This window comes from Niveispirillum sp. FG148, from assembly GCF_057809655.1.
In genome coordinates this window covers 1-42663 of the sequence record NZ_JBMDKJ010000041.1, presented here as the reverse complement: position 1 = coordinate 42663, position 42663 = coordinate 1, and the positions used below count along the sequence as shown (strand labels likewise).

45 protein-coding genes and 3 tRNA genes are annotated in these 42663 nt (G+C 63.4%); 35 read left to right on the top strand and 13 right to left on the bottom strand.

What is annotated here, in order from left to right; genetic code table 11:
- Nucleotides 1–226 precede the first annotated feature (226 nt).
- Nucleotides 227–3079 (top strand): ATP-binding protein, encoded by a 2853-nt coding sequence (locus ACODTW_RS26090; RefSeq protein ID WP_488949067.1) that lies wholly within the window; start codon nt 227–229, stop codon nt 3077–3079.
- Between the two features lie 49 nt (nt 3080–3128).
- Here ACODTW_RS26090 and ACODTW_RS26085 read toward each other — a convergent pair whose 3' ends face one another.
- From ACODTW_RS26085 to rnhB, 4 genes are all read right to left on the bottom strand, one after another.
- Nucleotides 3129–3281, bottom strand: coding sequence for a hypothetical protein (locus tag ACODTW_RS26085; protein ID WP_488949066.1), 153 nt, complete (start codon nt 3279–3281; stop codon nt 3129–3131).
- A 42-nt stretch (nt 3282–3323) separates the two neighbouring features.
- A complete protein-coding gene (locus ACODTW_RS26080) occupies nt 3324–3476 on the bottom strand; it encodes a hypothetical protein (protein ID WP_488949065.1) in 153 nt (50 codons plus the stop codon).
- Nucleotides 3477–3829: 353 nt separating this feature from the next.
- Nucleotides 3830–4921: a site-specific DNA-methyltransferase gene (locus ACODTW_RS26075; RefSeq protein ID WP_488949064.1), complete on the bottom strand. Its 1092-nt coding sequence runs from the start codon at nt 4919–4921 to the stop codon at nt 3830–3832.
- A 92-nt stretch (nt 4922–5013) separates the two neighbouring features.
- Nucleotides 5014–5646, bottom strand: a complete 633-nt coding sequence (rnhB, locus tag ACODTW_RS26070) for a ribonuclease HII (protein WP_488949063.1) — start codon at nt 5644–5646, stop codon at nt 5014–5016.
- 136 nt (nt 5647–5782) lie between these two features.
- On the opposite strand from rnhB, the gene hemN reads away from it, so the two are divergent.
- Together hemN and ACODTW_RS26060 are read left to right on the top strand one after the other, a co-directional pair.
- Nucleotides 5783–7135, top strand: a complete 1353-nt coding sequence (gene hemN, locus ACODTW_RS26065; RefSeq protein WP_488949062.1) for an oxygen-independent coproporphyrinogen III oxidase — start codon at nt 5783–5785, stop codon at nt 7133–7135.
- A 74-nt stretch (nt 7136–7209) separates the two neighbouring features.
- Nucleotides 7210–8106: a 5'-nucleotidase, lipoprotein e(P4) family gene (locus tag ACODTW_RS26060; RefSeq protein ID WP_488949061.1), complete on the top strand. Its 897-nt coding sequence runs from the start codon at nt 7210–7212 to the stop codon at nt 8104–8106.
- A gap of 123 nt (nt 8107–8229) precedes the next feature.
- On the opposite strand, the gene gmk is transcribed toward ACODTW_RS26060, so the two are convergent.
- On the bottom strand, nt 8230–8868 hold the full coding sequence (gmk, locus tag ACODTW_RS26055) for a guanylate kinase (protein ID WP_488949060.1): 639 nt from the start codon (nt 8866–8868) through the stop codon (nt 8230–8232).
- A gap of 82 nt (nt 8869–8950) precedes the next feature.
- The gene (locus ACODTW_RS26050) at nt 8951–9883 is read right to left on the bottom strand and encodes a YicC/YloC family endoribonuclease (protein ID WP_488949059.1); all 933 of its coding nucleotides are present in this window, start codon (nt 9881–9883) and stop codon (nt 8951–8953) included.
- Nucleotides 9884–9972: 89 nt separating this feature from the next.
- Here ACODTW_RS26050 and ACODTW_RS26045 point away from each other — a divergent pair, with 89 nt between their 5' ends.
- Nucleotides 9973–10734, top strand: coding sequence for an SDR family NAD(P)-dependent oxidoreductase (locus tag ACODTW_RS26045; RefSeq protein ID WP_488949069.1), 762 nt, complete (start codon nt 9973–9975; stop codon nt 10732–10734).
- Nucleotides 10735–10741: 7 nt separating this feature from the next.
- On the opposite strand, the gene ACODTW_RS26040 is transcribed toward ACODTW_RS26045, so the two are convergent.
- Entirely contained in the window at nt 10742–11557 is an 816-nt protein-coding gene (locus tag ACODTW_RS26040) for a hypothetical protein (protein WP_488949058.1), read from the bottom strand.
- A gap of 125 nt (nt 11558–11682) precedes the next feature.
- Here ACODTW_RS26040 and ACODTW_RS26035 point away from each other — a divergent pair, with 125 nt between their 5' ends.
- The 13 genes from ACODTW_RS26035 (at nt 11683) to ACODTW_RS25975 (ending at nt 21111) form a co-directional block, all read left to right on the top strand.
- Nucleotides 11683–12345 (top strand): Fe2+-dependent dioxygenase, encoded by a 663-nt coding sequence (locus ACODTW_RS26035; RefSeq protein WP_488949057.1) that lies wholly within the window; start codon nt 11683–11685, stop codon nt 12343–12345.
- Nucleotides 12346–12513: 168 nt separating this feature from the next.
- Nucleotides 12514–13026 (top strand): MarR family winged helix-turn-helix transcriptional regulator, encoded by a 513-nt coding sequence (locus ACODTW_RS26030; protein WP_488949056.1) that lies wholly within the window; start codon nt 12514–12516, stop codon nt 13024–13026.
- Nucleotides 13027–13240: 214 nt separating this feature from the next.
- Nucleotides 13241–13681: a protein tyrosine phosphatase family protein gene (locus ACODTW_RS26025; RefSeq protein WP_488949055.1), complete on the top strand. Its 441-nt coding sequence runs from the start codon at nt 13241–13243 to the stop codon at nt 13679–13681.
- Nucleotides 13682–13912: 231 nt separating this feature from the next.
- A complete protein-coding gene (locus tag ACODTW_RS26020; protein ID WP_488949054.1) occupies nt 13913–14173 on the top strand; it encodes a hypothetical protein in 261 nt (86 codons plus the stop codon).
- 311 nt (nt 14174–14484) lie between these two features.
- Nucleotides 14485–15165 carry an energy transducer TonB gene (locus tag ACODTW_RS26015; protein WP_488949053.1) on the top strand — a complete coding sequence of 227 codons (681 nt, stop codon included), beginning with the start codon at nt 14485–14487 and terminating at the stop codon, nt 15163–15165.
- Between the two features lie 53 nt (nt 15166–15218).
- The gene (locus ACODTW_RS26010) at nt 15219–16091 is read left to right on the top strand and encodes a MotA/TolQ/ExbB proton channel family protein (RefSeq protein WP_488949052.1); all 873 of its coding nucleotides are present in this window, start codon (nt 15219–15221) and stop codon (nt 16089–16091) included.
- 2 nt (nt 16092–16093) lie between these two features.
- A complete protein-coding gene (locus tag ACODTW_RS26005) occupies nt 16094–16537 on the top strand; it encodes an ExbD/TolR family protein (RefSeq protein ID WP_488949051.1) in 444 nt (147 codons plus the stop codon).
- A 41-nt stretch (nt 16538–16578) separates the two neighbouring features.
- Nucleotides 16579–17013 (top strand): ExbD/TolR family protein, encoded by a 435-nt coding sequence (locus tag ACODTW_RS26000; protein WP_488949050.1) that lies wholly within the window; start codon nt 16579–16581, stop codon nt 17011–17013.
- A gap of 172 nt (nt 17014–17185) precedes the next feature.
- Complete coding sequence (locus tag ACODTW_RS25995) at nt 17186–18472, top strand: tetratricopeptide repeat protein (RefSeq protein WP_488949049.1); 1287 nt, start codon at nt 17186–17188, stop codon at nt 18470–18472.
- A gap of 131 nt (nt 18473–18603) precedes the next feature.
- Entirely contained in the window at nt 18604–18897 is a 294-nt protein-coding gene (locus ACODTW_RS25990; RefSeq protein WP_488949048.1) for an energy transducer TonB, read from the top strand.
- Nucleotides 18898–19003: 106 nt separating this feature from the next.
- Nucleotides 19004–19207, top strand: a complete 204-nt coding sequence (locus ACODTW_RS25985; protein ID WP_488949047.1) for a twin-arginine translocase TatA/TatE family subunit — start codon at nt 19004–19006, stop codon at nt 19205–19207.
- Between the two features lie 141 nt (nt 19208–19348).
- Nucleotides 19349–19882, top strand: a complete 534-nt coding sequence (locus ACODTW_RS25980) for a MarR family transcriptional regulator (RefSeq protein WP_488949046.1) — start codon at nt 19349–19351, stop codon at nt 19880–19882.
- A 38-nt stretch (nt 19883–19920) separates the two neighbouring features.
- Nucleotides 19921–21111 (top strand): DUF2336 domain-containing protein, encoded by a 1191-nt coding sequence (locus tag ACODTW_RS25975; RefSeq protein ID WP_488949045.1) that lies wholly within the window; start codon nt 19921–19923, stop codon nt 21109–21111.
- A 27-nt stretch (nt 21112–21138) separates the two neighbouring features.
- Here ACODTW_RS25975 and ACODTW_RS25970 read toward each other — a convergent pair whose 3' ends face one another.
- Nucleotides 21139–21945 (bottom strand): ABC transporter ATP-binding protein, encoded by an 807-nt coding sequence (locus ACODTW_RS25970; protein ID WP_488949044.1) that lies wholly within the window; start codon nt 21943–21945, stop codon nt 21139–21141.
- Nucleotides 21942–22712: an MlaE family ABC transporter permease gene (locus ACODTW_RS25965; RefSeq protein ID WP_488949043.1), complete on the bottom strand. Its 771-nt coding sequence runs from the start codon at nt 22710–22712 to the stop codon at nt 21942–21944. The genes ACODTW_RS25970 and ACODTW_RS25965 overlap by 4 nt, the downstream gene beginning before the upstream one ends.
- Before the next feature lie 542 nt (nt 22713–23254).
- Between ACODTW_RS25965 and ACODTW_RS25960 the strand changes: the two genes are divergently transcribed.
- The 9 genes from ACODTW_RS25960 (at nt 23255) to ACODTW_RS25920 (ending at nt 32055) form a co-directional block, all read left to right on the top strand.
- A complete protein-coding gene (locus tag ACODTW_RS25960) occupies nt 23255–24814 on the top strand; it encodes a 2-isopropylmalate synthase (RefSeq protein ID WP_488949042.1) in 1560 nt (519 codons plus the stop codon).
- A 303-nt stretch (nt 24815–25117) separates the two neighbouring features.
- Nucleotides 25118–26155: a rod shape-determining protein gene (locus tag ACODTW_RS25955; RefSeq protein ID WP_054167055.1), complete on the top strand. Its 1038-nt coding sequence runs from the start codon at nt 25118–25120 to the stop codon at nt 26153–26155.
- A 113-nt stretch (nt 26156–26268) separates the two neighbouring features.
- Nucleotides 26269–27147, top strand: coding sequence for a rod shape-determining protein MreC (mreC, locus tag ACODTW_RS25950; protein WP_488949041.1), 879 nt, complete (start codon nt 26269–26271; stop codon nt 27145–27147).
- Nucleotides 27148–27158: 11 nt separating this feature from the next.
- Complete coding sequence (gene mreD, locus ACODTW_RS25945) at nt 27159–27668, top strand: rod shape-determining protein MreD (RefSeq protein WP_488949040.1); 510 nt, start codon at nt 27159–27161, stop codon at nt 27666–27668.
- Between the two features lie 14 nt (nt 27669–27682).
- Nucleotides 27683–29578 carry a penicillin-binding protein 2 gene (mrdA, locus tag ACODTW_RS25940; RefSeq protein WP_488949039.1) on the top strand — a complete coding sequence of 632 codons (1896 nt, stop codon included), beginning with the start codon at nt 27683–27685 and terminating at the stop codon, nt 29576–29578.
- Nucleotides 29575–30726: a rod shape-determining protein RodA gene (gene rodA / locus ACODTW_RS25935; RefSeq protein ID WP_488949038.1), complete on the top strand. Its 1152-nt coding sequence runs from the start codon at nt 29575–29577 to the stop codon at nt 30724–30726. Before mrdA ends, rodA begins: the two co-directional genes overlap by 4 nt.
- Nucleotides 30727–30901: 175 nt before the next feature.
- Nucleotides 30902–30977 (top strand) — tRNA-Lys (locus tag ACODTW_RS25930).
- A 135-nt stretch (nt 30978–31112) separates the two neighbouring features.
- A complete protein-coding gene (locus tag ACODTW_RS25925) occupies nt 31113–31472 on the top strand; it encodes a DUF6491 family protein (RefSeq protein WP_488949037.1) in 360 nt (119 codons plus the stop codon).
- A gap of 1 nt (nt 31473) precedes the next feature.
- Complete coding sequence (locus ACODTW_RS25920; RefSeq protein WP_488949036.1) at nt 31474–32055, top strand: tyrosine phosphatase family protein; 582 nt, start codon at nt 31474–31476, stop codon at nt 32053–32055.
- A gap of 6 nt (nt 32056–32061) precedes the next feature.
- Here the strand turns inward: ACODTW_RS25920 and ACODTW_RS25915 are convergent, their stop codons facing one another.
- From ACODTW_RS25915 to ACODTW_RS25900, 4 genes are all read right to left on the bottom strand, one after another.
- The gene (locus ACODTW_RS25915) at nt 32062–32748 is read right to left on the bottom strand and encodes an HdaA/DnaA family protein (protein WP_488949035.1); all 687 of its coding nucleotides are present in this window, start codon (nt 32746–32748) and stop codon (nt 32062–32064) included.
- Nucleotides 32749–32781: 33 nt separating this feature from the next.
- Nucleotides 32782–33951, bottom strand: coding sequence for an AI-2E family transporter (locus tag ACODTW_RS25910; protein WP_488949034.1), 1170 nt, complete (start codon nt 33949–33951; stop codon nt 32782–32784).
- Nucleotides 33948–34565 (bottom strand): CDP-alcohol phosphatidyltransferase family protein, encoded by a 618-nt coding sequence (locus ACODTW_RS25905; protein WP_488949033.1) that lies wholly within the window; start codon nt 34563–34565, stop codon nt 33948–33950. The genes ACODTW_RS25910 and ACODTW_RS25905 overlap by 4 nt, the downstream gene beginning before the upstream one ends.
- Before the next feature lie 83 nt (nt 34566–34648).
- Entirely contained in the window at nt 34649–35785 is a 1137-nt protein-coding gene (locus tag ACODTW_RS25900; protein ID WP_488949032.1) for a hypothetical protein, read from the bottom strand.
- Between the two features lie 106 nt (nt 35786–35891).
- Here ACODTW_RS25900 and purM point away from each other — a divergent pair, with 106 nt between their 5' ends.
- The 9 genes from purM (at nt 35892) to ACODTW_RS25855 (ending at nt 42563) form a co-directional block, all read left to right on the top strand.
- Nucleotides 35892–36950 carry a phosphoribosylformylglycinamidine cyclo-ligase gene (purM, locus tag ACODTW_RS25895; protein ID WP_488949068.1) on the top strand — a complete coding sequence of 353 codons (1059 nt, stop codon included), beginning with the start codon at nt 35892–35894 and terminating at the stop codon, nt 36948–36950.
- Nucleotides 36947–37591 carry a phosphoribosylglycinamide formyltransferase gene (gene purN / locus ACODTW_RS25890; protein WP_488949031.1) on the top strand — a complete coding sequence of 215 codons (645 nt, stop codon included), beginning with the start codon at nt 36947–36949 and terminating at the stop codon, nt 37589–37591. Before purM ends, purN begins: the two co-directional genes overlap by 4 nt.
- Before the next feature lie 63 nt (nt 37592–37654).
- The gene (locus ACODTW_RS25885) at nt 37655–38119 is read left to right on the top strand and encodes a GNAT family N-acetyltransferase (RefSeq protein WP_488949030.1); all 465 of its coding nucleotides are present in this window, start codon (nt 37655–37657) and stop codon (nt 38117–38119) included.
- Between the two features lie 91 nt (nt 38120–38210).
- Nucleotides 38211–38432, top strand: coding sequence for a hypothetical protein (locus tag ACODTW_RS25880; protein WP_488949029.1), 222 nt, complete (start codon nt 38211–38213; stop codon nt 38430–38432).
- Nucleotides 38433–38695: 263 nt separating this feature from the next.
- Nucleotides 38696–41104 (top strand): endopeptidase La, encoded by a 2409-nt coding sequence (gene lon / locus ACODTW_RS25875; RefSeq protein WP_488949028.1) that lies wholly within the window; start codon nt 38696–38698, stop codon nt 41102–41104.
- A 142-nt stretch (nt 41105–41246) separates the two neighbouring features.
- A complete protein-coding gene (locus tag ACODTW_RS25870) occupies nt 41247–41519 on the top strand; it encodes an HU family DNA-binding protein (RefSeq protein WP_416617602.1) in 273 nt (90 codons plus the stop codon).
- 354 nt (nt 41520–41873) lie between these two features.
- Nucleotides 41874–41948, top strand: a tRNA-Val gene (locus ACODTW_RS25865).
- 157 nt (nt 41949–42105) lie between these two features.
- Nucleotides 42106–42345 carry a hypothetical protein gene (locus tag ACODTW_RS25860; RefSeq protein WP_488949027.1) on the top strand — a complete coding sequence of 80 codons (240 nt, stop codon included), beginning with the start codon at nt 42106–42108 and terminating at the stop codon, nt 42343–42345.
- Between the two features lie 141 nt (nt 42346–42486).
- A tRNA-Asp gene (locus ACODTW_RS25855) sits at nt 42487–42563 on the top strand.
- The last annotated feature ends 100 nt before the right edge of the window (nt 42564–42663 follow it).

The following is a 42663-nucleotide window of genomic DNA, read 5'->3' as shown; positions in this document are numbered from 1 at the left end:
AAATGAACGACGCGACGGAGATGAATGAGCCGTCGGAAATGAACGATGCAACGGAAATGAACGAACCGTCGGAAATGAACGATGCAACGGAAATGAACGAACCGGATGCTGATTTGAAGTAAGTTGGTTTCCTCCAGGAACGGGGGGGTGGACACACCCCCCCGTCTCATTTCATTCTGGGGCGGGAATAGAGTTGGGTTCGGCCCAGGGGCAGCAGCGGAACGCAATGCGAGACGACGTTACCGAATTTTTCGGGCGACCAGAAACCATTGCTGCATTGCTGGCTCCCGGCGAACCTGACGGTCCGGGAGATGGCCCCATAGGGGAGGGGCTGAAACTGGCGTGGTATCTGCGCCAGAAGGACACGCAACAAAGTGTTGAGCTTCTGCAAAGTAATCGGCATCTGCTGGGCCGTCTGATCGAGGGCGGCGATCGGGAGGATTGGTGCCTGGCAGGCCGAGCCCTGCTGACAGAAGCCGAAATTGTCCGCCTGCGGGGCGACTTCGACGTCTTCACCGTGCTGCTTCGCGAGGCGCGGTCCTTGTTCGTTCGTGCAGACGACGTGATCGGTCTGGGCGATTGCGCGATGGTGGACGCCGATTGCCATATCGGGCGGGGCGAGGTGGATCGCGGGCGCCAGCTTCTGTTGGAAGCAATCGAGTGTTTTGACCGGGGGGATGAACCCGTCCGTGCAACCATCGCCCGGGCCCGTCTGGCTTCAGAAGAAGAATATGTGGTTGTCGCCGATACGGCGGAGCGGTGGGCCGCGCTGCTGACTTTGGCGCCGGACATCCTGCACCCGGCAGCGCAAGCCCAACTTGGCCTCTATCGCGGCAACCTGGATTTCAAGCGGGGTGATTTTCCCCAATCCATCCGTGAATGGGAAAGTGCATTCGATAATGCCGTGCAGGTCGGCGCGGTGCGGCTTGCCATCCACTTGGCCATGGTGACCGGTTCCTCCTACGCCAATCTTTTCGATCTGCCGACGGCCTTGGAATGGAAGGAAAAGGCCTTCGCCTTGGCCAAGGCCGCCGGGTGGCCGGAAGCGATGGGCAGCAGCCTGTCATCCATGGCGGAAACAACAACCAGCCTTGGGCAATATGATCGTGCACGGGCCCTGTTCGAGGAGGCGATACCCTATCTGCGTCGCCTGCCTGGCACCCGGCGCCACTTCATCGCCTACATGGCCTTTGGCAACCTGTACCGGGCCATGGGCGATTGGCATCATGCGCTGGCCTGGTACCAGGAAGCTGGAGCTATCGCCGACCGTGTTGGCCATATCGACATGATTCCGGTTCATACAGCCGCATTGGCTTCGGCATTGCTGGGATTGGGGCGGCTGGAAGAGGCGGAAACAGTCGCCCTTCGCCTGCGCCATTCCGACAAGCCGCGCGGCAACCCCTATTACGCCATCGAATCGTTGCGCGTTCTGGCCGGCATTCAGCGTGCCAGGGATGGTCATGCCGATCGGGCAATTCCCCTGCTGCTGGAGGCCGTCCGGCTGGGTGAATCTCTGGATGGCATGAACCTGCGCAGTGATCTTTACGATGAACTGGCGCGGCTTTTCGAGGCCTCCGGTGATTTCCAGCAGGCCCTGACCTACGAACGCAAGGCCCGTGACAGCTGGCAACGGAACTTCGACAGGCAGAATGGCGCGCGCATCCTGGCGATGCAGGTGCGGTTCGATACGGCGCGCGCGCGGGCCGATGCCGAACATCACCGCAATCTTGCACAGGCGGAAGCGGCCCGTGCCGCCGAACTGGACCGCGCCAACCAGGTGCTGGAAAAGATGGGCTCCATCGGGCAGGAAATCACCGCCCGGCTGGACAGCGAGGCCGTTTTTGCGACCCTGTCCCTGCACCTGCAGGATCTTATCCATATCAATACCCTGTTCCTGGGATTGAAGGACGAGACGTCCGGCACCATCAACATCCTGTACCGTATGGAGGATGGCCGGCGTCTGCCACCGCGGCAGGTGCCGCTTGCCTCCGATACGCTTTCGGCACGGTGTGTCCGTGACAATGATGAAATCCTGGTTTCCTGGGGAGAGCCTACCAATGTCCGGACGGTGCCGGGGACCCGCCATATGCGCACGGTCCTCTACCGTCCCCTCAGCATGGGGGACAGGGTACTGGGCGTCGTGTCGGTCCAGAGTGATCGCCCCAACGCCTATGGCCCGCGGGAGCTGCTGATTTTCCGCACCATCTGTGCCTATGGCGCCATTGCCATGTCCAATGCGGCCGCCTATCAGCAGGTCGACAGGGCCGTTGAGGAACTGCGGGAGGCGCTGCAGCGGCTGGTGCAACAGGAAAAGATGGCTGCACTTGGCCAGTTGGTTGCAGGCGTGGCGCATGAGGTGAACACCCCTCTGGGCGTCACACTCTCGGCCGTATCGCAACTGAACGACAATATCCGGGCGATGCGGGATCAGGTCGCCACCGGCGCCTTGACCCGCGCTTCATTGTCGGAGCATCTGGAAAGTGGCCAGGAACTGGCAACCCTTGCCCAACGCAATGTCGTGCGCGCCGCCGACATGGTCCGCACCTTCAAGGGCGTGGCGGTCGATCAGGGCAGCGACGAGCGGCGGCAGTTTGAACTGGGCGATTATATCAAGGAAATCATCAGCCTGATGCGCGCCCGCATTGCGGCGAACGGTAACAAGGTCGCGCTTGAAATCCCGACCATTCACATGGACACCTATCCCGGTGCCCTGGCGCAGGCCATATCCAACCTGCTGGCCAATGTCGCGGATCATGCTTACGAGCCCGGAGCACCGGGAACCGTATGGATCGCGGCGCGCAGACTGGATGCACGGCTGGTTGAAATCACTGTCACTGACAAGGGTGCCGGCATCGCGCCGGAAATCCTGCCCAAGGTGTTCGATCCGTTCTTCACCACGCGCCGGGCATCGGGAAGCATGGGGCTGGGTCTGCATGTGGCCTTCAATCAGGTCACCCAGCGTTTGAACGGCACCATCATGGTGGACAGTGTGCCCGGTCAGGGTACGGTGGCCACATTGCGTATTCCATGCGAGGTGCCGGGTGGACCGCCGGCCAGCCTGCCGCCTTCCGTCCGCTGACCAGCACCCGCTCTGAGGGGGGCACATCGGTCAGTCAGGACGGAAGGGATCAGAACAGCGCGTTCAGCAGGATGGTCATGGAAGCGGCGATGGACAGCAGCGCCGCGGCTTCAAGTGCTTCCGTGGCATTGATCAGCGTGGCGCGGAAGCCGGAAACAATTTCGTCAGCGTCGTTGGCGGCGGACTGGATCAGGGCGGACATTTGAACTCTCCTTGAGACTGGTGGGTGGGGTGGCAGGTCGGATCAGAGCATCAGGTTCAGGCTGAAGGTCAGCAGGGCGGCGGTGGCCAGCGCAGCGACAGCTTCCAGCAGGTCGGCGGCGGTGGGCATCGAGGCCAGGACGCTGGCAACCAGGCTGTCGTCGGCGGTGTTGGCGGTGTTCGTCAGGTTCGTCATTTTCGTCTCCGTGTGTTCGGCGTTTCGATGACCCCATATCAGCAAAGGGTGTGCCAAGTGGATTTTTCAGGGATTCTGGAAAATACCAGGGGGTGTTGATGGGCAATTTTGCGACTTTGTCACGATTTTGACCTCTGATGGTCGAAATGGCGACGTTGTTGGGGAACTCTGTGTCCGTTTATGGACACTGATGCTGTACCACTGTCCATTTCTGGACGATTGGCCTGGATGTGGGGAGCCGTTGCTGTTGGGGAAGGGTAGGGCGGAGCAGGGTTGCGCCAAAGACAAAGCCCCCTGCCGTCCGGACGGCAGGGGGCTTTGGGTTAGTTGTTCTGAACGAAAGGGTGGTTTGGTCAGTGCTTTTCGCTGATCACCTGCTGACGCAGCACATCAATGGGGGCAAGGGCGCCACCTTGCTGGAAGTGCCAGAAGGTCCAGCCGTTGCAGGCCGGCAGGCCCTGCATGGCAGCCCCCACCTGGTGGATGGAGCCCTTGTGTTCGCCCAGATGGTTCTGCGCCACCAGTGTCCCGTCGGCGCGGACCTTGGCAATATGACGTCGACGCTGGTCGAACAACATGGTGCCGGGCTTCAGATAGCCGCGCTCGATCAGGTTGCCGAACGGCACGCGCGGCTGTGACCGCTTGGACGTGACCTCCAGCAACTCTGGCTCTGCGACTTCTTCCACCTGGGCGATGCGTTCATTGGCCAGGCGGGCATAGGTGTGCTCACGCTCGATCCCGATCCACTTGCGGCGCAGGCGTTTTGCCACAGCGCCGGTCGTGCCCGTGCCGAAGAAGGGGTCGAGCACTGTGTCGCCCACCTTTGTGGACGACATCAGTACGCGGAACAGCAGACTTTCCGGCTTTTGTGTCGGATGGGCCTTTTGCCCAGTTTCATCGCGCAGCCGTTCCGAACCCGTGCAGAGAGGCAGTGTCCAATCCGACCGCATCTGCAGATCTTCGTTCAATGACTTCATTGCTTCGTAGGCGAAGTAATATTTGCTGTCCTTGGATTTGGACGCCCAAATCATGGTTTCGTGGGCGTTGGCGAAGCGCCTTCCCTTGAAATTCGGCATGGGGTTGGACTTGCGCCAGATGATGTCGTTCAGCACCCAGAAGCCCAGATCCTGAAGAATGGCGCCCACGCGGAAAATATTGTGATAACTGCCGATGACCCACAGGGTGCCATCGTCCTTCAACGTGTGGCGGGCCGCGTCCAGCCAGTCACGCGTGAACCGATCATAGGTTTGGAAATCCTGGAAACGATCCCAGTCTTCATCCACGCCATCGACGCGGGTGTGGTTGGGGCGCATCAGATCGCCATTGAGCTGAAGATTATAGGGCGGATCGGCGAACACCACATCGACCGACCCGGCCGGCATGTCCCGCATCAATTGTACGCAATCACCGACGAGAATCCGGTTGGTCGCAAGTTTTTCGCGCATTTTTCTGCCGCCGAATCGGGAGTTGATTTTTGCCGACAATGAGTCGGCCCCGAGTCGCCGTCAACAGGAATTTTTTGGAAGAGTCAAAAGAGTCAGAGCGTTAGGGAGAGTTGTTCGGAAACTGGTGCAAAAGAACGGCGGTGATGGGGCGTGATGCCCAGCTGTTTAATGGCTGCACGGTGCGCCGCTGTGCCATAGCCCTGATTCCGTTCCCAACCATATCCGGGGTGTTCCAGGGCCAACTGCCCCATGATCTTGTCCCGCGTGACCTTGGCAATGATGGAGGCGGCGGCGACGGACAGGGACAATGCGTCGCCTTCCACCAGGGTTTCCGTTTGGCAACGAAGTTTCGGCGCGCGGTTGCCGTCGATCAATGCCAAGGCGGGCATCCGGCCCATCCGGATGGCCAATTCGTCGACGGCGCGGGTCATGGCCAGGAAAGTGGCCTGTAAAATATTGATCGCGTCGATTTCTTCCACCGACGCGATGCCGACCCCAAAGGGGGCGTTGGCCGTGATCGCGGCAAACATCGCCTCCCGATGGGCGGGCCTTACCTGCTTGCTGTCATTGATGCCGGCGCACCAGGCGGGAACGGGGCCGCAGGGCAGCAGCACCGCTGCGGCCACAACCGGGCCAGCCAGGGGGCCGCGTCCCGCCTCGTCGACGCCGCAAACCGGGAAGTCGGGGCCGTGGCCCAGGCGAATTTCGTGGGAGAGGTCAAGCATCGGGTTGGGATGCCAAATCGGACGCCGGCACGCAAGCCCCACCTGACTGCTGAAAGATTGCGCTGGATCAAAGCCGCATCGGTGTGGCGGGCGCAATATTGGAAAATTCAGCGATCCAAGCCCGCCTGAGGCCCCGATGCGTCCCGACCTTGTTGCCAAGTACCGTCACCAGCGTGTGCCCCGCTACACGTCCTACCCCGCCTCGCCGCATTTCACAGAGGCGGTGACGCAGCAGACCTATCGCGGGTGGCTGGCGGACATGGATCCACGTTCCGCGCTGTCGCTTTATCTGCATCTGCCGTTCTGCAAATCCATGTGCTGGTACTGCGGTTGCCACACGACGGTGGTTCGGCATGAGGATCCGATCTGGACCTATCTGGCCGCGCTGTCGACGGAACTGCGGACCGTCGCCGGGTTGCTGCCCGAGGGTCCGGAGGTGCGCCATGTGCATTTCGGTGGCGGTACGCCGACCTTGCTGCCCGTCGATGGCTTTCGGGCCCTGATGGCCGAACTGCGCACGCGCTTCACCATTGCACCGGATGCAGAAATCGCCATCGAGATTGATCCGCGCACCCTGACCATCGACATGATCGCGGCCTTGGGTGATGTCGGTGTCACGCGTGCCTCGCTGGGTGTCCAGAGCTTCGATCCGGACGTACAGGCCGCCATCAATCGGATTCAGCCGTTCGAGATGACGCGCGACGCCGTCGATGGGCTGCGGGCCGTCGGGATAGAAGGCATCAATCTGGACCTGATCTATGGCTTGCCGAAGCAGACGGTGGCCAGCTGTGTGGAGACGGTCCGCAAGGCTGTGGGGCTGTTGCCCGACCGTTTGTCGATCTTCGGCTACGCCCACATGCCTGGTTTCAAGGCCCATCAAGGTCGTATCGATACCGAAACGCTGCCTGACGCTGATGAGCGCGTCGCCCAGCTGCGTGCGATGGAGCAGGCCGTGCTGGAAGCCGGCTATGTCCGCATCGGCATGGACCATTTCGCCCGGCCTGATGATCCGATTGCCGTGGCTGCCGGCAATGGCACACTGCGCCGGAACTTCCAGGGCTACACGACGGACAGCGCCGATGCACTGCTGGCCTTTGGTGCCTCTGCCATCGGCAAGCTGCCACAGGGTTATGTCGCCAATGTCGTGGCCTTGCCGGGCTATATGAAGGCGGTGGAGGAGAATGGGCTGGCCACGGCCCGGGGCTACCGCATGAGCCTGGATGACAAGCTGCGCGCCACGGTGATCGAGGCGTTGATGTGTCGTTTCGATGTCGATCTGGCCAAGGTGGCAGAGACATTTGAAACGCCGCATGACGCGCTGATGCCTGACGCCGGGGCCATCGCTGATCTGGTTCAGGACGGTGTGGCGCATCTGCATGGTACGCGCCTGACCATTCCGGAACCGGCACGGCCGCTGGTGCGCAGCGTTGCTGCCCTGTTCGACCGGCACCTGGATCCGGAGGGTGGACGGCACAGCAAGGCCATCTGACAGGCAGGGAGACTGGACAGGCGGGACGGAGGGCGGCATTGTCACCGCCCGTTCTGTCATAATAGTGCAAAGAAATGCGCTCCATCCGCACCCTGCTCTTGGCGGTGTCCGTCACCACCCTGTCCGCCTGTTCCATCAACGTGGCCGCGCCCGGCCGGCATACGGATGCCCCGCCACCGGTGGCCGTACCGGTGGCGCCGTCCGCACCCAAACTTGACCCGGAACACGACCCGCGTCTGGTTGCCACGCTTTATATGCAGCAGGCCGAAGAACTGCGCCGGCTGTCGATCCAGGCCTACAAACTGGCGGCCCTTCGCCTGCCGGCGGCCTTGAAGCAGCCGGGTTCATCCGCGCTGGAGCAGACCGACGGCGGCAAGGGCAAGCCACCTGCGGCCATTTTCGATGTGGATGAGACGGTGCTGGACAACAGTCCGTTCCAGGCCCGGTCCATCCTGCAGGGCATTCCCGGTTTCAGCCTGACTGTCTGGGACCGCTGGGTTTCCGAACGTGCGGCCACACCCATGCCGGGTGCTGTGGATTTCGTCAAGGAACTGCGTCGCAACAAGGTCCGCGTCGTCTATATCACCAACCGGGAATGTCGGCCGCGGGAGACGGTTCCGGGCGATGCCTGCCCGCAACATGCCGATACGCTGGCCAACCTGAACGCCGTGGGCCTGGGGCCGGTGGCGCCGGAGGATCTGTTGCTGAAGGGCCAGGATGGCCACCCCAGCGACAAGGCCAGCCGCCGCATCAAGGTGGCGCAGACCCACCGGATCGTCATGTCCTTCGGCGATCAGTTCAGCGACATGATGAGCGTGACACGCAAGGACGACAGCGCCGCCCGCGGCCGTATCGCTGCGGCTCATGAGGATTTGTGGGACACGCGCTGGATCGTCATTCCCAACCCGACCTATGGCCAGTGGCTGGACGTGCTGCCGGAACCGACCAGTGGTTCACTGCGCGCGAATTAGAGCTGTTTCGGTTGACCGGAAACAGCGCTGTCGACTGAGGAAAAAGAAAGCCTGCGCCTGACATGAAAATGGGGGCGGCCGCGATGGCGACCGCCCCCATTTTCATGTCCGCCTTACGGCGGGTCAGGCCGTGGTGCCGACCTGCAGCGAGCGGACGAAATCGGACAGGCCGACCTGGCGGCGACGCTTCAGCCGCTCGGCCGTCAGGATGGCCTGGACGGCGGCAACCGAGAGCTCCACGTCATGATTGACGATGACATAGTCATATTCCGACCAGTGGCTCATCTCGTCATTGGCCTTGGACATGCGCATGGCAATGACTTCGGCGCTGTCCTGCGCGCGCGTGGTCAGACGGCGCTCCAGCTCCGCGGCACTGGGCGGCAGGATAAAGACGCGGACCAGATCGTCCGCCGCTGACTCCGTCAATTGCTGTGTGCCCTGCCAGTCGATGTCGAACAGCACGTCACGGCCGGAACGCAGTGCATCCTCCACGGGGCCGCGCGGTGTGCCATAGCGGTTTCCGAAGACCTGGGCATGTTCCAGCAGTTCACGCCGGCCCACCCGCGCCTCGAACTCGGCATGGTCGACGAAATAGTAATGTACCCCATCGATTTCACCGGGGCGCATGGGGCGCGTGGTCAGCGATACCGACATGGACAGGTTGCTGTCGCGCTGCAGCAATGCGCGGGAAATTGTGGATTTGCCAGCGCCTGATGGGGACGACAGGACGAGCATCAGGCCACGGCGATGGATCTGGGACATGAGAGAAAACTGCCAAGGAGAAAGGGAGAAAGGGAGAAAGGGAGAAAGGGAGAAAGGGAGAAAGGGAAGGGTGCGCGGCACCCTATTCGATATTCTGGACCTGTTCGCGGAACTGTTCGATCACGGCCTTCAACTCCATGCCGATGCGCGTCAGTTCCACGTCGGCCGATTTGCTGCACAGCGTATTGGCCTCGCGATTGAATTCCTGGCACAGGAAATCCAGACGCCGCCCCACGGCACCACCGTCGCGCAGCATCGAGCGGGCTTGAGAGATATGGGCCCGCAGCCGGTCCAACTCCTCCCGCACGTCGGCCTTGGAAATCAGCAGCGCCGCTTCCTGCGCCAGCCGTTCCTCCGCCACCGGCGGCACAGCATCCAGCAGGGCCTGGATCTGGGCGCGCAGCTTGGCCCGCAGTGCCTCGGGCTGCAGCGAGGACGTGGCGGCCGCTGCATCCGTCAGCCGCTCGATCTCCGCCAGATGGTCCAGCAGCACAGCCGCCAGATGTGCGCCTTCACCAGCGCGCGCGGCAACCAGCCGGTCAATGGCGATGACGACGCTGGCCGTGATCGCCTGTTCCAGGGCCAGGCGATCTTCTTCCGTTTCCTGCGGCTCCGTGCTGTCGATGACGCCCCGCACGGACAGAAGCGTGTCGATGGAGGGGGGCGGCGCGTCGGGCCCCCCGATTTCGCGGGCCAGGACCAGGACCTGGGCCAGCAGGTCACGATTGATGAGCAGACTGCCGGTATTGTCGGCGCGGGTCAGATTGATCGCGACATTGATGTTGCCGCGGGTCAGGCGCGCCTCCACCGCGGCACGGATCGCCGGTTCGATCCCATCCAGCCCCTGTGGCAGCCGGCAGCGCAGGTCACGCCCCTTGCCATTGACGCTGCGTGCCTCCACGACCCACTGCGCCCGGTCATTGCCGCCGTCGGCGCGGGCGAAGCCGGTCATGGAAATGACGGCACCCTTGGCGTTGGGGGCGCTGCTCTTGCGGGCGGATGGATTTTGGGTCACATCAGGCTCGATCGTTGGGGCGGTGCGAGACGCGGTTTATATCGCCCCCGCCTTCCGGCAACAAGGACCCCACGGAAAAGGAACGGATGATGCGTGATCCGCGCGGCATATTCATCACGGGTGCGTCCAGCGGGATTGGAGAGGCCCTGGCGCTGCATTATGCAGCGTCCGGCGTTCGCCTGCTGCTGACGGGCCGCGATGCCGGCCGGCTGGCCGACGTGGCGACCCGCTGCCGCGCCAGGGGGGCCGTCGTGGAGACGACAACCATTGATGTGACCGACGGTCCGGCCCTGGCAGCCTGGATCAGGGCCCGGGACGCGGAGGTGCCGGTCGATCTGGTCATTGCCAATGCCGGCATATCGGCAGGCAGTGGTGGTGGGGTGGAGACGGAGGCGCAGGCCCGTGCCATTTTCGCCGTCAACCTGGATGGGGTCTTGAACAGCATCCATCCTTTGATCCCGGCCATGGTCGCGCGGCGGCGCGGACAGATCGTCCTGATGTCTTCACTCGCATCCTTCAGGGGCATGCCGGGGGCAGCGGCCTATTGCGGGTCAAAGGCGGCCGTGCGGGTCTATGGGGAGGCGCTGCGCGGTGATCTGGCTGGACAAGGCGTTGACGTCAGTGTCATCTGTCCTGGATTCGTGGTCAGCCGGATGACGGCGGTCAACAGGTTCCCCATGCCCTTCCTGATGGATGCCACCCGTGCCGCCAGCATCATCGCCCGTGGTCTGGCAGCGGGGAGGGGAAGGGTGGCCTTTCCGTTCCCTACCTATGCCGTGTCCTGGCTGCTGGGGGTGCTGCCGCCCGGGCTGGTGGACAGCCTGCTGGCTCGTGCCCCGCGCAAGGGCTGAAGCCTGCTCAGCGGATGCGCGACAGGGCCAGTTGTGCCTTGGAGACCTGAACGGTCACCGCGTCTGCGGCCACCGGTAGATTTGCCGGACGCAGGGCTGTGGGATAGGCCTTGGCCAACAGGTCGATGGCAGCCTGAACCTCCGCCGGCAGGGGCACGCCGGCCTTCACCAGCCCCTGGGAGCGGACCTTGGCCGTGACGGCGAAACCGTACCCGTCCAGATAGGGTTCGAACTCTGTCGTGGCCCCGGCGGAACGGTATTGGCGGGCCGCCCGTTCCAGCATGCCGGCCAGCAGCCTGGCCTGCACCTCCCGTGGGCCTTTAGTGGTTCTCGGTGCCTTGGCGGCGGTTGCATCCAGTGCAGTCAGCACTGCCTTCACGGCCTTTTCCACCTCCGCCACCGGCGCCTTGTTCAGGGCCAGTTCCGACGCCCTCGTCATTTCGTCCTGGAACGGCGTGGCCCCTTGGGCCCTGAAAACCGGCTCCAGGTCGATATAGATCTCGGAGATCGGGTGGGCGAACATCCCGCCGGCCGCCTGCTTCTCGCCTGATTTGAAGGCGGCCAGGCCGGCATGATAATGCGCGGCCGTGACGTCCAGAGCGCTGATGAAGGCGACGGGATCGCCGGCAGCTTCTTCCGCCGACACGCCCCCCTCGCCCCCTTCACCGCCTTCTCCACCCTCACCGCCTTGGGCAACCTGCATCAACAGGGCGCCGCTGGGTTGCCAAAGTCCTGCATCGGCGGAGGCCGCCAGGGCCGGGGCGGCGCTGGCCAGAACCGAAAGGCCGATACCGACCCAAAGGCGCGGACGGAGCTGAATCATGGAAACAGGTTCCCCATGTACAAGAATGATGGCTGACAAGCTGGCGACCGTGCCATGATGGTTCAACCATTGCAAGTCATTCGCAATCTTAACGGTTGTGACTTTGGGGCCTGAAGGAGGGCGCGATGATACTGCCTGTCGCCAATGTCCTGTCGCCTGACGAGGTGGCGCTGATGGCGGAGCGGCTGTCGCAGGGGCTGTTTCAGCCGGGTGCTGCCACGGCCGGCTGGCACGCGCGGCTGGTCAAGGATAACGAGCAGCTGCGCGGAGATGACCCGGCCCATGCCGATCTGCGCGCACTTGTCGAACGGGCCGTCCGTCGGCAGCCGGTGGTGGCCATGGCCACGCGCCCTCATCGTTTCGGCCCTATTCTGTTCGCGCGTGCCGCGGGCGGACAGCATTACGGCAGTCATGTTGATGACGCCCTGATGGCGGGAACCCGCACCGACGTTTCCTTCACGCTGTTCCTTGCGGACCCTGACAGCTATGAGGGGGGCGAATTGGTGATGGAGACGGCGGCCGGCGATGTCTCCTTCAAGCTGCCGGCGGGTGCAGGCCTGTTCTACCCGTCCACCACCCTGCACCGGGTGGAGCCGGTCACCGCCGGGCAACGTCTGGTGGCCGTCGGCTGGATACGCTCCTTCATCCGCGACGCTGGCGAGCGTGAATTGCTTTTCGATCTGGACACGGCGCGGCAGGGGATATTCAACCGCGAAGGCAAGACGCCTGAATTCGACCTTCTGTCCAAGTGCCTTTCGAATCTGATCCGCCGGTGGGCTGAGGACTGACGGCGCCGGCTCCCGGACGGAACGGTGGATCGGCCGTTGGCGTGACGGGCGCACAAATAGGCGGTCGGACGGTTGGAAGACGCAATCTTTATTGATCCGCGTCAATGCGAAGCAGCCTCGATCTGGTCAGGATGGCAGCATCCATAGACCAGACACCGGACCATCGCCATGACGACCAATGCTTTCCGTTTCCGCGCCGAGGATGCCATCGCCCTCAACCTGATGGACCTGGCGAACATCATTGCGCATCAGTGCGAGGACATGCTGAGCGAGGCTGGCCTGACCGCACCGCAATGGACCGTGCTGATGAATGTCGCCGGCGACGCCAATTTCCAGGATGGCGCGCGCACCCATGAAGGCATTTTCTCTTCCGAGATCGCCTCGGCCCGCGGTCTGTCGCGCCCGCATATCTCCGCAACCGTCACCGAACTAATCCGCAAGGGCCTGATCAGCCAGCAGGATGACCCGCAGGACCGCCGCCGCAAGCTGCTGCGCGTCACGCCGGAGGGCCTGGAGGTGCTGCGCCGCCTGCAGCCCAAGCGTCAGGGCATCAATGACATGCTGCTGCGCGACCTGACGCAGGAGCAGCGTCAGCGCATGCTGGATTTGCTGGTAACCGTGCGCCGTCGCGCCCGTGGCATTGTCGATTCCGCCGTGACCCCCTTGCGCATTGCCGGCTGATGCCCAGATAGGAGCTATGCAAGCCGTTTCGGCCGGGCCAGGGTTGCAGAACCGCATATTGCGGCGCAGCAACGCCGGGCCCATTTATGCCGCGCTGCCGCATAGGCTGATTCGCTGCTCCGACCGGTCGGTCTGGTGGTGGCGAGCCGGCAGGTGCTGCGGATAAGGTCGGTCGCACGGTCCATACTCCTATTATCAGTTCAGGTGGGGCGTCATGACAGTAGATTTCCGTCCACTGGTCGATGGTTTGTCGGTCGCTCCGCAGGTGACGGAAGCGGACATCCGGTCGGCGCATGCCGCGGGTTTCCGCACCATCATCAATAATCGTCCCGACGGGGAGGAGCCTGGTCAGCTCCCCTCCGCCGATGCTGCGCGGCTCGCCGCGGAACTTGGCATCACCTATGTCTATCTGCCGGCCACGATGCCGACGTTGGAGGCTGTGGCGCCGGCGTTCGGTGAAGCGCTGGCCCGATCGCCGGGTCCTGTGCTGGCCCATTGCCGCTCCGGCACCCGCAGCACGATTCTGTGGGCGCTCGCAGAAGCGAAAGCCGGCACGCTCGATTGCGATGCAATATTACATTCTGCCTCGATGGCGGGTTATGATCTTTCGGCTTATGCCGGATTGATCGCTCAACACACACATTTGCGGGCATAATCGTATGCTTGGCACGCTTTAGGGCATTGTGTTGACGTCAACGCTGTGAGAGTGTCGCTCCCGATCCGGCCATGGTGCCGGTTGGCGGAGGCGACACACGACATGACGCGCGGATGGGCCTGTGGGCTCCTCGCTCTTCTGTTCCTGGTCTCGATGATCCGGGGTGCTGCGGTACCCGGGATCGTTTCGCCTTTGTCGTCGCCCGCACCCTGGTCCATTGCAGGGGAGGCTATGCCGCTCTCCCGTGTGCAGGATCTGGGAGCCCAGCCGGCGACCACGTTGCGGCCTGCCGCACTTGGCAAGCGGGAAGCCGAAATGGCTGGCGGTGATCCGTCACTGCTCCCCACCCTGCTTGTCGTCGCCATCGCACTGTTCTACGCGCTGCCCCTGCGTGGCAGCGACGTCATTCGCGCCCTTCGCATCGGCTTGACGCCGGAAGGGCGCCATCGGGAGGCCGGGCGCTGCCCGACCGGGCCGCCAGCCCTCGCCTGATGATGAACTGGCGGGTGGCGTATGGCGCTGTGCCGATCGCTCCCGCCGCCACAATAACCGCAACTGGCTGTGGCGCAGGTATCCTTATGGGATCCGGCCAAGCCCCCAGCCTCCGATGCTGTTCCTCGAACTCTGAAATTTCGTTCTTTCCGTAAGGGAAGGTCGGACGCCGAAGGAGAGGAATGGCCCATGGCTCCCATTGAAGGGCTGACACGAAAAATCCGGCTTTTAACCAAGACCGGCGGGTGTCAGATGCTTCTTTGTGTGTTATGGCGGAAGCCCCATCCCCCTGTGGATCGAGTGACCGACCGATGTCCTACCTGTCGCAATCGCCTTACCGGCGGCAACAGCCGCAAAGTTCAGGGCGGTTGGTGGGCGTCGCGGTGGTCGTTATTCTGCATATCGGGTTGATCTACGCCCTGATGACGGGTCTGGCTCGTGACGTGGTCCATGTGATCACCGATCCGATCAAGACCGAGATCATTGAGGAAGTTCAGCCGCCGCCGCCGGATACGCCGCCGCCGCCGCCGCCGCCCAAGTTCGATACGCCTCCTCCGCCGTTCATTCCGCCGCCCGAGATCGACATTGCCCGGCCGCCGCCGCCGGCCACGGCGATCCAGGCGACGACGTCGGAACGGCCCCCGGTTGTGGTGCCGACCCGCCCGGTCGAGCAAGCACCGCCGGCTCCGCCGACGGGGGGTAAGATTGATGTGAAGAGCCTGCAGAAGAACCGGGCCGAATACCCCGCCCAGTCGATCCGACTGGAAGAGGCCGGCACGACTCTCATGCGCCTGTACTGCAACGCTGACGGCCGCATCTCTGATGGTGCGATCCAAAAGTCGAGCGGGTTCGAGCGCCTGGACCAGGCCTGGATGAAGGAAGCCAAGCGTGGCCGGTGGAAGTGTGAACCGCCGACGGTCAATGGTGCTCCCCAGGGTGCCTGGCTGCCGACACTGGTTCCGCTCACCTTCCGCCTTGAAGATGCGCGCTGATCCTCATCGCATCGATCGAAATCGAAACACGTAAGTCTGAAAGCAGAGCTACGATGAACAAGCTGTTCACCCTGGCGGGCATCAGCCGCCTCGCCGCCGCCGCCGCCGTTGTCGCCACGCTGTCGGCCCCGGCCATTGCCCAGTCCACCACCCCGGCTACCGAGACCCCGGCTGCCGCTCCCGCCACCGAGGCGACGGCCGCCGCCCCGGCTGCTGAGGCCCCGGCTGCTCCGGCCGATGAGGCTGCTGCCCCGGCCGAGAACCCCTATGGCCTGAAGGCCATCGTCGCCCACGGTGACCCGGTCGATCAGGCCGTGCTGATCGTGCTGGTGATCATGTCGGCCGGTACCTGGTACATCCTGGTCACCAAGATCATCGAGCAGGCCCGCCTGATGGCCCAGGCCTCTGCCGCTGAAAAGAACTTCTGGACCGCCGGTTCGGTTTCCGAAGGCGCGACCCGCCTGAAGGAGACCTCGGCTTTCCGCGGTGTCGTCGAAGACGGCCTGCGCGCCACCGAACACCATGATGGTGCCCTGACCGACCATATCGACCTGAACACCTGGGTGACGATGTCGCTGCAGCGTTCGGTCGACAGCATCAATGCTCGTCTGCAGGGTGGTCTGGCCTTCCTGGCCACCGTGGGTTCCACCGCCCCCTTCATCGGTCTGTTCGGTACGGTGTGGGGCATTCTGAACGCCCTGGTGAACATCGGTCTGTCCGGTCAGGCTTCGATCGACAAGGTCGCCGGCCCCGTCGGTAGCGCTCTGGTCATGACCGCCATCGGTCTGCTGGTCGCCGTGCCGGCCGTGCTGGCCTATAACTGGCTGACCCGCCGTAACAAGCTGGTCATGGACCGTCTGCGCAACTTCTCCTCCGATCTGCATGCCCTGCTGATCGCCGGTCAGAAGTCCAAGCGGAGCGCCTAACCATGGGGATGAGCGTCGGGACCGCCGATGACGGCGAAGACTCAGTGGTGTCGGAAATCAATACGACGCCGCTGGTGGACGTGATGCTCGTTCTGCTGATCATCTTCCTGCTGACCATTCCGGTGGCCATCCAGACGATCCCCGTTCAGCTTCCCAATGAAGCGAACGTGCCGACTGTGACCAAGCCGGAAAACGTGACGATCGGTGTCGACCCGGATGGCAACATCTATTGGAATGCGGCCTTGCTGCCGGATTACAACGCACTGTTCGAACGCATGAAGGAAGTGGCGGTGCTGGTACCGCAGCCTGAGATCCACATCCGTGGTGACAAGGAAGGGCGGTACGAGTTCGTTGGCAAGGTTGTCGTGACCTGCCAGCGTGCCGGCATCCTGAAGATCGGCTTTATCACCGAGCCCCCCGCGGGTTACCTGAACGGCGCTCGCTGAGCGCCGTTCTACCCCCGGGACCTGAAGGATAGGAGGCCCCCATGGGCATGAGTGTAGGTGCGGGCGGCGGCGAGGACGGTGGCGTCGCCCCGGAAATGAACACGACGCCACTGATCGACGTGATGCTCGTGCTTCTGGTGATGCTCATCATCACCATTCCGGTTCAGACCCACGCCGTGAAGCTCGACATGCCGGCGGGTCCGCCCCCGCCGCAGCAGAACCAGGTTGAGCCAGAAGTCATCGACATCCTCGTCGACTTCGACGGTACGGTGATCTGGAACAATCAGGTTGTCAGTGGACGTGACGAGTTGGTGCAGCGTATCCAGTCTTCGGCTCTGAAGGAGCCGCAGCCGGAAGTGCATCTGCGTCCAAACAAGCTGGTGAAGTACAAGCATGTGGCGATGGTTCTGGCAGCCGCGCAGCGGAATGGCCTGAACAAGATCGGCCTCGTGGGCGGCGAGCAGTTCCTGGACTGATCGTCGGTCGGAAGTATAAGGCGGGTCCGACATGGACCCGCCTTAAACCTGCCGCCAATTGCTGATTTCATTGCCGACGCGGCCGGATGGCTGGCCGTACTGTATCACCCGTCGTTCGGGGCCCCATCGCCAAGAGACAAGCGATCCGATCGACAGAGACCGAGATAGAGACATGATCCGCACCCGTCTTTTTACCGCCGCCCTTCTGGGGTCGGCTCTGGCCTTTGGCTCCCTCGCCGTTGTCATGGCACCGTCTGAGGCCTTTGCGCAGAAGGCGAGCGGTGAGAAGAAGGAAAAGGCTCCGCAGGGCGACACCGTCCGCAAGGAAGTGGGTGAGCCGCTGCAGGCTGCCCAGGAACTGATGAAGGGCAAGAAGTTCAAGGACGCGCTTGCCAAGATCAAGGAAGCCGACAACGTCGCCGACAAGACGCCGTTTGAAGATTTCATGGTCGAGCAGATGCGCGCCATCGCCGCCTATCAGGCTGGCGAGCTGGACATTGCCGAAAAGTCGTTCGAGGCCGTGTTTGCCACGGGCCGTTTCCCGGCGGCGCAGCAGCTGACCTTTACCCAGGCGCTGGCGCAGGCCTTCTATCAGCAGAGGAACTACGGCAAGTCCATCACCTGGACGCAGAAGTATTTCTCCGCTGGTGGTACGGAACCGGCGCTGAAGACGCTGCTGCTGCAGTCCTATTATCTCAACAAGGACTATCCGAACGCGATCAAGGAAGTCTCTGCCAAGATCAGCGCTGTTGAGAAGTCCGGCCAGACGCCGGACGAGAAGGACCTGCAGCTGTTGGCCGCTGCCAACAATGAAAGCAAGAACGAGGCCGGCTATGTCGGCGCGCTGGAAAAGCTGGTCCGCTATTACCCTAAGCGCGACTATTGGCTGGACCTGCTGCTGCGCACGCAGCGCAAGCCGGGCTTCGCGCGTGACCGTCTGACGCTGGATACCTATCGCCTGATGGATACGTTGGGTCTGCTGGACACGACCAACGACATCATGGAAATGGCGCAGCTGTCCATGCAGGCCGGCAACCCCGGCGAGGCCATGGGCCTGATCGACAAGGGCTATGCCAAGGGACTTCTGGGTTCCGGCGGTGAAGCCGAGCGTCATAAGCGCCTGAAGGATCTGGCGACCAAGCAGGTTGCCGACGATCAGAAGGGCTTGGCCCAGACGGAAACCGAGGCGGTGGCCGGTCCCAATGGCGGCCCGATCCTGCGTGTTGCCGAGGCCTATGCCGGTTATGGCAAGTATGACAAGGCGATCACCCTGGCCGAGGCGGCCATTGCCAAGGGCAATCTGAAGAACCCGGACGATGCCCGTCTGCGCCTGGTCACCTATTACCTGGCTGCCGGCCAGAAGGCCAAGGCCGAGGCGACCGCCAAGGCGATCAAGGCCACCGACGGTCCCGGCGATCTGGCCCGTCTGTACCTGCTGAACGCCGCCAAGGCGAAGTAAGCGAGAAGGGGCGGACGGCTTCGGCATCCGCCCCTTTTTCATTCAAATCTGCCGTGCTACCCGCGGGAGGCGGTCCTCCGCCGCCCGTGAACCCCCGGTATCGCCCCTGCCGGTCACTCTTCGGATCTCCCATGTCGGACTTGGAACCTCTTTTCCGTCCCCGACTGCATTATCCGGAACGCGCCTTGCGGCTGCGGCGTGAAGGGCGTGTCATTGTCGAGTTCCGTATCGGCGATGACGGCGCCCCGCAGGATGTGCGTGTCGTCGAAGCCGTCCCGCCGGGATTGTTCGAGCAATCTGCCCTGCGCTATGCGGCTGGCCTGCGTTACCACCCGGATGAGGGCAAACCACCGCACCCGCTTGAGTCCATAGGGCGGTCGCGCCAACGTTTGGAAGTCCGCTTTGAAATGCGGGGGCAGGCATGAAGTTCCGGTGACGACGCTCTTCGCGCTTCACATTGGCCCGTTGAATGCCTATCTGTTGTGACGTTGCACGGATTGTGAGTTCAGCCTCAAGATTTGGAGATTACCCATGGGCGCCATGAGCCTCTGGCACTGGATCATCGTTCTTGTCGTCGTGCTGTTGCTGTTCGGCGCGGGCAAGCTGCCCAGCGTGATGGGCGACATGGCGAAGGGCGTCAAGGCGTTCAAGAAGGGTTTGAAAGAAGAGGAAGCGGCGGCGGACGCCGATCCGAAGCTGACGGAAGCCAAGCCGGGTGAAAGCAAGCCGAACTGATCAGGTTCGGTTCAACGCCATTGATCATACGAAGGGTCGACCATTGCGTCGGCCCTTTTTGTTTTTGCTGTGCTGGCGGCTGCCGGGGGCGGATGATAGAACAATGAGGGTCCCGTTCGTGGGACCGATTGGAGCGGACGAATGCGGGCAGGGGCGGGGGAGCCACCGCTGTCGGAACGGATTGCGGTGGATCAGGATACATCCGCGCTTTTCACCCACAGCCACGATCTTCTGCGCCTGCTGGAACGGCTGCATCGCCGCTATCTGGACGTTGTGCGGATTGAGCTTGAACGGCTGGGCGTTGCCCGTATAGCACCGGTGCAGGGTCTGATGCTGCTGACCATCGGCGAGGCGAGCCTCACCCTGCGCGATCTGGTGGCCCAGGGCTATTATCTGGGCGCCAATGCAGCAAGCAATATGAAGGCCCTGGTGGAAGCCGGTTTTGTCGAAACACTGGATGACAGCAATGGTGACCGTCGGCAGATAAAGGTGCGATTGACGGCTTCCGGCCTGGCATTGCGGGACGAGCTGCGGCGGGTTGAGGCTGCCCATATTGGAGGTTTAGCCTTCGGTACGCAGGCGATGGAAGACCTGTGGTCCACGTATCGCACGCTGCGCCGGCTGGAACGGACATGGGCCGATGTGATCCGGTCCGATGCGCTGGACATCGAATAGAGGCCCCGCAGAAGGGCCTTGGGGAGTGGTCGGGAGCGATGAACGACAGGCGCACGGGGTTGACCCCCGACGACGTGAACCGTCTGGCCCAGGATCGATCCGCCGAAGCGCGGATTGAGATGGTGTCGAAATTGGTGCGGACAGTTGAAGCAGGTCTGCTGGCCGATGCGGAGCGGTCGCTGGTCGGGGAGCTGCTGGAGCGGCTGGCCCACGACACGGTGCAGCAGGTGCGCGAAGCCGTTGCCTGGCAATTGTTCAACAGCCCCCTGCTGTCGGACGATCTGGCCAGGACATTGGCGCTGGATGTCACATCCGTGGCCTTTCCCATCCTGCACCATGGCCGGCAGATCGCCGATGAACTGCTGTTGGAGGTGATCCGACAGGGGCGTGCAGATAAGCAACTGGCCATCGCTACCCGCGATGTCCTGTCCTCGGTTGTTTCCGGTGCCTTGGCCGATGTCGGCAACCTGGCGGTGGTGGCCGCCCTGGCAGGAAACCAGAAGGCCGACATCAGTGACGGCACCTTGCTGTCGCTGGCCGACCGTTATGTGCATGTGCCCTTCGTCGCGGAGCCTCTGGCGGCCCGCACGTTGCTTCCGGCGACGGTGGTCGAGCGGCTGATCGGTTCCGCATCGCAGAAGGTCCGGGACCTGCTGGTCGAACGTCACCGCCTTTCCCCGGTCATTGCGGCGGAGATCGCCAATCACGGCCGGGATGCCGCCACCCTGGCCATGCTGCGGCCCCTGGCGCGCGCCGGCATGGATGCCGATGCGCTGGCGGTACATCTGCATGAGCAGGGGCGCTTGGGCGTGCCGCTGCTGCTGCGCACCCTGTGCGGTGGCGATTTCGATTTCTTCGCGGCGGCCATCGCCACCAAATCGCGGGTGCGCAAGGCCAATGCCCTGACGCTGCTGCATGAGGGGCGGTGGGACAGCTTGCGCGCCCTGCTGGACCACGCACATGTGCCCAAGCGTCTGTTCGCCCCCTTTCAGGTGGCGCTGCGGGTGGCGCACAAGCAGGGCTACAGGGGAGGGGACGCGGGCCGGCAGGATTTCCAGACGGAGGCACTGGGCCGCATCTATCTGGAATGCGGACAGTCGGAGGAGCGGGCCATGGACGACCTGCTGCTGCAACTATTCGACCAGAAGGGCGACGATCTGGTGGACGCGGCCATGGACCTGGCCGGCATGCCGTTCCTGCCCCTGCGTGGGTCCGTGCCGACGCGCTGAACCGGCGTCGGCACTGCTGTGTTCGGGTCAGAAGGCGCGGATCTGCATCGTGATCGGCCCGTCCGCGCGGCCATGGATGAACTGATCCACGAAGTCATTGCCGGAATTGTCGATCTCCGACACCGGGCCGACCCAGATCAGCTTGCCCTTGTAGAGCATGGCCACGCGGTCCGCGATCTTGCGGGCACTGGCCATGTCATGGGTGATGGACAGCGCCGTGGCGCCCAGATCCTTCACGCATTTGACAATCAGGTCGTTGATGACATCGGCCATGATCGGATCCAGGCCCGTTGTCGGCTCGTCGAAGAAGATGATTTCGGGCCGGGTACAGATGGCGCGGGCCAGACCCACGCGCTTCTGCATGCCGCCCGACAGCTCGGATGGGTAGAGATTGGCCACATCCGGTGTCAGGCCGACTGCGCCCAGCGTGGCGACCGCCCGCTCCTTGGCTTCCTTGCGGCCCAGGCGCTGTTGTCCCTGGATCAGTCCGAAGGCGACATTTTCCCAGACGGGCAGGCTGTCGAACAGGGCGGCACCCTGGAACAGCATGCCGAATTTGGACATGACCCGTTCGCGCTCCCTTCCACCGATATGGGTCGTATCCTCGCCGTCAATGCGGATACTGCCGGCATCGGGCTGCAGGATGCCCAGGATGCATTTCAGCAGCACCGACTTGCCGGTACCGGATCCGCCGATGATGACGATGCTCTCCCCCCGCTTCACGTCCAGGTCGATGCCATCCAGCACGACCTTGGGGCCGAACGCCTTCTTCACGCCAGACAGCGAAATCTTGGGCACATCCGTGCCGATGGTCTGTTCCTGCATCATGGTCATGAGAAGAAGATCCCCGTCAGCAGATAATTCAGGACCAGGATGAGCATGGAGGCCGACACCACGGCATTCGTCGTGGCGGCACCCACGCCTTGTGCGCCGCCACGCGAGTTGTAGCCGTGATAGCAGCCCATCAACGAGATGATGAAGCCGAACACGGCCGCCTTCACCAGACCGGAGATGACATCCATCCGTTCCAGATATTGCCAGCTGTTGTTGATATAGGTGGAAGCGTTGAAGCCCAGCCGATACACGGCCACCAGATAGCCGCCGAACACGCCAATGATATCCGCCACCAGAACCAGCAGCGGCAGCATGGTGGTGCCGGCGATCAGCCGTGGCACGACCAGATACTTGTAGGGATTGGTCGACAGGGTGGTCAGGGCGTCCACCTGCTCCGTCACGCGCATCGTGCCCAGTTCGGCCGCCATGGCCGCACCGATGCGCCCGGCCACCATCAGGCTGGCCAGCACTGGGCCCAGTTCGCGGGTGATCGACAACACGACGACGGTGGCGATGGCGCTTTCGGCGGAGAAGCGCGAGAAACCGCTGTAGCTCTGCAGGGCCAGCACCATACCCGTGAACACGGCGGTCAGACCGACGACGGGCAGGCTGTAATAGCCGATTTCAACCATCTGCCGGCCGATATGCCGGAAATAGAATGGCGGCCGCACGCAGTGCATCAGTGCCGTCAGCGTGAACAGGGCCAGCCGCCCCGCCGCCCCCATGAAGGTCAAGGTCGTTCGGCCGATGGCACTCAGGAAATTCATGAACTTGACCTTCTCATGACGCTACCAGAGCTACCGCTAGACAATGGGGTGCGTCCTGTCAATGTCGAGGGGAATGAAGGCCAAATGGCGGCGGTTATCATCCAGTTTGTCCCGCCACCCTGGAATGGCTGCCTTGTTTGCAGTTCTTTCCTGCCGAACGGGCTTGCCGCTCCAGTGATTTCGCCGTAAAAACAAATTCTGTAATGAGCTGTCGGCCCTCGCTGGCGGCTTCAACCCCTAAGGATGGACAGGTCCCCCCGTGAAGGCGGCAGACCACATCGCTGGCGATCATGGTGACACGGGTGCTTGCGCCCGTCACGCCGTGTCGTGCGCGTCCTCCATCCGTCGCGGCAGCCTTGTCCTGGCCGCGCTACGACTAATCTCCCCCTGAGCGCCCGATGTCGTGCCGCCCAGACGCGGCGCGACCCGCGATCAGGGGTCAAAGGTGCCGTCCCGGCACCGTATCCGCACCTGTATAGATCAACGAAGGCGCCCATAGCCTGAACAGGCCCGCGCCCAGAGTGCCGCCGAGGGACCAGGACATGACCATCAACCGCGATAAGAACCGCGTCATCATTTTCGACACCACGCTCCGCGATGGCGAGCAGGCGCCCGGCTGTTCGATGAATCTGGACGAGAAGCTGCGCATCGCCACCGTGCTGGAGGAGATGGGCGTCGACGTGATCGAGGCCGGCTTCCCCATCGCCTCCAACGGCGATTTCGAGGCCGTGCGCGAGGTTGCCCGTACGGTCAAGAATTCCGTCATTGCCGCGCTGGCCCGCACCTCGCGTGCCGACATCGACCGCGCAGCCGAGGCGCTGCAACTGGCCCAGCGCAAGCGCATCCATACCTTCATTTCCACCAGCCCCGTCCACATGAATTACATGTTGAAGATGACGGAGGAGGAGGTGCTGCAACGCACCGTCGATTACGTGTCCTATGCCCGTAATCTGGTGGATGACGTGGAATGGTCGGCCCAGGATGGTTCGCGGTCGGACCGCGACTTCCTTTGCCGGTGCGTGGAAGCCGCCATCAAGGCGGGGGCCACCACGATCAACATCCCGGACACGGTCGGCTATGCCCTGCCGGAAGAATATGCCGCGATGTTCACCGATGTGATGACCCGTGTCCCCAACAGCGACAAGGCCATCTTCTCCGTCCATTGTCATAATGATCTGGGCCTGGCTGTCGCCAACTCGCTGGCCGGTATCGGGGCCGGCGTGCGGCAGGTCGAATGCACCGTCAACGGCTTGGGCGAACGCGCGGGCAACGCCTCCATGGAAGAGGTGGTGATGGCCCTGCGCACCCGTCACGACCTGATCGGCTGCACCACCGGCATCAAGACCGAGTACATCACCCGCATCTCCCGTCTGGTCTCCACCATCACGGGCTTTCAGGTTCAGCCCAACAAGGCCATCGTCGGCGCCAACGCTTTCGCCCATGAAAGCGGTATCCACCAGGATGGCATGCTGAAGCACGCCGAAACCTATGAAATCATGACGCCGGAATCGGTGGGGCTTAACCGGTCGTCGCTGGTCATGGGCAAGCATTCCGGCCGCGCCGCCTTCCGCGCCAAGCTGAAGGAACTCGGCTATGACGATCTGGGCGAGAACGCCATCAATGATGCGTTCGGCCGGTTCAAGGATCTGGCCGACCGCAAGAAGGACATCTATGACGAGGACATCGTCGCCATTATGGATGACGAGGTTGGCCGTCAGAACGACCATATCCGTTTCGTGGCCCTGCATGTCGTGGCCGGCTCGCGCGGGCCGCAGCACGCCGTGCTGGAACTGGAGATCGACGGCAAGCCGATTGCCCCGGTGGTCGCCTTCGGCAATGGTCCCGTTGATGCCGTGTTCAACGCGCTGAAGCTGGCCTTCCCACACGAAGCCAAATTGCAGCTCTACCAGGTGCATGCGGTCACCCAGGGCACCGATGCCCAGGCTGAGGTGACGGTGCGCCTGGAAGAGGGTGGCAAGACCGTGAACGGGCAGGGGGCCGATGCCGATACGCTGGTCGCCAGTGCCCGGGCCTATGTGCATGCGCTCAACAAACTGATGACCAAGCGGCAGAAAACGGCGCCCGTCGCCCTGTCCGCCTGATCGCCAACGCTGATTCGCAACCTTCCGGAGAAACCCCCGCCGACTACCCGTCGGCGGGGGTTTTTTGCCTTCTTGTCGCCATGATTTCCGGTGCTTCCGGCCCCGGTTTGTCGCTGTGCAAAGCCCATGCAGCAGACATGCGGTGGTGCAGTGCGAAACGGGGCACAAATTCGGTGTCGGTGGCTTTCAAGGCTTGAGGGTCCGCCCCCAAATGGTCTATGCAACAAACGCGGTTCGGCATATCCGGGGTCCGACCGCACCACCGGCGGCAAAATCCGGACTTGTCAGAGATACGTTTCACCCATGTTTTCAAACCTGCTCGGTATGTTCTCCGCCGACATGGCGATCGACCTTGGCACAGCCAATACGCTCGTCTACGTGAAGGGTCGGGGCATCGTCCTGAATGAGCCCTCCGTGGTTGCGATACGCGACCTGCGGGGCAAAAAGCAGGTCCTGGCCGTGGGTGACGAGGCGAAGCTGATGCTGGGCCGTACGCCCGGCAACATCCAGGCCATCCGCCCGCTGCGCGACGGCGTCATCGCCGACTTCGAAGTCGCGGAAGAGATGATCAAGCATTTCATCCGCAAGGTTCACAACCGCCGCAGCTTCGCCAGCCCTGAGATCGTGATCTGCGTTCCGTCGGGTTCCACCGCCGTCGAACGCCGCGCCATCCAGGAATCGGCTGAGGCTGCCGGCGCCCGCCGCGTCTCCCTGATCGAAGAGCCGATGGCTGCCGCCATTGGTGCCGGCCTGCCCGTTACGGAGCCGACGGGCAGCATGGTTGTGGATATCGGCGGTGGCACCACCGAGGTGGCCGTGCTGTCGCTGAACGGTACCGTCCATGCCCGTTCCGCCCGCGTGGGCGGTGACAAGATGGACGAAGCCATCATCGGTTACATCCGTCGCCACCATAATCTGCTGGTGGGTGAGGGTTCTGCCGAGCGTATCAAGAAGGAAATCGGCTCCGCCTGCCCGCCGGAAGATGGCGAAGGCCGGGTGATGGAGATCAAGGGCCGCGACCTGATGAACGGCGTGCCCAAGGAACTGGTGATGAGCGAGCGCCAGATCGCCGAGAGCCTGGCCGAACCTGTCAGCCAGATCATCGAGGCGGTCAAGGTTGCTCTGGAACATACCGCTCCCGAACTGGCCGCCGACATCGTGGACAAGGGCATTGTCCTGACCGGTGGCGGCGCGCTGCTGGCCAATCTGGATTATGTGCTGCGTCATGCGACGGGCCTGCCCGTCTCCATCGCCGATGATCCGCTGTCCTGCGTGGCGCTGGGCTCCGGTCGCGCGCTGGAAGAGGAAAGCCTCCGCAACGTGCTGATCCGCATGTATTGACGGGTTGTTTACGACGATCCGTCATTTACAGCCCGGCATTGTCGCGCTACTTTCACATGACATTGTAAGTCGTCGATTTTGATGGCTTACCTGATCTCGGGACACGACCCCCGGTGAAGACACGCAACAGCGGCTCCGTCGTACGTATCGCGGCTCCCCTTTGGGGGATGGTGCAGCGATTCTACTTTCCGCTGCTGATCCTGGCCGCCATTGCACTGATGATGATCGGCCATGTGAACGGAACGGCCATTGATCAGGCGCGGTCACGCGTTACTGACGCCGTTGCCCCCATTCTGAACGTGATGTCCCGCCCGGCGGCCAGTGTGGCCGACGGGCTGGAATATTTCCGTTCTCTGGCCGAAATGCATTCCGAGAATATCCGCCTGCGGGAAGAGAACGCGCTTCTGCAGCAATGGCAGCAGGCGGCCTTGCGCATGGAGGCGGAGAACCGTTCGCTGCGTTCCCTGCTTTCCTTCAAGCCGGACCCCGCCGCGCGCGTGGTGACGGCCCGCGTCGTCGGCGACCCTGGCGGCGCCTTCGTGCGCACGATCGTGGTGACGGTCGGCGGTCGTGACGGTGTGCAGCGTGGTCATGCCCTGATGTCGGGCCAGGGGCTGGTCGGGCGCATCGTGCAGGTGGGCGAGTGGTCGTCCCGCGCGTTGCTGATCACCGACCTGAATGCCCGTATCCCGGTGGTTCTGGAAACCAGCCGCCAACGGGCGATGATGGCGGGTGACAATTCCGATCATCCGCTGCTGACCTATCTTCCGCCCAATACCCAGGTTGCGCCGGGTGAGCGCGTCTTCACCTCCGGCCATGGCGGTCTGTTCCCGCCGGGCCTGCCGGTCGGCGTTGTTGAATTGGGGGCGGACGGCAAGCCGCGGGTGGTGCCGATGGCCGACCTGTCCCGCCTTGAGCATGTCCAGATCATCGATTTCGGTGTTACGGGCGGTCTGGCCGCCGAAGCGGCGCAGCCCGGCGCGATGAAGTGAGGGCCAGCGGCTTGGCCGGCGGATTTCTGCATCAGCTTGACCAGACGGCGCGGAACCTTCTGCCGTTCGGCGTGACCATCGTCGCCATGCTGGTTGGCATGGTGCCGCTGCAATTGCCGGGCTACGCGCTGGTTACGGCGCCCTTCATGCTGATGTGCCTGTTCTACTGGGTTATCCACCGGCCGGATCTGCTTCGCCCCGTTGTGGTCTTCATGATCGGGCTGTTGCAGGATCTGATCGGCGGCACGCCCATCGGCATGACGTCACTGGCCATGATCCTGGCCTACTGGCTGCTGATCACGCAGCGCCGCTTTTTCCTGGGTCGATCTTTCCTGATGCTGTGGATCGGTTTTGCGTTGGTGGCGACGGGGGCGGCGGCGGTACAATGGGTCGTGTTCGCACTGATGACGGCCAGCCTGCTGGACGCGCGGGCGGTGATTGTGCAGGCGCTGCTGGGCGTCGCGCTGTTTCCGCTGGTGGCGTGGCTGTTGCAGCGCCTGCACCGCGCCTATTTGAGCTGAGGGGTTAAGGGGCGATGTCCGCGTTTGACCGGGATGCCGAGCGCCAACGCATGCTCGGCCGCCGCACCCTGGTGCTGGGCGGTTTGCAGGCGGGTGCCGTGGCGACTCTGATCGGCCGCCTGTATTATCTGCAGATCGTGGAAAGCGACCGCTACACGATGCTGGCGGAGGATAACCGCATCTCGCTGCGTCTGGTGGCGCCGCCCCGCGGCCTGATCACCGATCGGTTCGGCGTGCCGCTGGCGGTAAACGAGCAGAATTTCAGCGTCGTCATCGTGGCGGAGCGGGCCGGCGATGTGCAGCAGATTCTGGATGAGGTGGGCCGGCTGGTGCCGCTGACCGAAGCGGATGAACGCCGCATCCAGCGTGATATCCAGCGCTCCCGCTCCTTCGCACCCATCACGCTGAAGGAGAATCTGAGCTGGGACCAGGTTGCCGCCATCGAGGTGAATCTGCCCGATCTGCCGGGTGTGTCCATTGATGTCGGTCAGGTCCGTTCCTACCCCTTCGGAGAGGCGCTGAGCCATGTGCTGGGCTATGTCGGGGCGGCGGCCGAAAAGGATGTCGAGGGCTCCAGCGATCCGCTGCTGAGCCTGCCCGGTTTCCGTGTCGGCAAGGGAGGAATCGAGAAGCAGTATGACCTGCCCTTGCGTGGCAGCGCCGGCAATGTGCAGCTGGAGGTGAATGCCGTCGGCCGCGTCATCCGCGAACTGGCGCGCGACCCCGGGCAGACGGGCCGCGAACTGGCCCTGACCATCGACGCCAAATTGCAGCATTACATGCATCAGCGCCTGTCGGCGGAGGAAAGTGCCGCCGCCATCGTCATGGATGTGCATACCGGTGGCGTTCAGGCCCTTTGTTCCAGCCCCAGCTTCGACCCCAACCAGTTCGCCATGGGCATCGGCTATGAAGCCTATCAGGCGCTGTTGAAGGACGAGCGGACGCCGTTGATCAACAAGGTCATCGCCGGGGAATATCCGCCGGGATCGACCTTCAAGATGCTGACTGCGCTGGCCGCCCTGGAGTCGGGCATCGTCAATGCCGACCACCGCGTCACCTGTACCGGCCATATCGAACTGGGCAGCCACCGGTTCCATTGCTGGAGCCGCAACGGCCATGGCACGCTGGACATGGTCGGCGGTCTGATGAACAGCTGCGATGTCTATTTCTACGATCTGGCGGGCCGCATCGGCATGGACCGCATCGCCGATATGGCCCGGCGTTTCGGAATGGGAAGCAAGGTGGGCCTGGAACTGCCAGGCGAGCGCGCCGGCCTTGTTCCGGACCCGAAATGGAAGCGCCAGCGCTTCAAGCAGCCCTGGCACCAGGGGGAGACGCTGATCGCCTCCATGGGGCAGGGCTATGTGCTGTCCACGCCGCTGCAACTGGCCGTGATGACGGCGCGGCTGGCCAGCGGCCGGGCTGTACAGCCACATCTGCTGAAATCGATCGAGGGTCAGTTCACGGAGACAACGGAATGGCCGGCCCTGGATGTGAAGCCGGAGAATCTGGCGACGGTGCTGAAAGGCATGAACGCTGTCTGCAACGTGCCCGGCGGCACGGCCTATCGGGCGCGGATCACCGTGCCAGGGATGGAAATGGCGGGCAAGTCGGGCAGTGCCCAGGTTCGCCGCATTTCGATGGCTGAACGCAATTCCGGCGTCATCCGAAACGAGAACCTGCCCTGGCGGGAGCGTGACCACGCCCTTTTCGTCGCCTTCGCGCCCGTGCAGGCGCCCAAATATGCCTGTGCGGTTATCGTGGAACACGGCGGTGGCGGCGGTGCCGTGGCCGCCCCCATTGCCCGCGACATCCTGCTGGAATGCCAGATGCTGGAGGCGGCGCGCGCCAGCGTAGCGCAGCACCCCGCCGCCGATATTGCGCCGCCCCCACCCGGAGGCACACGATGAGCCTCGATACCGGCGCCGATGGCGCCACCCTCTCCTTTACCGAGAAGCTGGCCCATATCCCTTGGAGTCTGGTGCTGCTGATCACGCTGGTCGCCTGCGTCGGCTTTTCCATGCTCTATTCGGCGGCCAATGGCCATTTTGACCCCTGGGCCTCGCGTCAGATGCTGCGATTCGGTGTGGGTCTGGCGTTGATGCTGTTTATCGCCGTCGTGGACATCCGTGTCTGGATGAAGATGACCTACCCGCTCTACGGCATGGTCATGGTGCTGCTGGTTGGCGTCGACCTGTTCGGTAATATGGGCAAGGGGGCGCAGCGCTGGATCGATCTGGGCTTTGTGCAGCTTCAGCCATCGGAGATCATGAAGGTCACCCTGGTCATGGCCCTGGCCCGCTATTTCCATGGCGCCTCGCTGGAGGATACGGGGCGCATCCCATTCCTGGTCATCCCGTTGGCCATTGTCGGGGCGCCCGTGGCCCTGGTGCTGGCTCAGCCCAATCTGGGCACCTCGCTGATGCTGATCATGGCCGCCGGCGCCATGTTTTTCCTGTCGGGTGTGCGCTGGTGGAAGTTTGCCATTGTCATCGGTGCCGTGCTGATCGCGATCCCGCTGTCCTGGCAGTTCCTGCTGCACGATTACCAGCGTGACCGGGTTGAGACCTTCCTGAACCCCGACAGCGACCCGCTGGGCACCGGCTACCACATCACCCAATCGAAGATTGCCTTCGGGTCCGGTGGGTTGATGGGCAAGGGCTTTCTGCAGGGGACACAGAGCCATCTGAACTTCCTGCCCGAAAAGCAGACCGATTTCATCTTCACCATGCTGGCGGAGGAGTTCGGATTGGTCGGCAGCGTAGGGTTCCTGGGGCTCTATTGCCTGATGCTGCTGTTCGGATTCGTCATCGCGGGGCGCTGCCGTCACCAGTTCGGGCGATTACTGGCCCTGGGCCTGACGGTGAACCTGTTCCTCTACCTCTTCATCAATGTCGCCATGATCATGGGCCTGATCCCCGTGGTCGGCGTGCCGCTGCCGCTGATCTCCTACGGCGGGACGGCGACGCTGGCGGTCATGGTGGGGTTCGGGCTGCTGATGTCGGTGCATGTGCATCGGGACGTGCGCATGTCGCGGCGGGGCCTGGGCGATCTCTGACCCCTGTTTTGCGGGCATGCCTTTGCCGCAAGGCTCGGTCGCCAAAAAAAGTGTCATTTGCGCGATCAAACCTGTCGACAAGGTGAAATGCCTTTGCTACACAGCGCGCCTCGCCACGATGAACGACGCGGCGGGACGCTGAAGCGGAAGACGCCGACGCGGTTGGAAATGGATTGGGCGCATAGCTCAGTTGGTAGAGCAGCTGACTCTTAATCAGCGGGTCCAAGGTTCGAGTCCTTGTGCGCCCACCAACCTTCCCATCGGCTTTTGGTTTTGATTGATGTTGAACGGCACGAACACGGTTCGCTGCCGTTTTTTGTTTTCTATGGCCGCCCCTGCCTTGATGCCGCCATTGATCCGGCTCAGTCTTCCTTGCGGGGCTGTCCATGACGGAGGATGCGATGACGCGTCTTGTCCTGCTGCTGCTTGCCGTGGCCATGGGTTCGGTTGCCCACGCTGCGGAATCGGCGAAGCCAGTCTGCATCGAATCACGTCGGATCAATGGCTGGGTTGCCGACGGTGATCAGGCACTGATCGTGACCGTGGCGGTGAAACAACGATATCGAATTGAATTGGGACTGTTGGCCGACGCCCTTGATGTCGACAGCCAGAGCAAACTGGCGTTCATCCCCCGCAGCGACGGGGAGATCTGTGCCGGATGGGGCTGGGTTGGCATCGAGGGAAAGCGTATACCCATCCGGTCGATCACCCGCCTGCCGGACCCGGCACCGACCGCGGAGAAATGATGTGTCGAAGCCTGCCTTCGTTCCTTTTCGCGCCACTGTCTGCGGCATTGATGAACTGCCCCGGCATGCCGACGCCGGGGTGACGCATCTGGTCTCGATTCTCGACCCCGATCGTGCGCCGCTGGTCGATTTTGACCAATATGGACCGCACCATCGGGTGGATCTGCGTTTCGATGATATTGTCGAACTGCTGCCGGAGCGGGTCGCGCCCGATGCCGCGCACCTGGAGAAGGTGCTGGCGTTCGGCCGGGACCTGACGCAGGCAGCAAGTCCTGATCACCATCTGCTGGTTCATTGCCATATGGGCATATCCCGGTCGACGGCCGTCATGACCTTGATCCTGGCGCAGGCCCGGCCCGATCGGCATGCGGGTGAGGCGCTGGCCGAGGTGGTGCGCATACGGCCCCAGGCCTGGCCTAACCTGCGCATGCTGGAGATTGGCGGCGACATGCTGGGCTGCCGGGCCGAGCTGCTGGAGGCGCTGCGCGACGTCTATGCCCGCCATGCCGAGGGCAGGGCGGACTGGCTGCGTTTCCTGACCGATAATCACCGCAGCCGGGAAGTGGCGCATTTCGCCCGATAAGGTGGATCAGCCGCGGTCGCCCAGCACCTGGCGGCAGAATCGCACCGTGATGGGCTTCTTGGCGGCCAGCGCCGCATGATCCAGTTCAGCCACGACGCGGCGGGCATTGGCAAAGCTGCGCTCGGTGCGGGTCATCAGCCAGTCGATGACATCCTCGCCCACGCGGATCTGGCGGTCGGTGAACAGCTTCACCAGCACGGCCATCAACAGAGCGTCATCGGGGGCGGCCATGCCCACAGCCGGCGCTGCCATCAGGCGGGAGCGCAGGTCGGGCAGGCGGATGACCCAATTGATGGGAGCATTGTCTGCCAGCAGCAGCAGATGCCCGCCCATTTCACGGGCCAGATTGTAAAGATGGAACAGGGCCCGTTCCAGGGCCGGGTCGCCGGCCACGCCCTGCGCGCCGTCCAGGACGGCTGTGCGCATGGGACGCAGCAGGTCAGGCAGATCCTCTGTTGCCAGATCTTCGACGGTCAGCAGATTGGCCCGTGCCCTGGCCCGCCAGATCTGGGCCAGATGGCTTTTGCCGCAACCGGACGGCCCGAACAGAATCAGGGCCGGGGCCGGCCATTCGGGCCAGGCGTCCAGCCAGGCAACGGCATCCTGGTTGCCGGGGGCGACCAGGAAATCATCCTCGCCCATCGCGGAACGATGGCCCAGGTCCAGCGGCAATTGACGCGGGGGGATGGTCATGGGGCAGCCCCTCCTTGTCATCGGGCTGGAAGATCAGGGGGGTGGGGGAATGTCGGCGACACCGCCGCCCCGTTCCGCCCCTTGCGCGGCTGGATGGGATAGCAGCGGATCGGGCGGCAGGTCCAGCCCCGCCGGCTCGGCCGGGCCATGTCCGCGGTAAAAGCTGCTGTCGGTATAGCGCTTCAGCAGGAAGCGCGTCAGAACGCCCAGCACGGCCGCCACGGGCATGGCCAGCAGAACGCCGACGAATCCGAACAGGGCGCCACCCGCCATCAGGGCAAAGATCACCCAGACCGGATGCAGCCCCACCTTGTCACCCACCAGCTTCGGCGTCAGGACGTTACCTTCGATGGCCTGGCCGAACAGGAACAGGCCGACAACCAGCCCGATGCGCCAGGTCTCGTCGAACTGGAACAGGGCGATGCCGACCGACGCGACGAATCCGAACAGGGTGCCGACGAAAGGAATGAAGGACAGCAGGCCGGAGATCATGCCGATGACCAGCCCGAAATCCAGCCCCGCGGCCGTCAGCGCCAGCGCATAGAAGGTGCCCAGTGCCAGGCAGACCGTGGCCTGTCCACGTACGAATCCGGCCAGCGTCGTGTCGACTGCCCGCGCCTGTTCGCGGATCGTGTCAGCATGGTGCCGCGGCAACCAGCCATCGACAGCGGCAATCAGCCGATCCCAGTCGCGCAGCAGGTAGAAGGCGACGATCGGCGTGATGAAGATGACGGAAAGAATATCGACCAGGGCGATGCCGCGATCGACGACATTGCGCAGGATTTCCGCGGTCCAGCCCACGGCTGTGCCTGCGTAATCGCCGGCGGCTTCCCGCAGCTTCTGCACATCGGACGGTGACAGACGCTTCAGCCAGCGCTGTACGGTGGGCAGCACTTCCTTCTTGGCCCAGGCGACCCATTCCGGCGCCATGTGGATCAACTGGACAACCTGATCCTGGATCAGGGGTACCAGCAGCAGCAGGGCCAAAGCCAGCGCCAGGACGAATCCGATCAGCACGAGCGTGGTGGCCGCCCAGCGCGGTACGTGCCGCCTTTCCAGGCGGTCGACCACCGGGTCCAGCAGGTAGGCCACAGCCATGCCGGCCACGAACGGCGCCAGCATGGAGCGCAGCAGCCATACCAGCAGGATGAAAATGGCGAAGGTCCAGGCCCAGAAACGCCACTGCCGCTCCTGGGTGTTCATTGCGGCTCCCCGTTGCCGTCATCCCCGAATTCCGTTTCCGGGCGGGCGCGGCGCAGGAACATCAGCACCAGTGTGCCGACCGCCAAGCCAACCACCAGCATTTCCGCGGGCAGGACCAGCAGGTCCAGGCCGATGGCAGGCCCCAGGATGGCCAGGATGATCAGGATGGCCAGGTCCTGGGCCACGATGTTCATGAAGGAGAGCCAGCCCGGTTCTGTCACCCACGGATCGTTGCCGAAGCTTTCCGGCAGGTCGCGGCCCAGCAGCAGTGCCAGCACATGCGCCAGAACCGGCAGCAGCACCCAGAGCGGCAATTGCCCGACGAAATACAGGGCCACGAAGGCGGCCAGCGGGATCAGGCGGTCGGCCACCCGGTCCAGCCGGGCGCTGAGCCGCGTCCGCGTGCTGAAGAACAGGTGGATAGTGCCTTCCAGCAGGGCACCGAATCCGGCCAGCACCATCAACCAGAAGGCAAGGGCCGGATGGGCGGCATAGATCAGCCAGCCCAGCAGCGGGGCCGCAACCAGCCGGCCCACGGTGATGCTCAAGGTGAAGCGCCGCAGCTTTTCCAGCGTAGGGTCGGTCGGAACCGTCTCATAGGTGGGGTCGGACATGGGGCCTCTATACCGCGGGGGAAGTCAGTTGCCCGCAGTATGGAGGTTTTCATAAGGAGAACAAAGCGGATGCTGCGTCCGGATCAGCGCGCCAGCCGCAGTGTGGCCCCATCCGTTCCCTGTTCCAGCAGCAGGTCGCGCTGTGCCAGGGCGGTTCGCAGCTGGTCCAGGTTGCCGTTGAAGCGCAGGTCGATCACGCCGCCGTGCCGCGACAGGCTGCTGACGCTGGTCTGGCTGATGGTGGGGATACTCGCCAGACGCTTACGTGTCTCCTGCCAGCCTGCCTGATCTGCGAATTGCACTGTTAAAGTCAGGCTGCCCTCCGCCCCGACGCTGATCAGGGTTGCGGCCGTCCAGCGTTCCTCCAGCCTGTGGACGATACCTTCCACCGCTGCCTGCAGCATGGGGTTCACGGTCGCGGCCGGTTTGGAGTCGCTGCCGGGTGCCTGGGCAGGGGGGGGCAGGGGGGATTGGGCGAAAACGAAGCTCTCGGCCGTACCTGATGCTGGATAAAGCGTAACGGTGACAGTCAAGCCGGACTCGAGCGTGCCGGCGACGCTGGCGACCGCGACGTCGCCGGCACTGTAGCGTTCGGCGATCCGGCGCAATGCCGACGCGTCACCGGCCATGGCCTGCTCTACGCCGATATCGGCCACATCCTGGGCCTCTCCATAGGGAACGGCGATCGGCACCAGTCCCGCCGGCGGCGGCAGGTCGGCCCAGGCCTGGCGCCAGGCGGTCTGTGCCTGCCACAGCACCGGGCCGCCGCCCGTCTGGTCGATGGGCAGGATCAGCACGGGCTTGGACCGGACTTCGGCATAGGCGACGCTGTAGGATTTCAGCAGGTTGCGGACAGCCATAGCGTTGAAGCGCACGGACAGCTTGCCGACATAGCGCGTGGCCGACGTCCTTTCCTCCTGCACGGCATAGGACTGCACCATGCGGTCGATGCTGTCGGACGGGATGGGCGGCAGGGCCGTGCGGGCGCCGTCCACCGTCAGACGATCGAACAGCAGATCGAACGCCTTGCGCTGTGCATCACGCACGCCTTCGTCGCGGGCGGCATTGGGCGACCCGGCGGAGATATCCACCCCGACATCACGCACGGTGAAAAGGTCGTCAGCCCCCTGGGCGACGGCCGGCAAGGCCAGAGCCGTGGCCAGCAGGACGGCGGACAGGCTTTTGCGCAAGGCGGGGGTGCGATGGACCGGCATTGCCATGATTTCCGATGTTGATATGTTCGGCGCCAACTTCAAGGGTGGCGGTGCGGCACCCCCGCTTTCTACCCCACCCCAGTACCGATACGCCAGCAGCGAGGACCAGGGTATGAGCAGCTATTCCTACCGGGATGCCGGGGTCGATATCGACGCGGGCAATGCGCTGGTCGATGCGATCAAGCCGCTTGCCAAATCCACGGCCCGTTCCGGCTCCGATGCCGGGCTGGGTGGGTTCGGCGCGCTGTTCGATCTGCGCGCCGCCGGCTTCACCGATCCGCTGCTGGTTTCCACGACCGATGGCGTGGGCACCAAGCTGAAGGTCGCCATCGACGCCAACAAGCATGACACGGTCGGCATTGATCTGGTCGCCATGTGCGTCAACGATCTGGTGGTGCAGGGCGCGGAACCGCTGCTGTTTCTGGATTACTACGCCACGGGCAAGCTGGACGTGGCCGCCGGCCGCGCCATCGTCGCCGGCATCGCCGAGGGCTGCCGCCAGGCCGGCTGCGCCCTGGTGGGTGGCGAGACCGCGGAAATGCCGGGCATGTATGCCCATGGCGATTACGATCTGGCCGGTTTCTCCGTCGGGGCCGTCGAACGCAGCCAGGTGCTGATCGGTGACAAGGTCGCGGCCGGCGACGTGGTGCTGGGCTTGGCGTCCAGCGGTGTGCATTCCAACGGCTATTCGCTGGTGCGCAAGCTGGTGGGCGTGTCGGGCCTGACCTATGACAGTGCCTGCCCATGGGATGGCTCGCGCAGCCTGGGCGACGCCCTGCTGACCCCGACCCGGATCTATGTGAAGTCGGTGCTGGCGGCGGTCCGTGCCGGCACGGTCAATGCGCTGGCCCATATCACGGGTGGTGGGCTGATCGAGAATATTCCGCGCGTGCTGCCCGACGGGCTGGGTGTCGATCTCGATGCCGCCACCTGGGACCTGCCGCCGGTGTTCGCCTGGCTGATGAAGACGGGCAATGTCGCGGCACCGGAAATGGCCCGCACCTTCAATTGCGGTGTCGGCATGGTCGTCGTTGTACCGGCCGACAAGGCGGACGAAGCCGCGCGCATCCTGGCCGCTGGTGGCGAGAATGTGAAGCGCATCGGCAGCGTTGTGCCCCGCACTGGCGATGGGCACCGTGTCGTCATCAGCGGTCTGGAGCGCTGGTCGTGAGATTGCGTCTGGGCGTCCTGATCTCTGGCCGGGGCAGCAACCTCCAGGCCCTGATCGACGCCGCCAAGGACCCGGATTTCCCGGCGGAGGTGGCGCTGGTCATCTCCAACAAGCCGGATGCGCCCGGCCTGGACCGGGCGCACGCGGCCGGCATCCCGGCGCTGGTCATCCGGCCCAGGGACTATGCCGACAAGCCGGCGCATGAGATGGCGATGACCGCGGCGCTGGAACAGGCTGGCGTCGGTCTGGTCTGTCTGGCCGGCTTTATGCGGCTGCTTTCGCCTTGCTTCGTGGAGCATTGGCAAGACCGGCTGATCAATATCCACCCGTCGCTGCTGCCGGCCTTTCCCGGTCTGCACACGCATGAAAAGGCCCTGGAGACGGGGGTCCGTTTCCATGGCTGCACGGTGCATTTCGTGCGCGTGGAAATGGATACCGGCCCCATCATCGTGCAGGCGGCCGTGCCTGTGGCTGATAAGGACACGCCCGACAGTCTGGCGGCGCGGGTTCTGGAACAGGAGCACAGGGCTTACCCCCTGGCCGTGCGCCTGATCGCGCAAGGGCGGGTTACCGTTGAGGGCAACCGGGTGCGGATCAGGCAGGGCACGGTGCCGGCAGCGGTCATCGCGCCGGTCCCCTGAAGGGTGGTTGGCGGCACCTTATGGTCTGTCGACTGACCTTCAAGCCGATGAGGGATGTGCGATATGATTGAAGTCCGCCCCGCCACCGCTGACGATCTGCCCTTCATCCACAGCCTGGCCCCGCGTCTGGCTGGCGCAGCCGATCTTTCCTGGCGCAGTCCGGATGATGTGATGCGGTTCCAGCGCACCTTCATGCATGAGACGCTGGAAGTGCCGAAGCCCGGTGCGGTGACCTATGTCGCCGTGAATGCAGATGGCGAAAGGCTTGGCTTCGTCCATGCCGAGCCCATGGTTGACATCTTTACCGACCGGATTGCCGCCTATATCCCGCTGCTGGCGGTGACGGAGGCGGCGGAAGGGAAGGGGGCGGCCAGCGTCCTGATGAAGGCGGTGGAAGAGTGGGCGCGCGCCCAAGGTTATGACAGCCTGTCGCTGGATGTGTTCGCCAGCAATGCGCGTGGCCGCGCTTTCTATGCCCGAAAGGGCTATGGGGAGGAGACGGTGCGGCTGGTGAAGGACATTCGGTAGCAGTCCCAACCGTTCGCAGCCCCTTGTCAATCGCGGCGTCTGCCCTTAAACCGTCTGCAGATTTCATTCATCCAGTGTCGGGGAGGATAACATGGCCGCTCATGGGACCGTCGTGGTCAGCGACAAGATCGTCAAGGAACATGCCGAGGGCTGGCACGCCTTCACCCGCTTTACCACCATCGGCATTATCGGTGTCGTGCTGTTCCTGCTGATGCTGATGCTGCATTTCTTTGTCGGCTGGGGCTATGCGGTGCTGTTCATGGTGCTGGGCTATGTGGTCACCGCCATCATGGCGCTGCTGGGCAAGGTATGATCCTTGGCGCCGGTCAGGCGCGTTACGGATGGGAAGGGGCCGCCGGCATTGCCGCGCGGCCCCTTTCATTTCTGGCCGACCGTCGATTTCGCCCGCATTGTTACGCTTTATGTACGGTTCAAGCCCTTGAAGGGGGGTGGGCGCTGTGCCACGTTAATGCTGAAACCGTCGTCGACTGTTCATTCCCGTGCCCATCTGGGGCGGGCGGTCGAACCAGGCCCATTGGGGCTGGCGGTACTTGAGCGATTAGAAGGCAGATAGAAATGCTGGACATCCCCCGTGGTGTTCTCTACCCGGTCCTCCCGCTGAGAGACATCGTCGTCTTCCCCCATATGATCGTCCCGTTGTTCGTTGGTCGGGAGAAATCCGTCCGCGCGCTGGAAGACGTCATGAAGGATGACAAGCAGATTCTGCTGGTCACCCAGAAGAACGCCTCCCAGGATGATCCCAGCCCTGCCGATATCTTCTCCGTGGGCACGGTCGGTACCGTGCTGCAGCTGCTGAAGCTGCCGGACGGCACCGTGAAGGTGCTGGTGGAAGGTGGCAAGCGTGCCGCCATCACGAAGTTCGGCGACAATGAGGAATTCTTCCAGGCCTATGCCGAACTGATTGAGGAGAAGACTGGCGAGCCGCAGGAGCTTGAGGCCCTGTCGCGCGCTGCCGTCTCGCAGTTCGAGCAATATATCAAGCTGAACAAGAAGATCCCGCCCGAGGTCCTGGTTTCCATCAACCAGATCGAGGAGCCGGGCAAGCTGGCGGACACCATCGCCAGCCATCTTCAGCTGAAGATTCCCGAGAAGCAGCAGCTGCTGGAGACCCCGACGGTCGCCGAGCGGCTGGAGCGGGTCTATGCCTTCATGGAAGGCGAGATCGGCGTGCTGCAGGTGGAAAAGCGCATCCGCAACCGCGTGAAGCGCCAGATGGAGAAGACCCAGCGCGAGTACTATCTGAATGAGCAGATGAAGGCCATTCAGAAGGAACTGGGCGAAGGCGAGGACGGCAAGGACGAGGTCGCGGAGATCGAGGAAAAGATCGCCAAGACCAAATTCAGCAAGGAAGCCCGCGAAAAGGCCCTGGCCGAGGTCAAGAAGCTGCGCACCATGAGCCCGATGAGCGCCGAGGCGACGGTGGTCCGCAACTATCTGGACTGGATGCTGTCGATACCCTGGAAGAAGCGCAGCAAGGTCAAGAAGGACATCAAGGGGGCCGAGGCCGTCCTGAATGCCGACCATCACGGTCTGGAAAAGGTCAAGGAGCGCATCCTTGAATATCTGGCCGTGCAGCAGCGCATGGAAAAGGTGAAGGGGCCGATCCTCTGCCTGGTCGGCCCGCCGGGTGTGGGCAAGACCTCGCTGGGCAAGTCCATTGCCAAGGCCACCGGCCGCACCTTCGTGCGCATGTCGCTGGGCGGCGTGCGGGACGAGGCGGAAGTGCGCGGCCATCGCCGCACCTATATCGGCTCCATGCCGGGCAAGATCATCCAGGGCATGAAGAAGGCCAAGACCTCCAATCCCCTGTTCCTGCTGGACGAGATCGACAAGCTGGGTGCCGACTGGCGCGGCGACCCGTCCTCGGCCCTGCTGGAAGTGCTGGATCCGGAGCAGAACAGCACGTTCAGCGACCATTACCTGGAGGTCGATTACGACCTCTCCGACGTGATGTTCGTCTGCACGGCCAATTCGCTGCGCATGCCCCAGCCGCTGCTGGACCGCATGGAGATCATTCGTCTGGCGGGTTACACCGAGGATGAGAAGGTGGAGATCGCCAAGCGCCACCTGATCGCCAAGCAGGTGGCCGACCATGGGCTGAAGGCCGGCGAGTTCAGCATCACCGACGAGGCGCTGCGCGACCTGATCCGTTATTACACGCGGGAAGCGGGCGTGCGTTCGCTGGAGCGTGAGATCGCCAATCTGGCGCGCAAGGCCATCAAGGAGATCCTGATGAAGGGTCTCGACAAGGTGAAGGTCACGCCCAAGAACCTGGAAAAGTTCGCCGGCGTGAAGCGCTTCCGATTCGGCGAGGCCGAACTGGAGGATCAGGTCGGTGCGACCACGGGGCTGGCCTGGACCGAGGTGGGCGGGGAGATCCTGACCATCGAGGCGGTGATGCTGCGTGGCAAGGGCCGCATCCAGACCACCGGCAAACTGGGCGACGTCATGAAGGAATCGGTGCAGGCCGCCGAATCCTATGTGAAGGCCAACGCACTGCGCTTCGGCATCAAGCCGACCCTGTTTGAAAAGCGTGATATCCACGTCCATGTGCCGGAGGGGGCGACCCCGAAGGACGGCCCGTCGGCCGGTGTGGCCATGATCACCACCATCGTGTCCGTCCTGACCGGTATCCCGGTGGCCAAGGACATCGCGATGACGGGCGAGATCACGCTGCGTGGCAAGGTTCTGCCCATCGGCGGCCTGAAGGAGAAGCTGCTGGCGGCGCTTCGGGCGGGAATCAAGCGCGTCCTGATTCCCAAGGACAATGAGAAGGATCTGGCTGAAATCCCCGATAACGTCAAAAAGGGTTTGACCATCATCCCGGTTTCAACCGTGGATGAGGTCATTGCCCATGCCTTGGTCACAGCTCCGGTCGGAATCGAGTGGTCCGAACCCGAAGAAGTGGCCCAGGTGCCCGGAAAAGCTGGGGATGACGAGCGGGACGGCGTGATTCGGCATTGAAGTGCGCCGGGAAATCGTGTGAATTGGGTTCCCGCTGCCCCCCTTGAATTCCGGGCGCTGGCAGTAAGTTACCAATCCTGAATGCCTGGGAACGTCTTTCGGGCATGTGCAACCTTTACTCTCTTGATGAGGGGGGCCTTAAGTGAACAAGAACGATCTCGTTGCCGTGGTCGCCGAAGCGGCTGGTTTGTCCAAGGCGGACGCGAATAAGGCCGTGGATGCGGTCTTCGATGGGATCACCGGCGCGCTGCAGAAGGGCGACGAAGTGCGTTTGGTTGGTTTCGGCACCTTCGCGGTCGCTGAGCGCGCCGCTTCCGAGGGTCGCAACCCCCGCACCGGTGAGAAGATTGCCATCGCGGCCAGCAAGCAGCCGAAGTTCAAGCCCGGCAAGGGCCTGAAGGACGCGCTGAACTGAGCGATACTGTCCTGGGAGGCCCGGCGTGATGCCGGGCGCCTAAGACCGATAGAACGGGCGGCCGCAAGGTGCGCCCGTTTCTCACATCTAGGGTCTGGCATGGCCGATGGCGAACTGCCGAAAATCAAATGCAGCAGGCATGGCGAGGCGCATCAAGCTGGTCTGTTCCCACTGCTATGAGGCGATTCGGGCCTTTCATCAGGGCGGCGATCCCTGGAATTGAGTGCGCCCGGGATTGGTCAGCCGGCACCCTGCGTTCGGTCGCTGCCGCCGGAACACCGTTTCGCCGGCGGGTCCAATTTCCCTGTTGACCTTGTCACATCCGCCGCTATTGTCGCGGCGCCAGGATCGGCAGGGCGGTTAGCTCAGAGGTAGAGCTTCGGTTTTACACACCGCAGGTCGGGGGTTCGACTCCCTCACCGCCCACCATCACCCCCCCATCGATAATGATGATGCGCCTTCCATGGTGCGTGCGACCGGTTCGGGCGCACCACTCTGCCATCTGTTGTCGATCCGTCAGACCGGCTATAGTTCGGGTACCGGCAGGATCGCGCCCGATCCTGGGACAGGCAGGGGGATGGAACCTGTGACCGAATCCACGGATCGCCGACTGGGAGATCGTATCCTGGCTGCTTTGGAGCTGGCGATCGATCAGCAGGAACTGGAAATCGCAGAACAGCTCTGGCACGCGCTGGAACTGGCGCTCAGTCGTTATGGCGGGCCGCTGGCGGTGGAAAAGCGGGATCCCCCGCCGTTGCTGGACGCGGTTCTGGACAGGCTTCTGGCCCTTCGCCAGGCCGGCACAAGGTCATCCCCCGCCTTGTGACGTCGGGCAGGGTGGCACGGCCTGTATCGCCGCCGCGAATGTTCGATTTCATGTTTGACAAGGTGGTCGGGGTCGAATATACACCCGCCCACCTCAGCGGCGGCGGGGTCGGAGACGATCTCGGCGCTGATTGAAAAGTTTGCGGGTGTAGCTCAGTTGGTTAGAGCGCCGGCCTGTCACGCCGGAGGCCGCGGGTTCAAGTCCCGTCACTCGCGCCACTTTTCCTGAGGTTCAGGTGCGCCCTGACAAGCGTGCCGTTGTTGTGCGGGTGTAGCTCAGTTGGTTAGAGCGCCGGCCTGTCACGCCGGAGGCCGCGGG

What these genes read in the sequence shown, in the direction of transcription:
- ACODTW_RS25900 (WP_488949032.1), bottom strand. Translation starts at nt 35,785, where the DNA reads ATGGCAATGCCGGTCCATCGCACCCCCGCCTTGCGCAAAAGCCTGTCC.
- ACODTW_RS26020 (WP_488949054.1), top strand. Translation starts at nt 13,913, where the DNA reads ATGCCGCTCTCCCGTGTGCAGGATCTGGGAGCCCAGCCGGCGACCACG.
- ACODTW_RS25925 (WP_488949037.1), top strand. Translation starts at nt 31,113, where the DNA reads ATGACGGAGGATGCGATGACGCGTCTTGTCCTGCTGCTGCTTGCCGTG.
- ACODTW_RS25965 (WP_488949043.1), bottom strand. Translation starts at nt 22,712, where the DNA reads ATGAATTTCCTGAGTGCCATCGGCCGAACGACCTTGACCTTCATGGGG.
- ACODTW_RS26000 (WP_488949050.1), top strand. Translation starts at nt 16,579, where the DNA reads ATGGGCATGAGTGTAGGTGCGGGCGGCGGCGAGGACGGTGGCGTCGCC.
- rnhB (WP_488949063.1), bottom strand. Translation starts at nt 5,646, where the DNA reads ATGCTTGACCTCTCCCACGAAATTCGCCTGGGCCACGGCCCCGACTTC.
- ACODTW_RS26035 (WP_488949057.1), top strand. Translation starts at nt 11,683, where the DNA reads ATGATACTGCCTGTCGCCAATGTCCTGTCGCCTGACGAGGTGGCGCTG.
- ACODTW_RS25905 (WP_488949033.1), bottom strand. Translation starts at nt 34,565, where the DNA reads ATGTCCGACCCCACCTATGAGACGGTTCCGACCGACCCTACGCTGGAA.
- ACODTW_RS25995 (WP_488949049.1), top strand. Translation starts at nt 17,186, where the DNA reads ATGATCCGCACCCGTCTTTTTACCGCCGCCCTTCTGGGGTCGGCTCTG.
- ACODTW_RS26015 (WP_488949053.1), top strand. Translation starts at nt 14,485, where the DNA reads ATGTCCTACCTGTCGCAATCGCCTTACCGGCGGCAACAGCCGCAAAGT.
- ACODTW_RS26025 (WP_488949055.1), top strand. Translation starts at nt 13,241, where the DNA reads ATGACAGTAGATTTCCGTCCACTGGTCGATGGTTTGTCGGTCGCTCCG.
- ACODTW_RS26045 (WP_488949069.1), top strand. Translation starts at nt 9,973, where the DNA reads ATGCGTGATCCGCGCGGCATATTCATCACGGGTGCGTCCAGCGGGATT.
- ACODTW_RS26005 (WP_488949051.1), top strand. Translation starts at nt 16,094, where the DNA reads ATGGGGATGAGCGTCGGGACCGCCGATGACGGCGAAGACTCAGTGGTG.
- ACODTW_RS25880 (WP_488949029.1), top strand. Translation starts at nt 38,211, where the DNA reads ATGGCCGCTCATGGGACCGTCGTGGTCAGCGACAAGATCGTCAAGGAA.
- hemN (WP_488949062.1), top strand. Translation starts at nt 5,783, where the DNA reads ATGCGTCCCGACCTTGTTGCCAAGTACCGTCACCAGCGTGTGCCCCGC.
- ACODTW_RS25985 (WP_488949047.1), top strand. Translation starts at nt 19,004, where the DNA reads ATGGGCGCCATGAGCCTCTGGCACTGGATCATCGTTCTTGTCGTCGTG.
- ACODTW_RS25970 (WP_488949044.1), bottom strand. Translation starts at nt 21,945, where the DNA reads ATGACCATGATGCAGGAACAGACCATCGGCACGGATGTGCCCAAGATT.
- ACODTW_RS26090 (WP_488949067.1), top strand. Translation starts at nt 227, where the DNA reads ATGCGAGACGACGTTACCGAATTTTTCGGGCGACCAGAAACCATTGCT.
- ACODTW_RS25910 (WP_488949034.1), bottom strand. Translation starts at nt 33,951, where the DNA reads ATGAACACCCAGGAGCGGCAGTGGCGTTTCTGGGCCTGGACCTTCGCC.
- ACODTW_RS25975 (WP_488949045.1), top strand. Translation starts at nt 19,921, where the DNA reads ATGAACGACAGGCGCACGGGGTTGACCCCCGACGACGTGAACCGTCTG.
- ACODTW_RS25960 (WP_488949042.1), top strand. Translation starts at nt 23,255, where the DNA reads ATGACCATCAACCGCGATAAGAACCGCGTCATCATTTTCGACACCACG.
- ACODTW_RS25885 (WP_488949030.1), top strand. Translation starts at nt 37,655, where the DNA reads ATGATTGAAGTCCGCCCCGCCACCGCTGACGATCTGCCCTTCATCCAC.
- ACODTW_RS26040 (WP_488949058.1), bottom strand. Translation starts at nt 11,557, where the DNA reads ATGATTCAGCTCCGTCCGCGCCTTTGGGTCGGTATCGGCCTTTCGGTT.
- ACODTW_RS26010 (WP_488949052.1), top strand. Translation starts at nt 15,219, where the DNA reads ATGAACAAGCTGTTCACCCTGGCGGGCATCAGCCGCCTCGCCGCCGCC.
- ACODTW_RS25915 (WP_488949035.1), bottom strand. Translation starts at nt 32,748, where the DNA reads ATGACCATCCCCCCGCGTCAATTGCCGCTGGACCTGGGCCATCGTTCC.
- lon (WP_488949028.1), top strand. Translation starts at nt 38,696, where the DNA reads ATGCTGGACATCCCCCGTGGTGTTCTCTACCCGGTCCTCCCGCTGAGA.
- ACODTW_RS25980 (WP_488949046.1), top strand. Translation starts at nt 19,349, where the DNA reads ATGCGGGCAGGGGCGGGGGAGCCACCGCTGTCGGAACGGATTGCGGTG.
- mrdA (WP_488949039.1), top strand. Translation starts at nt 27,683, where the DNA reads ATGTCCGCGTTTGACCGGGATGCCGAGCGCCAACGCATGCTCGGCCGC.
- rodA (WP_488949038.1), top strand. Translation starts at nt 29,575, where the DNA reads ATGAGCCTCGATACCGGCGCCGATGGCGCCACCCTCTCCTTTACCGAG.
- ACODTW_RS26075 (WP_488949064.1), bottom strand. Translation starts at nt 4,921, where the DNA reads ATGCGCGAAAAACTTGCGACCAACCGGATTCTCGTCGGTGATTGCGTA.
- ACODTW_RS26085 (WP_488949066.1), bottom strand. Translation starts at nt 3,281, where the DNA reads ATGTCCGCCCTGATCCAGTCCGCCGCCAACGACGCTGACGAAATTGTT.
- purM (WP_488949068.1), top strand. Translation starts at nt 35,892, where the DNA reads ATGAGCAGCTATTCCTACCGGGATGCCGGGGTCGATATCGACGCGGGC.
- ACODTW_RS26030 (WP_488949056.1), top strand. Translation starts at nt 12,514, where the DNA reads ATGACGACCAATGCTTTCCGTTTCCGCGCCGAGGATGCCATCGCCCTC.
- ACODTW_RS25990 (WP_488949048.1), top strand. Translation starts at nt 18,604, where the DNA reads ATGTCGGACTTGGAACCTCTTTTCCGTCCCCGACTGCATTATCCGGAA.
- ACODTW_RS26060 (WP_488949061.1), top strand. Translation starts at nt 7,210, where the DNA reads ATGCGCTCCATCCGCACCCTGCTCTTGGCGGTGTCCGTCACCACCCTG.
- gmk (WP_488949060.1), bottom strand. Translation starts at nt 8,868, where the DNA reads ATGTCCCAGATCCATCGCCGTGGCCTGATGCTCGTCCTGTCGTCCCCA.
- ACODTW_RS26080 (WP_488949065.1), bottom strand. Translation starts at nt 3,476, where the DNA reads ATGACGAACCTGACGAACACCGCCAACACCGCCGACGACAGCCTGGTT.
- ACODTW_RS25955 (WP_054167055.1), top strand. Translation starts at nt 25,118, where the DNA reads ATGTTTTCAAACCTGCTCGGTATGTTCTCCGCCGACATGGCGATCGAC.